General features: G+C 42.9%; 46 protein-coding genes and 1 pseudogene (2 of these 47 cut by a window edge). 30 read left to right on the top strand and 17 right to left on the bottom strand.

Annotated features, from left to right (window positions below; all coding sequences use genetic code 11):
• From ahpF to J5X92_RS04915, 5 genes are all read left to right on the top strand, one after another.
• Positions 1-68, top strand: the final stretch of a protein-coding gene (gene ahpF / locus J5X92_RS04935; protein ID WP_208804850.1) for an alkyl hydroperoxide reductase subunit F. It extends 1,522 nt beyond the left edge of the window; only the last 68 of its 1,590 coding nucleotides appear in the window; the start codon falls outside the window, past its left edge; it ends in the stop codon at positions 66-68.
• 290 nt (positions 69-358) lie between these two features.
• Positions 359-898, top strand: a complete 540-nt coding sequence (locus J5X92_RS04930) for a hypothetical protein (RefSeq protein WP_244360237.1) — start codon at positions 359-361, stop codon at positions 896-898.
• A gap of 8 nt (positions 899-906) precedes the next feature.
• Positions 907-2,421, top strand: coding sequence for a PepSY-associated TM helix domain-containing protein (locus J5X92_RS04925; protein WP_208804848.1), 1,515 nt, complete (start codon positions 907-909; stop codon positions 2,419-2,421).
• Between the two features lie 357 nt (positions 2,422-2,778).
• Complete coding sequence (locus tag J5X92_RS04920; RefSeq protein ID WP_126872786.1) at positions 2,779-3,936, top strand: SMP-30/gluconolactonase/LRE family protein; 1,158 nt, start codon at positions 2,779-2,781, stop codon at positions 3,934-3,936.
• Positions 3,933-4,436, top strand: a complete 504-nt coding sequence (locus J5X92_RS04915; protein ID WP_126872787.1) for a cupin domain-containing protein — start codon at positions 3,933-3,935, stop codon at positions 4,434-4,436. Before J5X92_RS04920 ends, J5X92_RS04915 begins: the two co-directional genes overlap by 4 nt.
• Positions 4,437-4,470: 34 nt before the next feature.
• Here J5X92_RS04915 and J5X92_RS04910 read toward each other — a convergent pair whose 3' ends face one another.
• Entirely contained in the window at positions 4,471-6,759 is a 2,289-nt protein-coding gene (locus tag J5X92_RS04910) for a YgiQ family radical SAM protein (RefSeq protein ID WP_208804846.1), read from the bottom strand.
• 279 nt (positions 6,760-7,038) lie between these two features.
• On the opposite strand from J5X92_RS04910, the gene J5X92_RS04905 reads away from it, so the two are divergent.
• On the top strand, positions 7,039-7,506 hold the full coding sequence (locus tag J5X92_RS04905; protein ID WP_208804844.1) for an EVE domain-containing protein: 468 nt from the start codon (positions 7,039-7,041) through the stop codon (positions 7,504-7,506).
• 76 nt (positions 7,507-7,582) lie between these two features.
• Here J5X92_RS04905 and J5X92_RS04900 read toward each other — a convergent pair whose 3' ends face one another.
• The gene (locus J5X92_RS04900; RefSeq protein ID WP_013783837.1) at positions 7,583-7,999 is read right to left on the bottom strand and encodes a DoxX family membrane protein; all 417 of its coding nucleotides are present in this window, start codon (positions 7,997-7,999) and stop codon (positions 7,583-7,585) included.
• Between the two features lie 154 nt (positions 8,000-8,153).
• Between J5X92_RS04900 and J5X92_RS04895 the strand changes: the two genes are divergently transcribed.
• The 8 genes from J5X92_RS04895 (at position 8,154) to J5X92_RS04860 (ending at position 18,737) form a co-directional block, all read left to right on the top strand.
• Complete coding sequence (locus J5X92_RS04895) at positions 8,154-10,517, top strand: TonB-dependent receptor (RefSeq protein WP_208804842.1); 2,364 nt, start codon at positions 8,154-8,156, stop codon at positions 10,515-10,517.
• A gap of 20 nt (positions 10,518-10,537) precedes the next feature.
• A complete protein-coding gene (locus J5X92_RS04890) occupies positions 10,538-12,691 on the top strand; it encodes a bifunctional TVP38/TMEM64 family protein/FAD-dependent oxidoreductase (protein ID WP_208804840.1) in 2,154 nt (717 codons plus the stop codon).
• Between the two features lie 88 nt (positions 12,692-12,779).
• Positions 12,780-13,583, top strand: a complete 804-nt coding sequence (locus tag J5X92_RS04885) for a DUF547 domain-containing protein (RefSeq protein ID WP_208804910.1) — start codon at positions 12,780-12,782, stop codon at positions 13,581-13,583.
• Positions 13,584-13,671: 88 nt separating this feature from the next.
• Positions 13,672-14,829 carry an ABC transporter substrate-binding protein gene (locus J5X92_RS04880; protein ID WP_244360234.1) on the top strand — a complete coding sequence of 386 codons (1,158 nt, stop codon included), beginning with the start codon at positions 13,672-13,674 and terminating at the stop codon, positions 14,827-14,829.
• Positions 14,829-16,625 carry an ABC transporter permease subunit gene (locus J5X92_RS04875; RefSeq protein WP_126872377.1) on the top strand — a complete coding sequence of 599 codons (1,797 nt, stop codon included), beginning with the start codon at positions 14,829-14,831 and terminating at the stop codon, positions 16,623-16,625. The genes J5X92_RS04880 and J5X92_RS04875 overlap by 1 nt, the downstream gene beginning before the upstream one ends.
• A complete protein-coding gene (locus tag J5X92_RS04870) occupies positions 16,622-17,290 on the top strand; it encodes an ATP-binding cassette domain-containing protein (protein WP_013783843.1) in 669 nt (222 codons plus the stop codon). The genes J5X92_RS04875 and J5X92_RS04870 overlap by 4 nt, the downstream gene beginning before the upstream one ends.
• Positions 17,284-17,934, top strand: a complete 651-nt coding sequence (locus J5X92_RS04865) for a CDP-alcohol phosphatidyltransferase family protein (protein ID WP_013783844.1) — start codon at positions 17,284-17,286, stop codon at positions 17,932-17,934. Before J5X92_RS04870 ends, J5X92_RS04865 begins: the two co-directional genes overlap by 7 nt.
• 2 nt (positions 17,935-17,936) lie before the next feature.
• Positions 17,937-18,737: a sterol desaturase family protein gene (locus tag J5X92_RS04860; RefSeq protein ID WP_013783845.1), complete on the top strand. Its 801-nt coding sequence runs from the start codon at positions 17,937-17,939 to the stop codon at positions 18,735-18,737.
• A 51-nt stretch (positions 18,738-18,788) separates the two neighbouring features.
• On the opposite strand, the gene J5X92_RS04855 is transcribed toward J5X92_RS04860, so the two are convergent.
• Positions 18,789-19,367, bottom strand: coding sequence for an exopolysaccharide biosynthesis protein (locus J5X92_RS04855; protein ID WP_126872376.1), 579 nt, complete (start codon positions 19,365-19,367; stop codon positions 18,789-18,791).
• A 211-nt stretch (positions 19,368-19,578) separates the two neighbouring features.
• On the opposite strand from J5X92_RS04855, the gene J5X92_RS21380 reads away from it, so the two are divergent.
• On the top strand, positions 19,579-21,069 hold the full coding sequence (locus J5X92_RS21380; protein ID WP_126872375.1) for a diguanylate cyclase: 1,491 nt from the start codon (positions 19,579-19,581) through the stop codon (positions 21,067-21,069).
• Here J5X92_RS21380 and J5X92_RS04845 read toward each other — a convergent pair.
• A pseudogene (locus tag J5X92_RS04845) lies at positions 21,066-22,111 on the bottom strand (alcohol dehydrogenase family protein). The gene J5X92_RS21380 and the pseudogene J5X92_RS04845 overlap by 4 nt on opposite strands.
• Before the next feature lie 12 nt (positions 22,112-22,123).
• Positions 22,124-22,663: a TetR/AcrR family transcriptional regulator gene (locus J5X92_RS04840; RefSeq protein ID WP_041452511.1), complete on the bottom strand. Its 540-nt coding sequence runs from the start codon at positions 22,661-22,663 to the stop codon at positions 22,124-22,126.
• Positions 22,664-23,169: 506 nt separating this feature from the next.
• Between J5X92_RS04840 and J5X92_RS04835 the strand changes: the two genes are divergently transcribed.
• Together J5X92_RS04835 and J5X92_RS04830 are read left to right on the top strand one after the other, a co-directional pair.
• Positions 23,170-23,808 carry a hypothetical protein gene (locus J5X92_RS04835; protein WP_013783850.1) on the top strand — a complete coding sequence of 213 codons (639 nt, stop codon included), beginning with the start codon at positions 23,170-23,172 and terminating at the stop codon, positions 23,806-23,808.
• 2 nt (positions 23,809-23,810) lie between these two features.
• Positions 23,811-24,629: a DUF3307 domain-containing protein gene (locus tag J5X92_RS04830; RefSeq protein ID WP_126872374.1), complete on the top strand. Its 819-nt coding sequence runs from the start codon at positions 23,811-23,813 to the stop codon at positions 24,627-24,629.
• A 179-nt stretch (positions 24,630-24,808) separates the two neighbouring features.
• Here the strand turns inward: J5X92_RS04830 and J5X92_RS04825 are convergent, their stop codons facing one another.
• Entirely contained in the window at positions 24,809-25,654 is an 846-nt protein-coding gene (locus J5X92_RS04825) for a DUF4437 domain-containing protein (RefSeq protein WP_126872373.1), read from the bottom strand.
• Positions 25,655-25,888: 234 nt separating this feature from the next.
• Between J5X92_RS04825 and J5X92_RS04820 the strand changes: the two genes are divergently transcribed.
• The 7 genes from J5X92_RS04820 to J5X92_RS04790 all read left to right on the top strand — a co-directional run bounded on the left by J5X92_RS04820 (position 25,889) and on the right by J5X92_RS04790 (position 34,073).
• On the top strand, positions 25,889-26,866 hold the full coding sequence (locus J5X92_RS04820) for a LysR family transcriptional regulator (protein WP_126872372.1): 978 nt from the start codon (positions 25,889-25,891) through the stop codon (positions 26,864-26,866).
• A 159-nt stretch (positions 26,867-27,025) separates the two neighbouring features.
• Positions 27,026-29,485 (top strand): TonB-dependent receptor, encoded by a 2,460-nt coding sequence (locus tag J5X92_RS04815; protein ID WP_126872371.1) that lies wholly within the window; start codon positions 27,026-27,028, stop codon positions 29,483-29,485.
• A 36-nt stretch (positions 29,486-29,521) separates the two neighbouring features.
• Positions 29,522-29,803 carry a hypothetical protein gene (locus J5X92_RS04810; protein WP_013783854.1) on the top strand — a complete coding sequence of 94 codons (282 nt, stop codon included), beginning with the start codon at positions 29,522-29,524 and terminating at the stop codon, positions 29,801-29,803.
• Positions 29,800-31,497 (top strand): PepSY-associated TM helix domain-containing protein, encoded by a 1,698-nt coding sequence (locus J5X92_RS04805; RefSeq protein ID WP_126872370.1) that lies wholly within the window; start codon positions 29,800-29,802, stop codon positions 31,495-31,497. The genes J5X92_RS04810 and J5X92_RS04805 overlap by 4 nt, the downstream gene beginning before the upstream one ends.
• Before the next feature lie 6 nt (positions 31,498-31,503).
• On the top strand, positions 31,504-31,794 hold the full coding sequence (locus J5X92_RS04800) for a DUF3325 family protein (protein ID WP_013783856.1): 291 nt from the start codon (positions 31,504-31,506) through the stop codon (positions 31,792-31,794).
• A 94-nt stretch (positions 31,795-31,888) separates the two neighbouring features.
• Complete coding sequence (locus J5X92_RS04795; protein ID WP_126872369.1) at positions 31,889-32,893, top strand: alpha/beta hydrolase; 1,005 nt, start codon at positions 31,889-31,891, stop codon at positions 32,891-32,893.
• Between the two features lie 4 nt (positions 32,894-32,897).
• Entirely contained in the window at positions 32,898-34,073 is a 1,176-nt protein-coding gene (locus J5X92_RS04790; RefSeq protein ID WP_013783858.1) for a sigma-70 family RNA polymerase sigma factor, read from the top strand.
• On the opposite strand, the gene J5X92_RS04785 is transcribed toward J5X92_RS04790, so the two are convergent.
• Entirely contained in the window at positions 34,070-35,443 is a 1,374-nt protein-coding gene (locus J5X92_RS04785; RefSeq protein ID WP_126872368.1) for a hypothetical protein, read from the bottom strand. The two genes, J5X92_RS04790 and J5X92_RS04785, sit on opposite strands and share 4 nt — an antisense overlap.
• A gap of 840 nt (positions 35,444-36,283) precedes the next feature.
• Between J5X92_RS04785 and betB the strand changes: the two genes are divergently transcribed.
• From betB to J5X92_RS04760, 5 genes are all read left to right on the top strand, one after another.
• Complete coding sequence (betB, locus tag J5X92_RS04780) at positions 36,284-37,747, top strand: betaine-aldehyde dehydrogenase (RefSeq protein WP_013783860.1); 1,464 nt, start codon at positions 36,284-36,286, stop codon at positions 37,745-37,747.
• Positions 37,747-39,417 carry a choline dehydrogenase gene (gene betA, locus J5X92_RS04775; RefSeq protein WP_208804837.1) on the top strand — a complete coding sequence of 557 codons (1,671 nt, stop codon included), beginning with the start codon at positions 37,747-37,749 and terminating at the stop codon, positions 39,415-39,417. The genes betB and betA overlap by 1 nt, the downstream gene beginning before the upstream one ends.
• A gap of 103 nt (positions 39,418-39,520) precedes the next feature.
• Complete coding sequence (locus tag J5X92_RS04770; RefSeq protein ID WP_208804835.1) at positions 39,521-40,738, top strand: BCCT family transporter; 1,218 nt, start codon at positions 39,521-39,523, stop codon at positions 40,736-40,738.
• A gap of 70 nt (positions 40,739-40,808) precedes the next feature.
• Positions 40,809-43,166, top strand: a complete 2,358-nt coding sequence (locus J5X92_RS04765; protein ID WP_208804833.1) for a TonB-dependent receptor — start codon at positions 40,809-40,811, stop codon at positions 43,164-43,166.
• A gap of 185 nt (positions 43,167-43,351) precedes the next feature.
• Entirely contained in the window at positions 43,352-45,667 is a 2,316-nt protein-coding gene (locus tag J5X92_RS04760) for a CehA/McbA family metallohydrolase (RefSeq protein ID WP_208804831.1), read from the top strand.
• Between the two features lie 112 nt (positions 45,668-45,779).
• Here J5X92_RS04760 and J5X92_RS04755 read toward each other — a convergent pair whose 3' ends face one another.
• From J5X92_RS04755 to J5X92_RS04715, 8 genes are all read right to left on the bottom strand, one after another.
• The gene (locus tag J5X92_RS04755; protein ID WP_013783865.1) at positions 45,780-46,070 is read right to left on the bottom strand and encodes a type II toxin-antitoxin system RelE/ParE family toxin; all 291 of its coding nucleotides are present in this window, start codon (positions 46,068-46,070) and stop codon (positions 45,780-45,782) included.
• A 2-nt stretch (positions 46,071-46,072) separates the two neighbouring features.
• The gene (locus tag J5X92_RS04750; protein ID WP_013783866.1) at positions 46,073-46,327 is read right to left on the bottom strand and encodes a hypothetical protein; all 255 of its coding nucleotides are present in this window, start codon (positions 46,325-46,327) and stop codon (positions 46,073-46,075) included.
• A gap of 205 nt (positions 46,328-46,532) precedes the next feature.
• Complete coding sequence (locus tag J5X92_RS04745; protein ID WP_013783867.1) at positions 46,533-47,726, bottom strand: MFS transporter; 1,194 nt, start codon at positions 47,724-47,726, stop codon at positions 46,533-46,535.
• A gap of 571 nt (positions 47,727-48,297) precedes the next feature.
• Complete coding sequence (locus J5X92_RS04740; RefSeq protein WP_126872363.1) at positions 48,298-51,138, bottom strand: TonB-dependent receptor; 2,841 nt, start codon at positions 51,136-51,138, stop codon at positions 48,298-48,300.
• Positions 51,139-52,236: 1,098 nt separating this feature from the next.
• Complete coding sequence (locus J5X92_RS04735) at positions 52,237-52,698, bottom strand: hypothetical protein (RefSeq protein WP_013783870.1); 462 nt, start codon at positions 52,696-52,698, stop codon at positions 52,237-52,239.
• Between the two features lie 3 nt (positions 52,699-52,701).
• Positions 52,702-53,178, bottom strand: a complete 477-nt coding sequence (locus J5X92_RS04730) for a type II toxin-antitoxin system HicB family antitoxin (RefSeq protein WP_013783871.1) — start codon at positions 53,176-53,178, stop codon at positions 52,702-52,704.
• Positions 53,179-53,554: 376 nt separating this feature from the next.
• Positions 53,555-54,619 carry a site-specific integrase gene (locus tag J5X92_RS04720; RefSeq protein ID WP_013783872.1) on the bottom strand — a complete coding sequence of 355 codons (1,065 nt, stop codon included), beginning with the start codon at positions 54,617-54,619 and terminating at the stop codon, positions 53,555-53,557.
• Between the two features lie 4 nt (positions 54,620-54,623).
• The gene (locus J5X92_RS04715) at positions 54,624-54,800 is read right to left on the bottom strand and encodes a hypothetical protein (RefSeq protein ID WP_013783873.1); all 177 of its coding nucleotides are present in this window, start codon (positions 54,798-54,800) and stop codon (positions 54,624-54,626) included.
• A gap of 93 nt (positions 54,801-54,893) precedes the next feature.
• Here J5X92_RS04715 and J5X92_RS04710 point away from each other — a divergent pair, with 93 nt between their 5' ends.
• Positions 54,894-55,832: a hypothetical protein gene (locus tag J5X92_RS04710; protein WP_126872362.1), complete on the top strand. Its 939-nt coding sequence runs from the start codon at positions 54,894-54,896 to the stop codon at positions 55,830-55,832.
• A gap of 47 nt (positions 55,833-55,879) precedes the next feature.
• On the opposite strand, the gene J5X92_RS04705 is transcribed toward J5X92_RS04710, so the two are convergent.
• Both J5X92_RS04705 and J5X92_RS04700 read right to left on the bottom strand, forming a co-directional pair.
• A complete protein-coding gene (locus J5X92_RS04705; protein ID WP_013783875.1) occupies positions 55,880-56,176 on the bottom strand; it encodes a hypothetical protein in 297 nt (98 codons plus the stop codon).
• 136 nt (positions 56,177-56,312) lie between these two features.
• On the bottom strand, positions 56,313-57,671 hold the 3' portion of the coding sequence (locus J5X92_RS04700) for a replication endonuclease (RefSeq protein WP_126872361.1). 279 nt of this gene lie beyond the right edge of the window; only the last 1,359 of its 1,638 coding nucleotides appear in the window; the start codon falls outside the window, past its right edge; the stop codon is at positions 56,313-56,315.

Genomic DNA, 57,671 nt, shown 5'->3' with positions numbered 1-57,671 from the left:
TAGCAGCATTTGAATACTTGCTAAGCCACGAAGTCATAGAGATGGACGAAGAAACACAAGCTGCCTAATTATTATTTCTAATAATTAGCGCAATACATAAGGCCGACTTACTCACGTAAGTCGGCCTTTTTTATGAAGAGAATTTCGCGCTATTTATCCTCAATAAAATATCAAATAGGAATAATTATTGTTTTCATTAGCCGCTGTTTTTTGGTAATTTATACATAACATCAGTTGATCAGAAAACGCGTAATAAAACCTTACAAGGCTAAGCATTAAACCTGCCGGGTGACGGCTATTTTTCGCTTGCCGAGCGTTTAAACATTTCAGCACCAATAAAAATATATAAAGGTAAGTTATGTTCATGTTATTTGCCGCAAGCGGCCTTTCTCTAGCCTCTATAGCGGCAGTCTATCAAAGTTGGCGGCGTCAAACTGGCCCTATGCTGTATGTGGGGATAGGCGTTTGGCTTCTATCTTCTATAGCCTGGTCACTCTCTGTGGGTTGGGAGTTTGGAGTACTATACGCGTTATGTTTGCCCGGCCTTTTGGTGTGGCCGTTTATTGCAATGAATCAGTCTCACATGGCTGTACCGCTTCAAATCCCCCAGCCCAGAAAACTAGACTTTTCTCCTCGCACATCAATTCAGCATGCTTTGCACTACATCGTAGTTTTGCTGCTGTTACTGGTATTTAGCGTTGTTGCATCACTAGCGATTTGTGCATTATTACCGATGGATATAACAGGGCAGTTAGCTACCTGTATGGTGATATCACCCATCATTTGGGGGCTTGCAGTTTACCACTACCTAGCTACATCGAAAAAAATTAAAACGGTTGGCGGCTATCTTGTAGCAACAGCAGTAAGTGTAGCAATACTGATGGCAATGCCAATTTAGGAATTAAAATGAACAAAGCGACAAAACAATCAGCCCTAAATGCACATAGCTGGGTTGGCGTATTTTTAAGCGTACTCCTTTTTTTGGTCTGCCTGTCAGGCACTATCGCCGTATTCCATTTAGAATTTGAACGGTGGGAACAACCGCATATTCCCGAGTTTGAATCCGTCGAGGATGGGGCAGTAGAAAAGGCGATGGACAGCTTTTTAACTAAGCATCCCGAAGAAACAGATCATCTATTTGTGGTGCTCCCTACATCAGGTATTCCAAGGTTGGTAGTAGAGAACGACCACGCCGCATACTTTGCAGATGAACAAGGTAATTTGCTTGAAAAAGAAAATGTAGCCTTCACCCAAATGTTGGTGGATTTACATTTGTACCTCAACTTACCGCATAGCTGGGGGATGATACTGGTGAGTGCCTTAGGCGCCATAATATGTACCCTTATCTTCACAGGAGTTATCGCCCATAAGCGTATAGCGAAAGATGCGTTTAAACTTAGAAGAGGCGGCAATGGTCAACAAAGCCAAATTGATTTGCACAATCGCTTTGGCCTTTGGGCATCACCATTTCATTTAGTCATTGCAATAACAGGAACCTATTTTGGTTTAGCCGGTATCGTACTGGTGCTAGTGGCACAATTAAATTATGGCGGTGACAGGGATGCGGTAATAAACCAAGTATTTACCCCCGACCCAGTCATTGAAGCGCAAGAAGGTAAACCAGCGATAGGTAAAGCCATCGCGCAAATGGAAACCATAGCCCCAGAAAACCCGCTTATATTTGTGACTGTTCACGAGGTGAACAAACCTGAACAGTTCATTGAAATTTATGCACAAGTACCTGGGCGAATGATATACGGTGAAGCATATCGATTTGATACCGCAGGTAATTATTTAGGCACTGCCGGTTACGACGATGGCGCATGGGGTAAGCAATTGTTGTGGGCTGTTTATCGCCTTCACTTTGGCGACTTTGCAGGAATACCGAGTAAAGTACTGTATTTTGTTTTGGGTATCATGCTAACCATGCTGTGCGTATCGGGAATGGAAGTGTGGTTATCTAAAAAAGCGCATCCTGTGTTGGCCACGCGTTTGTGGTATTGCACGGTATGGGGCAGTGTGAGTGCATTGGCGTTCACGGCAATAGCAGATATGTTCTTTTCAGGTTCGTTAATTGCAGTATTCTGGGGACTAATGGTGTTAAATGTAGCACTTACGGTGGCCATAAAGCGGCTTACCAAACCAGTGTGGCTGATAATTTCAGGTATCAGTGTGTTATTGCTTCTATTTATTTATAGCGCTGTGAACGGAGAACATGCACTTTCGGTGGCATCGTTGCAATTAAACATACCCATGCTGATTTATGTTGTATGGAGTATTTTACGAGGTAACACTTTACTTAAGCGTGAAACTCTAATGTCGGATTTTCAAAAAGAAAATCAAACAACAACGCACAATATAGATGGTAATGGCGACAAGAGCGCATCAGTATCGACTGAAACGCAATCGCCCATGGCTTAATACACTGTACAAACACGACTGCATTGGTAGCGTTAACTAATACAGCGTGGCTTTTACTTAGGTTAAATAACCAAAATGTGAAAGCCGCGCTGTATTGTGTCTACATTTCGTTTCTTTTATCTTTATCTCCACTTCCGCCTCCATCTCCACAGTCATCTTTGACTTAGCCTTAACGCGATCACTTGTTCTTTTTATTAAACATCCATTTACCTACTTAGTGGGCATTGATTGGTCGTGTTTTAACTGCCTATAGCTTTCAACCATATTGAATAATCACCAATCTGAATTTAACCCCAGGTTGGGAACATGCTATTGCTACAGTTATACATTTTCAGATGGAATTAATAAGGGTAGTGCATGCGAATTTTAGTCATAAGTGCTTTGATAGCCGTGATGGGGTATTTACTACTTTGGCCTGTACCGGTTGAACCGGACGCATGGAATGCCCCACAAGACAAAGGCTATAGCGGCGTTCATCACGTCAACGATAAGCTATCCTTCGCCCATGCTATAGCCCTGAGCGAATCAACAGCCCTGAGCGAATCAACAGCCCTGAGCAATAAAGAAGCCACCACAATAAAAAGAGAATACGGCCCAGAAGATTTTGCTCTGCGAAGTGATGGTACTATCGCCACGGCCACGCATTATGGCACTATCATGCTATTAGCACCCAACGATACCCACTTTACACCTTGGGTTAACACGGGCGGGAGGCCGCTTGGGTTGGAGTTCGATGCCAGCGATAATCTTATTGTGGCAGATGCTTATCTGGGGTTACTTTCTATTTCGCCATCAGGTGACATTACCTTGCTAACTGATACTGTTGATGGCACGCCCATAGTGTACGCTGACGATGTAGATGTGGCAGAAAATGGCATGATATATTTTTCTGACGCCACCACTAAATTTAGTGCAAAAACCTATGGCGGAACACTTAGCGGCAGCTTGTTAGAAATTTTAGAGCACAAAGGTAATGGCCGATTACTCGCGTACAATCCAAATACCAACGTCACTACTGTTTTAATGGATGGGTTAGTCTTTGCCAATGGGGTTGCTATCAGCCATAACCAGCAGTATGTTTTGGTGAACGAAACAGGTAGCTACCGAGTGTTACGTTACTTCATTGCTGGGCCCAAAACAGGTTTGGTGGATGTGTTTATCGATAACTTACCCGGCTTTCCCGATAATATTGCCACAGCACCCGACGGTGGCTACTGGGTAGGGTTTGCTTCACCGCGTTCCGCCTCGTTAGACGATTTATCAAACTCTCCTTTTTTGCGTAAAATAGTACAGCGCTTGCCTGCATCATTGCGCCCCAAAGCAAAAGCCTACGGCCATGTAATAAAATTAAATAAACAAGGCAAGGTGACAAATGACTTACAAGATCCAAGTGGAAATTATCCACTGACAACAGGGGTGTTAGAAACGGCAGATATGCTATACATTAGCAGCCTAACAGCGTCGTATGTGGCGGTGGTTGAAAAAGCAAATTTACCAAAGGGAGAGGATGAATGAAGCGTAATTTACCTATAATGCTAACTGTTATTTTAGGTGTTTTTGGCAGTTTTTCTATTGCTTATGCCCCAGATACTTTTGCGGTTAATAAGAATGACACTGGCAAAGTGATTTCTGGCGACAGTTTCAAAACACAAGTGATCCCACAGGCCAAAGCAGCCATTGATGAAGGCGAGGGCTGGATATTCTATAGCTACCACAATGATGAAACCTTTGGTACTAGCCAATCATTAGCGGGTATGGCAGTTATTAAGCCCGGTGTAGAAATACACCCACCTCACGAACATAGTGACGAAGAGTTTCTATTGGTGACTCAGGGAAGTGGGGAGTGGAGCGTTGAAGGTGAAGTGTTTAAGGCTAATACCGGCGACATGCTATACGCAGCCCCTTGGGATGAACACGGGGTGAAAAATACCGGTGATATCGATTTAGTGTTTGTGGTATTTAAGTGGCACAGCAAAGGTATTGCTGTGCCTCCAAAAAGTGCTTACAAAAAATAACTATCAAATCGTTAGTATAAAGCGATAGGGGAAACTAGCGTTTTGCTGTTGGTTTCCCTCTTCGCTGTGAGCTTGGCGTGTTCTGTCCACGATTTTGCCCGCCGCTTTTACCGCCGTTTCTGTTCTCAGTTTTATTCCCACCTCTATTTTCGCTAGAAGCGCCAGCAGTGTTGTTTTTACCACGGCCTTTCCGTTGGAAATTTGGCGGTAAACCCGTGTGCTTAGTTAATCCACGTTCGCCATTTCTGCCTTTTACTGCTTTTTGACGTTTTTCATCTGCGGTTTCAGGCGGTACTAAGTGCTGTGCGCCACGGCCTATTAAATCTTCGCGGCCCATACGCTTAAGGGCTTCACGAATTTGCGCGAAGTTCTTAGGATCGTGATATCGAAGCATAGCTTTGTGTAAGCGTCGGTGTATTTCACCTTTAGCCGAAGGCACATCTTCACTGTCTTTTGTTACCTTGCGAAGTGAATTCACTTCGGTGTGGTACATAGTCGTTGCCGTCGCCATTGGTGAAGGATAGAAGTTCTGCACTTGATCAAGCTTAAACTTATTCTCTTTCAGCCAAATCGCCAAATTCAACATATCGTCGTCTGTGGTGCCTGGGTGCGAGGCAATAAAGTACGGAATAAGATATTGTTTCTTACCCGCTTCTTGCGAATATTTGTCGAACAACTCTTTAAAGTGGTAATAGCTGCCCATACCCGGCTTCATCATTTTAGATAATGGGCCGTCTTCGGTGTGCTCTGGGGCTATCTTCAAATAGCCGCCAACGTGATGTAGCGCTAACTCTTTTACGTACTCAGGATCTTCTACCGCCAAGTCGTAACGAACACCAGAAGCGATAAGCACTTTCTTCACGCCGGGCAATTCACGAGCACGACGATATAAATCGATGGTCGGCTTATGATCGGTATCCATATGCGCACAAATACTCGGATATACACAAGATGGACGACGACACGTGGCTTCGGCTTTAGGGCTCTTACAGCGCAAACGATACATATTTGCCGTAGGGCCACCTAAGTCTGAAATAACACCGGTAAACCCAGGTACGGTATCGCGAATTTCTTCAATTTCACGAATAATCGAGTCTTCAGAGCGGCTTTGAATAATTCGCCCTTCATGCTCTGTAATAGAACAGAAAGTACAACCGCCGTAACACCCGCGCATAATATTGATACTGAACTTAATCATATCGTAAGCGGGTATAGTGGCATCGCCATACACAGGGTGAGGCACACGCTGATAAGGAAGGTCGAATACCGCGTCCATTTCCTCAGTTTCCAAAGGCATGGCGGGTGGGTTTATCCAAATATGTCTGTCGCCATGGCGCTGCATTAATGCACGAGCACAACCAGGGTTGGTTTCTTGGTGTAAAATACGTGACGTGTGGGCATACAAGACTTTGTTATCTTTTACTGTTTCGTACGCCGGTAGCTTAACGTATACATTTTCCCAAGGCTTGCGGCGATCCGGAGGCTGTATCACGACGGGCGCGGCTTCAGGCGCTTCGCTGTTTGCATTATCTTTATCTTGCGAGTCGCACTCAGGCTCCATTTGATAAGGGCTTGAGATAGGCTCGATTTTACCGGGGCGATCTAACGAGGTTGAATCAACCCCTTGCCACTCAGGTAGTGCTTCTTTCACGATAATAGCGGTGCCGCGTATATCGCGCATTTCATCAATAGTTTCACCCGCCGCTAAGCGGTGGGTAACTTCAACCAATGGGCGCTCGGCATTACCGAAAAAGAGCATGTCAGCTTTGGAGTCGAACAATACAGAACGACGTACTTTTTCGCTCCAATAATCGTAATGGGCGATACGGCGCAAGCTAGCTTCAATACCGCCGGCAATAACAGGCGTGCCTTTAAACGCTTCACGGCATCGTTGTGCGTATACGGTAACCGCGCGATCTGGGCGTTTGCCGCCAACATTACCTGCTGTATAAGCGTCGTCGTGACGAAGTTTTTTATCTGCCGTATAGCGGTTGATCATGGAATCCATGTTACCCGCTGTAACACCGAAGTATAAATTTGGCTTACCAAGGGTCATGAAGGCGTCTTTGCTCGTCCAATCGGGCTGAGAAATGATACCTACACGAAAACCGTGGGCTTCAAGTACACGGCCAATAACTGCCATACCAAAGCTTGGGTGATCTACGTACGCATCACCAGTCACTAAGATAACGTCACAGCTGTCCCATCCTAGGGTATCCATTTCCTCTTTAGACATGGGAAGAAACGGCGCAGTACCAAGGCAGTGCGGCCAATATTTAGGATAAGAAAATAGACCGCGATCGGCCTTAATGGTGGCTTGCATAAGATTCACATATAGCAGAGAAAAAAAGAATTAAGTAGGTCAGTACATCATCGTTCATATTGCTAATCGCAAATACAAAACTGCCAAGAGCCATAAATAGCCAAGAGCCAGAATAAATAGCCATAGGCGAGTATGAAATTGCTTAAAGCGAATATAAACATTGTAGACCGAACACCTATTATACCAGTACTCAGCAACCAAGGTATAGCGCTGTCGTTAAATTCACCGCCTTTGTTATAATGCTTTGCTATATCAATTAGGATAATAACGAGAAAATGTATGGCTTACTGGTTATTTAAGACAGAACCCGATGCATTCAGCATTGGTGATTTAAATTCACGGCCTGACCAAACAGAACCTTGGGACGGGGTGCGTAACTACCAAGCAAGAAACTTTTTGCGCGATAAGGTCGCCGTTGGCGATCAGGTTTTCATCTATCATTCGAGTTGCAAAATAGTCGGTATCGCCGGGGTAGCAGAAGTAGTAAAGGCAGGTTACCCAGATGAAACCCAGTTCAACCCTGAATCCAATTACTACGACCCCAAATCTACGCGTGAAAATCCGCGGTGGTTTCGGGTCGATGTAAAGTTTGTTGAAAAGTTTGAAAGTGTATTGCCGCTATCTGTTATTAAGGCAATGCCTAACATTACAGAAATAGGTTTGGTTAAAAAGGGCGGTAGGTTATCGATAATGCCGGTGGAAGAAACAGAATGGCAGCAGCTTTATACTACTGCCAAAATGAACTAAACCTGCTATATATAAGTAAATATTTATCTAAGATTTTATCTAAGATACCGGCGGCGTTTAAGCTGCTGGATATACTCTATTTGCCTAACGCAAAACGAGTATCTGCATCTCTTAATAAATAAAGGGCAAAACACGCCGCCCACATTGGCCATGCAGCGAAAAACAACATGTTGTTGAAGGCATCAAAGTATTGCGGAAATGACGACAAGGTTGACCCGCCGTGAAGTAAGAAAATTAAACCGTAGGTGTAACGCTTTGCAATACCGGCAACGAAAGCAAGAACCAGGGCCAACTGAAATGCACCTAAAATGTATACGGCTGTTTCTGGTACGCCACCAATTGAATAAAAATGTTCAAATATCTTTGCGCTATGTGCAGGGTTAACGAATTTGTCTAACGTCCACACGAACATAACAATGAAAACAGAAACACGAAGGGCGAGTAGAGACCAACTGAGGCGATGGGAAATATCAGTGGTTTGTTGAGATTGCATTTTAACTCCTATTTATTTGTGTAGCGATAAAGAACGGGCGTTTTCATATTAAATTTCAAAAACTTTCATAGAAAAAAAATAAAAATGCTTATGAAATATTTTCAGCCGGGTGTCGGTCTTGTCGAGTAAGCAATCTTGTAAGGTAAAAATACGAATGAGAAATAATATTGGGCTTGCCATCAGTGCACTTGCTCTATCTGTAAGCCAAGGGCTGCAAGCTCAGCAAGCTGACACGCTTGATACCATCGACAAAAATGATATAGAAGTCGTTGAGGTTACCGGAAATCAGCAAGCGCTAAATCCGTTAAACCCTGGCGACAATACGTTAAGTGGATTATTTGGCGCTGGTATGTCGGCAGCTGATACGCCGCGAGCGGTAACGTCTTTGTCAGCTGAGGCTATGGATGCATTAAACATCAATACCTTACACGATATTGTAAAAGCTGCGCCAAACGCCTATGCATCTAGCGGTTTTGGTACCCCTAGTTTGCCAAGTATACGTGGGCAATTGGGCGAGCTATTTCAAGATGGTATACGCCGCCAATCAGGCAACAATGGTTTTGGTTTACCGGTTTCATTCAACAGTGTTGAGCAATTAGATGTCGTGAAAGGGCCATCGCCCGTACTCTTTGGTAGTACACAGCGAAATGGTGGTTTTGTGAATCTGCAAACCAAAATGGCGCCTACTTCAGGTAGCGAAGGAAATATCACGTTGCGCGCTGGTCGCTGGGATCAATACTCAGCGCAGCTTGATTATGGTGCCGCCATTGAAGAAGGAAAGAGTGGGGTGAGAGTCAGCGTTGAGTGGCTAGATCACGGTAGCTTTTTTGATTTTGCCGAGCGTGAAAACAAAAACCTGTTTATTGCGTACCGATATACACCGAGCGATGCCACAACATGGGACGTAAGTGCAGAGTATTACGATGCCGAATATCCTGACATTGCAGGTATTAATCGCCCCACGCAAAACCTGATTGATAACAACCTTTATATAACGGGCCAAGGCGTACAAGCGAATGGCAGTACCGTACCTAGAGCGGGCGCTATTATCTCACCAACCGGTGAAGTGGTTATTCCCCGAAGTCAGGTGTATACCCACCCTGATGATATTAATGGTGCTGAAACTACTGTACTGCGCAGCAATTTAACCCATCAATTTTCAGATAGCCTTGTGCTACGTAACATGACCTATTATCAACACCTAACCCGTGAAGAAATTGCTCAAAATAGCTTTGTAGAAATTATTGATGGTGCCGATGCGTTCGAGAATCGCACTGAATTAGACGTGGTTTGGAACGATAAGCAAACCACCACATTTGGTTTGGCGTTACGTTACAACGATGTATTAGGTTACAGCCAGTTTACGACTGAAGCTGACAGCCCTGTAGATTTAACCGGCCCGTTAAGTAACCGAGAAATACCCTTAACCGATGCACAAAAAGCACGATTGGTTGAGCTTCGTCCCGGCGTATTTGTATCACCTGGTGCCCAGTATGATATAGATAGCGATGGTGTAGGGGATTACAATTTATCTGACACCACGGATTCAACCACCTTACAAACGGGCCTTGCATTTCAGCAGCGTTCACAGTGGACAGAATCGTTTTCAACTATTGCTGGTGTTAGGTTCGACTATTACGATGTAGAAGCGCGCGATCCACTTGCTCCTGAAGGGGTTACCGCCGCTTCTGACACCTATAACGATATACTTGAAAGCGTACAACTCAGTGCGGTGTACAAGCTAACAGAATCACTTAATGCTTATGTGGCGTGGTCAGAGAATGATGCCACATCCAATAGCATGGCAGGGGGGACTACACTTACCAGTGCCAACGAAATTAACCCGCTAAATTTTGCCACTGAAAATACCCTTTACGAAGTAGGGCTTAAGTATTCCCCTGATCGTCATTGGTATGGTGAAGTGTCGGTATTTGACCAGACTCGTAGTTTACGTAACCGCGATGGCAGCAACAGTGGTGTGAAAACCAAAGGCGCAGAGTTGCAAGTTTTCTACCAAGGGCAAGATGTGTGGGTAAACGCGGCGTACAGTTATTTGGATGCGCGCTTCGATGATTCAGCGGCGTTTCAAGATACTGCACAAGTGGCCGATGCTTTTGACGATAGTCGACCAGACATTATTGAAGGCAATGGCGTTGGTTCGCCGTCTTTTGCGGCGTTTGCTCCGTCTGACTCATTAGTGCAGGGCATTCCATCGCAAATCGTGTCATTAAATGCTGGCTGGCAACTTACCGATGACTTACAAGTTGGAGCTTCGGCCTTGTACACCAAGTCGTTCCCGCTAGATTTTCTACAAACCGTATTTATACGAGACCAATTTAATATTGATGTAAATGCCGATTATCAGGTTACTGATGATATGCGCCTTCGTGTTGATGTTATTAATATTACTGACGAAGAAAACTGGCAGCCTGTGTTTGAAGGTGGTTATTTTGGCGCTACTCTGGCCATGCCCAATACACCTCGTCACGTTCAGTTCACTATGCAATACGCGTTTTAAGCGCAATTAAGGAATAGTTTATGTTTAAGAAAATTGCACTTGTCGCTGTATTGGTGGCTGCCGTTTTTGGCTTTTTTTACTTCGATTTAAATACCTATCTTACCCTTGACGGTTTGAAAGGTTCATTAGATACCTTTACACAGCAAATTGAAGAAAATCCACTGGTAAGTATTGGGGTCTTCTTCGCTATTTATGTAGCAGTAACAGCTTTATCGTTGCCCGGTGCTGCCATTCTTACCTTAGCCGCGGGTGCCTTATTCGGACTAGTACAGGGTTTTATCATTGTATCGTTTGCGTCAAGCGTAGGTGCAACCGTAGCCTTCTTAGTGGCACGCTTTATTTTACGCGATACGGTAAGAAAGCGTTTTGGTGAAAAGCTTAAAAAGATTGACGAAGGCGTTGAAAAACAAGGTGCTTTCTATTTATTCACCTTGCGTTTAGTGCCAGTGTTTCCGTTCTTCCTGATCAATTTATTGATGGGCCTAACATCAATTAAAACATGGACATTCTACTGGGTAAGTCAGCTAGGTATGTTGGCGGGAACCATTGTATATGTAAATGCAGGTACCCAGCTTGCGCAGATAGACAGCTTATCGGGCATTGTATCGCCAGGACTTATATTATCGTTTGTATTACTCGGTATATTCCCGTGGATTGCTAAAGCCATTGTGGCGTTTGTTGAGCGTCGCCGTGTATACAAAGGCTATAAAAAGCCGGCTAAATTCGATAGAAACCTTATTGTTATTGGCGCAGGTGCGGGTGGATTGGTGACCAGCTATATTGCCGCTGCTGTAAAAGCGAAAGTTACGCTTGTGGAAGCCGGTGAAATGGGCGGTGACTGTTTGAACTATGGTTGCGTGCCAAGTAAAGCCCTCATCAAAACTGCCAAAGTAGCCAACCAGATGCGTCAAGCTGAAAACTATGGTTTGCACAGTGTTGAACCTACCATGTCTTTTAAAACAGTGATGCAGCGTGTACATAACGTTATTGCTACTATCGCGCCGGTAGACAGTGTTGAGCGCTACACAAGTTTGGGTGTGGATGTAGTAAAAGGCTACGCAAAAATCATCGATCCTTGGACGGTGGAAATAAAGCAAAACGATGGCGGCATGCAAACCTTAACGACCAAAAGCATTGTAGTGGCGACAGGCGCAAGCCCGTTTGTACCACCATTGCCCGGTATTGAAGAAAGTGGCTACGTCACTTCTGATACGCTATGGAGCCGTTTTGCTGAGCTAGAAGAAACGCCAAAGCGAATGATTGTATTAGGTGGCGGTCCGATTGGCTGCGAACTAGCACAAGCCTTTGCGCGCTTGGGCAGTGACGTAACACAAGTTGAGCGCTCTGATCATCTTATGGGCCGAGAAGACAAAGAAGTCGCCGAATTTTCAGAAACCGTGCTTCGCGATAGTGGCGTAAACGTATTAACCAGCCACGACGCCCTTCGTTTTGAAAATAAAGACGGTGTCAAAACCCTAGTAGTCGCGAAAGACGGCAAAGAAAGCGCTATCGAATACGATGAAGTGATTGTAGCGGTAGGGCGTAAAGCACGCCTTAACGGTTTTGGGTTAGAAGAGTTAGGCATTCAATTTGACCGCACTATTGAAACCGATGAATACCTACAAACCTTAATGCCTAACATTTATGCGGCAGGTGATGTAGTTGGGCCGTATCAGTTTACCCATGTTGCATCGCATCACGCTTGGTATGCTGCGGTAAATGCTTTATTTGGTATCTTTAAAAAATTCAAAGTTGATTACCGTGTTATTCCTTGGACTACCTTCATCGACCCTGAAGTAGCGCGGGTAGGGTTAAGCGAAACCGATGCCGCTGACCAAGGTATAGAGGTGGAGGTAACTCGCTACGAGTTTGAAGAACTTGATAGAGCCATTGCTGAAAGTGCTAGAAAAGGTTTTATAAAAGTACTTACTCCGCCGGGTAAAGATAAAATTTTAGGGGTAACCATTGTGTCTGAACACGCTGGCGATTTATTAGCGGAATTTGTATTAGCCATGAAGCACGATTTGGGACTTAACAAATTACTCGGCACTATTCACGCTTATCCGACGTGGGCCGAAGGTGCTAAAAACACTGCCGGTGCATGGAAACGTGCGAATAAACCAGAAAAATTACTAAGCTATGTGGAAAAATTCCACACGTGGCGTCGTGGTTAATAGGGCAGCAATTATGATGAAGTTATCTTTAGGTCTAAACCGCTTAAAAAGAACAACCCAACTACTTGCCGCAACTGCGCTACTGGCTATGCCAGTGGGGCATGCTGAAGAAGGGTTACACACCCCTTTTTCAGCAATGTTAACGAAATATGTTGCGCCTATTAACCCTGTTACCAACGGTGATGGAGTAGAAATTAAAGGCACGAGCACAGAAGTTGATTATGCGGGTTTTAAATCGGCGCAAACAGAACTTACTGCTTATCTGAAAAGTTTATCTGCAGTGTCGAAAGATACGTTTAATCAGTGGGATAAAAACACGCAGTTGGCGTTTTTAATTAATGCGTACAATGCGTATACCATCGATTTAATATTAACCCAATACCCTGATTTAACCTCTATTCGTGACATTGGTGGTTTCTTTTCATCACCTTGGAAGCAAGCTTTTGCACCACTGTTAGGTGAAAAGCGTACGCTTGACGATATAGAACACAATCTCATTCGTGAAAAGGGAGTGTACAACGAACCTCGCATTCACTTCGCCGTAAACTGCGCAAGTATTGGTTGTCCTGCATTACGTGAAGAAGCCTATGTGGGCGATAAGTTAGATGAGCAATTAGAGCAGCAGACCGTTCGTTTTTTATCTGACAATAGCCGCAATTATTACGATGGCAATACCCTTCATATTTCGAAAATTTTCAGTTGGTATAAAGAAGACTTTGAAGTGCAATGGGGTGACTCAACAAGCTTAAGAGGGTTCTTAACTCACTACAGCGGGGCATTGTCAGAAAAAGATGGCACTCCACTAAGCGAAACTGATACTAAGAAAATCGCTTCAGAAAGTACAGAAATTGAATTTTTGGATTACAACTGGGCGTTGAATGACCAAGAGTAATTCATTTTTTTTGGTGTTTAGCTATTTTTTAAGCGTCGCGCTGGTGCGTACACGACTATTTTTTATGCTTGGCGCAAGTATTTTTTTTATGCCGGCGCAGGCCCAGCAGAACGAAGTATCAGATCAAAACTCTGTGCGATCGCCTGTGGTGCAGTTTCATGCATGGGGCGGAAGTGCGCAAGTTAACGGGTATATTCAGTGGGTAAGCGAGCAGGTTCACACGCAGTATAATATTACGCTGAATCATGTGAAGTTAGCCGATACTAGCGATGCGGTATCACGCGTATTAGCCGAAAAAGCAGCAGGAAACGATAGCCAAGGTAGCGTTAATTTAATTTGGATTAATGGTGAAAATTTTGCAGCCATGCAGCGCAATGGTTTGTTGCTTGAAGACTGGGTAAACAGCCTTCCCAACTTTGCATTAACGAACCCATCACGAAACCCAGCCATGATCACCGACTTTGGCATTCCTACCCACGGGCAAGAAGCACCGTGGGGTAAAGCGTCTATGGTGTTTTATTACAATAGCCGATTTGTACAACAGCCACCGCTTAATCTTCCCGAACTTTTACGCTTTGCAAAGGACCATGTGGGACGCTTTACCTATCCCTTACCCAACGACTACTTGGGGATCAGCTTTTTAAAATACGCCGCTATTGCACTGAATGAAAAAGACCGTGACCTCCTGTATCAACCCGTTACTAAAACTGCATTAGCCCACATAACCCAAGCTTTGTGGCGCTACCTAGATGAACTACACCCGCTGATGTACAAGCAGGGGGAATACATGGTGCGTCAAGCCTCACAGCTTCAGCGACTGATGGGAACCGGTGAATTACTATTGGCATTTTCGTTTACTGCGGCAGAGATCCCCAGCGCGGTAAACCGCTTTGATTTGCCCGAAAGTATACGCACATACGCCATGGAGGATGGCAGTTTGGCGAATGTGCACTTCATTGGCATTACCTATAACACTGAAAGCGTCACCGCCGCAAAACAGGTGGTGAATTTCTTATTGTCGCCGCAAGCACAAGCGAAAAAGCAGCAATTGGCGGTGTGGGGCGACGATTCAGTGCTCGATTTTTCGATGCTATCTGCTTCTGAAAAGGCGCTATTTAAACCTGCGGCGAAACATACGGCAGCATTGGATACACAAAAAGCAGTGCCGCTATTTGCTGAACCTCATAGCAGCTGGACTGACGCTCTGAGGCAGGCTTGGTTTCTGCGATACGGTGAGCGCTTCTAATGGCGGTATTTCAACACATAACGCAGAGCGTGCGTGTATTGCTCATTGCATTGCTAAGCGTACCTGTATTTGCTGGGCTTGTTGGCGTGGTATTGCCCGCTTTTGGATATTTTCCAGCACTTAATGCGTTCGACTTTAATCTTGGGGTTTTTAAACATCTATTTGCCCTAGAAAGCATTGTTAATATGACATTGCTTTCTTTGTTAACGGGCTTAATCGCTACCGCGTTATCGGTAGCCAGCGCGTTTTTGTTATTGTCGGTGTTCTACCGCTCTTCCTATCTAAATAGGCTTCAAAGTTGGTTAAGCCCATTGCTAGTGTTACCGCATGCTGCTGCGGCTATTGCGCTGCTATTTGTGCTTTCACCCTCTGGCTTGTTAGCCTCTGTGGTTAGTAATGCAGTGTCTGTTTTCTCAAGTGGTGCTGAAAACTTGTCGAACACACAGAACGTGTTGCCGCCTTCGTGGGAATTTCCTTACGATAGATTCGGTATATCCATCATTGTTGCGTTAGCGTTGAAAGAATTGCCTTTCGTATTTTTAATAGCGGTAAGTGTGTTGTCGCAACCCCAGGTGAAGCGAAAGTTTGATGGCTATTTTAATAGTGCTACCGCGCTTGGTTATGCTCCGGTAACTGTGTTTTTTAAAGCGATTTTTCCGGTAGTGTACTCACAAGTTAGATTGCCCTTATTGGCCGTACTTGCCTATGCTACAGCGAATGTGGAAATACCTTTATTGTTAGGGCCTAATAACCCTCCTACATTAGCCGTTGCTGTGGTGCAGTGGTTCAATCATGTGGATTTATCTATGCGTTTTCAGGCATCGGCTGCTGCGTTGCTGCAAGTTGTCGTTACGCTGATTGCTATTGGTATATGGTTAATAGGTGAAAATATAATTGAGCGAGTTCAAGGCCGTTTTTATACCAATGGCTCTCGTTACACAGGGCAAATGTTCGCCTCTTTTGTAGCCTATTCAGTGGTGGCAAGTTATTCACTGCTAGCGCTGTCGATAATAATAAGTACCACTTTGTGGTCGGTTGCTACCTTTTGGACGTTTCCCACATTACTCCCTGAAGGCTTTACCTTATTGCATTGGAAAACCACGCTTAGTGCGCTAGCAGAACCGGTTAAAAACACAGTACTACTGGCGACTTTTGTAAGCGCATTTTCTGTGCTAATTGCGACCTTGGCTTTAGAAGCCGAGGCGTTAAATAGGCAAGATAACAAACGTTCTGAATATTTTAACCGTTGGGTAGGCGGGGTATTAGCGAGTACCTTATTTTTGCCTCTACTAGTACCTGGCGTGGCATTTTTATACGGTTTGGTATGGTTCCAACTCACCTATTTTAATGATGCGGTTTGGCTTCATCTATTTATTAGCCACCTTGTATATGTACTGCCTTATGTGTTTATTTCTCTGGCAGTGGCCTATCGTAAATTTGAGCCGCGATATATTCAGGTAGCCTACGGAATGGGAAAATCACCTTGGCAGGTTTTTGTTCATATAAAGCTGCCGTTACTGTTTGCGCCGTTGCTGGTAGCTTTTGCATTAGGGGTGGCGATTAGTTTTAGTCAATATTTACCCACAGTGTTAAGTACCGGTGGGCGCATTGCCACTGTTACTACAGAAGCAGTGGCAGCGGCGTCTGGCAGTAGCGTTCGATTAACGGCCGTGTACGTGCTGGTACAAATATTTATGCCGCTAGTTGGTTTCGTGTTGGCGTGGTGGCTACCCACAATTTGCTTTAACCCTATGGGGCGCTACACGCTTCTACGACCGAGGAAGTCGAAATTATGACCTTGAAATTAGATAAGGTGAGTTTGTTTCGACATACCGACATCTTGCTTAATGTAAACGCGGTGGTTAATGCAGGCGAAGTACTTTCTATTATGGGGCCAAGTGGTTCAGGGAAATCTACTTTATTGAACGCCGTTGCGGGTTCGTTAACTGCGCCTTTTTCTGTGACCGGCAGTATTAATATCAACGATATTTGCATTAATGATACGCCGGCGCACAAACGTGGCGTAGGGGTGTTATATCAAGATCCTTTACTATTTGAACACATGACGGTGGGGCAAAATATTGCGTTTGCGCTCTCGCCCAAAAGCGCCTTGTTAGATAAGGGGGCTTCTGAACCTAAGCTTTCAAAAAAACAACGAGAAAAGCAAGTAAGCGACATGCTAGCGCAAGTAGGGCTTAGCGAGCTACAACATCGCCCTGTACAAACGTTATCTGGGGGGCAGCAGGCGCGTATAGCTTTGTTACGTACCTTGGCAGCAGCTCCTCGTGTTGTACTGCTCGATGAGCCTTTCAGCAAACTAGATGCTGCTACAAAAGGTCAAATGCGCAAGTGGGTATTTGAGCAGTTGAAAGCCCGTGGATTACCTACCTTGTTAGTTACCCATGACGTTGAAGATGCTAACGCCGCCCAGGGACAACTAATAGAGATTGAAACATGCTAGATGCGAAAGTTACGCCTTTTATTAAACCCCTTTTAAGGCCCATGATTGTGGCGCTGAGTAAAGCGTGCGTTACGCCAAATCAGGTCACCGTGGTTGGCTTTGTGATTGGTTTGCTCTCGGTGCCTGCCATCGTGAATGGCTGGTGGGTAATGGCGTTTATTTGTATTGTAGCCAACCGGGTGCTTGATGGTATTGACGGCGAACTTGCCCGCTTCCAGCAAAGTAGCAGTAGTGCAGGTGGCTTTTTAGATATCTGTTTAGACTTTTTGTTTTACGCTGCGGTTCCGTTAGCGTTTGGTATAGCAAACCCTAGTGAATGGGGCGTACCTGCGCTAGTGCTAATGGCTGCGTTTGTAGGAACGGGCAGTAGCTTTTTAGCATTTGCCGTAGCCGCAGAAAAATTTAATATAGAAAAGCCCCAATTTAAGAACAAGAGTTTTTATTACATGCAGGGGCTAACCGAAGGTACTGAAACGATACTTTTATTCTTGGCGTTTTGTATTTGGCCTAGTTATTTCCCGGTACTTGCTTACGTATTTGCTGCGGCGTGTGCAATAACCATAGTGACTCGGATTTACAGTGGTTTTATAACCCTTAAATCAGTAGAAGGTATCGATGATTATTGTAATAGAGAAGAGGAGTAATCGTGGATAACGCTGGGTTCATTCGAATAAGTATGTTCTTGGGCATATTCGCGTTAATGGCTTTATTAGAAGCATGGTTACCGGCTAGACAATCTTCGCTAGGCAGATTAAGTCGGTGGAAGGGCAACCTTAGTATGGTGGTGTTAGGCGCGCTTTGTTCTAGAGTGGTGCTACCTGCCAGTTTAGTCGGTGTGTCGATGTGGGCACAAAATGAAGGTATTGGTGTGTTTAACATAGTAATCATAAACAATTGGTTAGCGATTGGATTATGTGTGTTGCTGTTAGACATGGTAATTTATTGGCAGCATAGGTTATTTCACAAAATTCCACTGCTTTGGCGTATTCACAAAATGCACCACGCCGATAGTCACGTTGATACCACCACAGGGCTTCGCTTTCATCCAATAGAAATTGTGATGAGTCTTTTCATTAAAGCGTTAGTAGTAGTCGCTTTTGGTGTTCCTGCTATTGCGATAGTTATTTTTGAAGTTGGGTTAAACGGTTTTGCCTTGTTTAATCATGCTAATATTCGCCTCCCTCAAAAGTGGGATGACAGACTGGGTCTGTTTATCATTACTCAGCGCCTTCATCGTATTCACCATAGTCAATTAAAAGATGAGTCTAATACTAACTTTGGCTTTAGCGTATCGTGGTGGGATAAAATATTTGGTAGTTTTAAAAGCCGCGCCACAAGACGGGATGAAGACATCGCTATAGGGCAAAAAGATTATCCTGCATCGAATAAAAATGCAGGCATAGTCGCGCTATTAAAAATGCCGTTTAATAATAGCCACACGCTGTAGCGTAAGTATTTAAAATGACCATGTAGCATCGCCTGCTTAAATCAATTTTACTTAGATTAATCCGGATACTTTCAAAACTAAATAAAGGGTTCCTAGCTGAAGTATCATGCCCAAGCTGATAAATGCGCCATCCCTATTGGTCATTCCTATAGCGGTTAGTGTTAGTCCTAGGGCTGGGAGTGCGACAGCGAACGGTATTACCTCTAACGGAATCATGCACAACGAGGCCAAAGCGCAGTAACCTGCTACTATATTTTTACCCGGCGTGTTGGATAAAGCGGTTATGCGGGGCTTTAGTAACTTTTCGGTTTTCTTTACGTAAGGTTTGGCGCGCTCTACCGCGTTTTCTAGTTTTTTTTGGTCAATTTCCTGCTTTGTGATTTTATTAGGTAGCCAAGGCGCATTTCTGCCAATAGCGACTTGAATGCAAATTAAAAATAGCGTGATACCGCAAATAGAGGGAACCCCTGGGATTGCGCCGGTAGGAAGCAATGCAATAAGAGAGGGGATGAGTAATAGCGGCCCAAATCCTCTATCTTCGAAGCGAGCAATAATCTCGCCAGCACTTTGCTTTTCGTTATCACTCTCGTCAACGAGCTTATCCAAAAGCCCACTAATTGACGCATCCATAAATTACCTCGTGTCCTAAGGAAAGATACTGTGGTGAAAAACAGTTGTTGTTTTTTATTACGTGCGTTTTGAATTATGGTTTACACCGTATTCCAAAATTGAAAAAAGCTGAAATAGTTAATGTAATGCGATACGAGAGCGATAAAAGGCACTTTTTTATAATATGTACTACAGTAATAGTTGATAAATTTACTTCCCATAAGGATTTTATGTGAAGCCAATTGAAGGCATAGAGTTACTCCGTCAGTTGCCTACGTGTTTGCTATTTAAACCCATTGGGGCATCGAAATTTGACGTGAGTATTGCGTTGGCTCGTCAGTTCGGCCAGGCTCGTGTATCTGAAGATTTTGCAAACGGTTTACGCTTCTTCGATCCTATTACAAAAGACGAGCTTTTAGGCAGTTATCATCCTTTTGCAATTGCGGAGGAAACCATACATCTTTGCCAGTGTGTAAGGATCCAATCTCGGGAACGGGGAATTCAGTTTTTCCTTGAAAGCTCAATAATCACTTTTGATAACGTTAGCTTGGTAGTTATCAACGCAAGGGCGGTGCAGAATAGTTTATTTATCGCGCCGGAAGAGGCTTCTCCCGTAGGGAAACACATTACCTTTAATGGCTTACTCTCTACTTTCTCATCTCAACTCATCAACGCTACAAGCGATAAAACTGACAATCTCATTGAAGGGATCTTAGGTGCATTCGGTGAGTTTTGTGACTTAGATCGCTGCTATTTGTTCGAATTTTTTAACAATGAAAAATTTGCCTGTAACAGTCACGAATGGGTTGCAGCTGGGGTTACACCTTATAAAGACGACCTTCAAGCATTGCCAATGAATACCATGCCTTATTTTGAAAGGAAACTTAAACAAGATGGACTTTTTAAGGTAAACAACGTGGCTAATTTACCCCAAGAAGCAAAAGGGGAAAAAGAAGAATTTGAGCGGGAAAATATTTGCTCTATTTTGTGTGCTTCTATTGTATTGGATAATGGTATTTTTGGTTTTATCGGCTGCGATATTACGGGCAGCCCGTACACGTGGAAGAATCATGACGTTAAGTACTTACAGCGTATAGCACAAATGTTGGCTAACACGCTGCAAAATGCTCATAACGAACGGGCACTTTATAAAGCGCAGCAAGAACTCATTGAAGCGAATGCAAAATTAGCTAAGTTAGCCAATATTGATGGCCTGACCGGCATTGCGAATAGAAGGTTGTTTGACGATACATTACAACGGGATATTGAAAGAAGCGTTCTTAGTAAAACCCCACTTAGCTTACTGTTTATAGATGTAGATCATTTCAAAAATTATAATGATTGCTATGGGCACGTGGCGGGCGATGATGCACTCATTAGCGTGGCAGAAATAATTAAGAAAACCTGTATAGGGAATGATGACGCGGTGGCCCGTTATGGTGGAGAGGAGTTTGCTGTCATTATGCCTTCCACAAACTTAAGCGCTGCATTAAAAGTGGCGGAACGCATTCGTAGGAATATAGAGCAAGCGGCAATACCATTTAAATTATCAGCCTATAATAATCGTCTAACAGCAAGCTTGGGCGTTGCTACTATGGCATTTGACCATCCGGTTTGCCCTAATGAATTTATAAAGCAAGCCGATGCTGCACTTTACCTTGCTAAATCGTTAGGGCGTAACCGTGTTGATGTATGGGAAGCGCAGGAGGTTGTACTGCGTTAAAACGTCAGTACAAGCTTGCCAATATGCGCTTTCTGTTCGAAGTCTATCTGGGCCTGTTTAATTTCGTCGATAGGATACGTTTTTGACACAAGCGCCGAGATATCCCCTTTTTCTATACGCTTAACTAGGTTGGCAAATACACCTTCTGATAGCACAGTGCATCCCAGTAGTTGTAAATCTTTTAAGTATAGCGTTCGAACATCGAGTGGTACGGTGTGCCCAGCAATTGCACCCGAAACAGCATAACGGCCAAATGGTTTCATCATATCTAGTAGCTCTGGCCATCGCGGACCTGCAACTAAGTCTATGACTACATCGAATGGCTTATCTTTAGCGTACGCTAACCAGTTGCAATCTCGAGTTAGTGTGTCATCTGCGCCAAGCGTTCTTAACGCTTCTTGCTTAGACTCGCTGGTGATGGCAACGACCGTTGCACCTCGTGCTTTAGCCAATTGTACCGCAGCAGAGCCTACGCCGCCTGATGCGCCGGTGATGAGTACACGATCTCCTTCCACAACATTAGCGCGGTGAAGCATATTTTCAGCAGTAGAATAGGAGCAGGGAAAAGACGCAAGTTCGGTATCGGACATGCTAGTGTTCACTGCAAGAGCGTGTTTTTCGGCTACTTTTGTGTATTCGGCAAAACCTCCATCACATTCAGAGCCAAAATACCAAGGCGCACTTAATTCAACGCCATCGACTTCAGTTAAGCAGGGCTCAATAATAACTCGCTCACCTATGCGAGCGGTGTCTACATCACTGCCCACTGCAACAATATATCCGCATACGTCTGCACCTTGAATTCGAGGCAGTGCGAAAGGCGCGCCGTTCCAAGATTCAACATCATCATCAACGTCGCCCTTTGTATACCAGCCGTTTCGGGTATTAATATCGGTGTTATTTACCCCAGCCGCGGCTACCTTAATAACAACATCAGTTGCGCCAGGAACCGGTACAGGATATCGCTACGAATACTTAACGCATCAAGGTCGCCATGGTGGGTAAGTACTACCCCTTTCATTTGAGTGGGAAGTTGTGACATAAAAAATCTCCTTTACGTTAAATCGTGTTCGAGAAGTAGTTTGTTGAGCATTTCTTGGGTTGTAGCTAAAGCTTCTTCGCCCATGGTGGGCCAAGCTGCCGACATACCCTCATGTAATATGAAAAGTGAATGAGCCATTGAGCTGTTATTGGTTAGTGCTAAAAGCCACTGGCGAACATCGGCCTTGTGAGTATTTACAGCAGTTGTTACTCGATCATAATCTGGATAGCTAGAGAGGGCTTGCAACGACATGCATCCGTTAGGCGCGTATTGTTTAAGCCATAAGGCTAGGCGAGCAAACACATGTTTGACCGCATTCGTGAGATTGTCTGGGCAGTCTGTGGCTAGGAAGGATAAATAACGCTGATGCCTATGGGTGAGAGCGCCAATAATCATATCCTCTTTAGATGGAAAATATTTGTATAGGGTTTTTAGCGTCGTGCCGGTTTGCGTTTTTAACATGGCGACATTGGGCTGGGTAAAACCATTAGTACTAAACGCAGTTTCTAATCGGGCTGCAATGTCATTCTTTCGTTCGTCGGGTGTCATCATCGCTTCCAATAGCAAGTTTTTTCAGATATAGACTTTTTCGGTACAGGTTTCTCTCGGTATAGCTATTTTTGTCGGTATAGCCATTTTTGTGGGTATAGCCATTAAGGGTAGAATGACTGCTCTACCTTTGTATTGTCATGGTAGAGTAATCATTCTACTTTTGCAAACATGGGTTAGTGTGAGAACTAGCGAATAGGATGCTTTCTGTTCGGTTAGTATCTATGTGAATAGAGCAGAATTGTCTGGTCACAGTACGCTATTAGATGATTTTAAAGGAGTTTGAATGAGCTTCGTGAATAAAAAATGTCAACTTGTGACTGTTTATGGTAACTTTGCTTAAAGTGACTGTTTTTAATCACTTTTGTAAAAGGGTTTATTTACGGTAACATTCTTAGTAACCCAGCGAAGGAGATTATAATATTGCATCTGTATAAAAATACAGGCAGTCTATTTATTCATTAGGGTGAATCCCAACTTAAGAGCTACTCTCATTAAAAGAGGAAGCGATGGAAAACACAAAAAAATATGCAGCGGTTATCACCGGTGATATTGCGAATTCGCAGCATTTGAGCGACGCCGATTTAACTCATGTGCTAAAAGTCCTAACCCGTGAACTTAAAGCGCAAACGTCGTGTCATGGTGGGCAATACGACCTATTTCGTGGTGATGCCTTTCAGGCTGTCATTTGTACACCTAAACTGGCGATGCAAGCTGCCATATGCGTGAGGTTAGCGTTAAAGGCGTGTACCCCATCTACGGATGTACGTATTAGCGTAGCGCTTGGCGAAGTGAGCGTTACCGAAGGCCAAGTGAAAACGGGAACCGGAAGTGCATTTGTGCGTTCGGGCAGGGCGCTAGATAATCTCAAGTCTCAGTATTTAGTGTTTATCAGTGATGATGAAGACTTCAACAAACACGCATCCTTAATGACTGCATTTGTCGATAGTCATATTACTTCGCTAACTCAGACTCAGTCAGAAACCCTACTAGCTTATATTAGTGCAAAAGATAAAGGACATGAGCAAATAGCAAGCGCACTAGGGAAAACTCGCAGCAATATTACGCGTATTTTAAATGCCAGTCAGTACCACTTAGTGGGTGATTATTTACGTTATATGGCAACGGAAGTTAAAACGGAGCGGTAAGCATGGAGCAACTTAGCATAGTGATAGGGCTGTTAGTTGCCCATTTGCTTGGAGATTTTTATTTTCAGCCAAGCAGGTGGGTAGAGAGCCGAAATAGCAAACACCTGAAATCGCCAGCATTGTATCTCCACTCTTTATTACATGGTGTGTTGGCATTAACGGCATTGGTAACTCTATCCGTACTAACCGCAGTTGCATCAAAAGAAGCTGGCTTAGATAGCATTGACGTTGGGCCGCTACTTTTGGTTGCAGGTGGGGTGTTGATAAGCCATTTTATTATCGATGCAGTAAAGTCTTACGCGGGGCCTAGTACCTTGGCTTTCGCAATTGATCAGGCCGCGCATATTGGGGCTATTGTAATTTTGTGGGCACTGCTGACCAACCAGCTTGGGCAGCTATTTAAGCAAGTTCTAATGATTAACCATCATCATTTGGCAGTGCTATTGGCTTATATGATTATTTTGAAGCCCACCTCCATATTTATTAAGCAGCTTCTTTCGCCTTGGACTAAAGAGCTTGATGAAGATGCTAAACCACACAACTCGTCCACGTTAGTTCAGCTTCCTATCCAAAATACTCTGGCCATGGCTGGGCAACGAATTGGTTATTTAGAGCGCCTTCTTATTCTTACCTTTGTGTTAATAAATCAATTTGCCGCTATAGGTTTCTTACTTGCTGCTAAATCTATCTTTAGATTTGGCGATCTAACCAAAAGCGAAGACAAAAAACTAACGGAATATGTATTGTTGGGCACATTAACTAGCGTAGTAATTACTATTGCAGTGGGGCTTACTACACGTATGTATATGGGCAAGCTTTAATCTCCGCAAGCCTAAAGAATAAATTTCCTCTCAGCGTGTTAAGCAAGCGTTCGGATTTACTTTTTTGTTTAATCAACCTCTAGTAATCAACAGATTTTTAGTATTGCTTACTAGAGGCATTCATTAAATAACAGAAAGCTAATTTATAAATATCAATAGGTTATTGTAAATATATAATGCTAGCGCACTTGGTAATCGCTATCAGTACGAATATAAATAGTTGCTTCGCCTTTACCTTCATTAACAATTTGATGTTCAAATGCGCCTGTCGACTCTACATAGCTTCCTGCGCTTAAGGTGATAGGTGAACTAACATCTTCAGATTGATATTTAACTTCGCCTGCTATTACCACAGCACGGAACTCACTAGCATCAGTACTTATAGAGCCGTTAAAACCGACGGGTAGCTTCACCATTGAGCCGTTCATATCGGCGGCGCTGCCCCACACGTAGGTAGATGACACACCTGGTGCACTTACATCGTGCAATTCGCTATCGTTAAGCCACACAATATTGTCTTTATGCAGGTTTAGCGGGCGTTCACCATTATCAAAATGCTCACTAGATGGTTGTACTAAATAAGGCCCAGAATCAATTTCTAAATAGATTAAATTGGCGCTACCGTTTGCTGCTGTGGTGTGATCTTCGCCAGCAGGTTGGGTCCAAAAAGAACCAGCAGGCATCCACATTTTACCTGCAGTAGGATCGTCATTGTGCATAGCACCTTCAATCACGATGCCGCGATACGTAATATTATGAATATGCGGTGGAGATTCAAAACCTTTGTTAAAGCGTACCAGCATACCAGTTGCGGTATTTTTAGTGCGGTCTCCCCAAAGGTCTGCTGCGCCTGGGCTCTTATCACCACGAAGAGGGTTAAGGTAACCCCATTCAATATCATCTGCTGCTACGACCCTAGATGCTGTTTCTGCGGCAAACGCTGTTGTACTTGTAAATGATGTTGAAAGTGCCACTGCGCTAGATAATGCAAATGCGAGTGTTGTTGCTTTAATTGTGAATTTCATTTTTAAACCCTTTAACTTGATTGCTTGGGTGTATTTTATGTGCAGAAAGGCGGTGGATAAATGGGCAAATCGCCAATACACTTTCGCTAAAACGTGGATAATAGTTGCCGTGCTTGAAGATATTGATTCGATTTTAGCTATAATAAAATGAACCTGGCTAAAGTTTATGCCATTGTAGTTACACCACCATAGCGTTAATAAAACTAAATTCTACTAACAAAAAAAGAAGATGTTATGAAGATAGAAGACTTGCAAGTATTGCTCAAGGTGGCAGAACTGCATTCAATAACTGCTGCAGCGAACCAGCTAGACATAAGTTCCTCTGCCGCAAGCGTAGCTTTAAAGCGGTTAGAGCAAGACGTTGGCACTCAACTGTTTGTGCGAACTACCCGCAAAATACGGTTATCGCCCGAAGGTGAGCGTTTTCTACCCTTATGTCAGCAAGCACTAGACTTGCTTCAACAAGGTGTTATGCGTATCAGTGAAGAGCAGCAAGACATTAACGGCGAAGTGAAAATGGCCATGTCTTCGGAGATGGGACGTAACCTAATGCGGGTTTTGCTAAACGATATTATGGCGGAACACGAAGACGTATCTGTTAGGTTGCAGGTAAGTGACAGTCGTGTGGATTTCTACCGCGACGGGGTAGACATTGCGCTAAGAGCCATGACCAAAAGCGCGGTTCAAGAGCTCAATATGTATGGGTTCAAAATTTGTAATATTCCACACTTTATTTGTGCTTCGCCACGCTATATTGAAAAGTATGGAGAACCTACTAGCCCCGAAGAATTAGCAAATCACAATGCATTGCTTTACAAATTGTACGAGCTAACCCACGACGGTTGGGATCTATACAAAGGTGGAGAGGAAGGTAAAGAGAAAGGTAAAGAGAAATTCAAAGTTAAAGTAAAAAGTAACCGCGCAGTGAACGATGGCGACATTGTGCGCCGGTGGTGTGTTGATGGGGTGGGTATCGCAAAGAAGTCAGTTATTGATATTGCAGAGGATTTACTGGCGGGGCGCCTTCAGCGGGTTATGCCTGCTTATCACGTACCGCTTACTGAAATGTGGCTAGTGCTACCTAGCCGTCAACTTATCACGCCTGCAATTCGTTTAATCCGTGATGAACTCAAGATGAAAATAAATACGCTTAGAAAGGCGTTGATTTCCAAAGGTATACTTGATGAATCTGAATGGCCAAATGCCGACTAGCCTCGCTTGTATTCGCCAAATACTGATTAGTTACAAGTAGAGGGAGTAGTAAAATAAGGATTTTGTGTAAATTTAGTTGAACTTAATAGTGTGTTTAAATACCATGCGCACCTGATAATGAAAGTGATTATCATTTGCAATTAATAAAGCGGACACACAATGCACATAGACTTCACACACACAACCAAAGTTAGCGCAGCTACTGCGATTTTCTCCCTTTTTTATACCACTGCAATCTCGGCCCAAGCTGTTCAATCTCAGGATTTTACGTCCTTAGAGCAAAGTGGTGAAGAAGCACAACAAGAACAAGCTGTAACGGACGAAAACCTAGATATCATTACCGTTTACGGTCGTCACAACAGATTGATATTAGAATCTGGTACGGCTACTAAGTCGAACATGAGTTTGATGGAAACGCCTGCCGCTGTAGTATTGGTTGATGGAACATTATTAAAAGAACAAGGCGTCGACACGCTACAAGAAAGTATTCGTAACATTAGTGGTTTAACCCAAGATGGCAATAACTACGGGGTAGGCGATAACCTTGCTATTCGTGGCTTAGGTGTAAATTACACCTACGATGGTATTTATGCTGGTGCAGATTTAGGTAATAGCTACAACCCAACACGTTCAATGACTAATGTAGAAAGCATTGAAGTGTTAAAAGGCCCTGCAACGGGTCTTTACGGTATGGGTGAAGCAGGCGGGATTATCAACCTTATTGAGAAAAAGCCACAGTTTGAAGAGCGATACGAGATAGAAGCATCGTTAGGTAGTTGGGACAGTTACTCACTAATGTTTGATGCAACAAACGCCATTAATGACTCATTGGCTTATCGCGTAGTGGCTAATCATGAACAATCAGACGGCTATCGTGGACTTAGTGATGAACGAAGCGAGCTTTATACTTCATTGCGATATGACTATTCTCCCGACAACAAATTTTTAATTTCCGCTGCATATATCGACGATGCAGTGCAGATTGACTCTATCGGTCATCCGGTACGCTTAATCGATTTAACTTTATTAGATGCTGAGGCTGGTAGTGTTACCGCGTCAGATTTAGTTAATGGCGACGTAGATAGCGGTGGATTGCAACTAACCGATGAGCAAATAGCAGAGCTTGCAGCTTCGCTAACCTCTACAGATGGTGTTCAACCCTATGATTTAGGTGATACTAGCCTTATTTCACCATTGTCAGAGCCAAACGAAGGCAAAGAGTTTCGTATCAAAATACGCCAAGATGTGAACTTAGCGGATAACTGGTCACTGACTCAGCAATTACAATACCGTACATACGAGACTGACTATATTCGCCAAACCAGTGCATACAACTATGTGTATACAGAACGTACAGATGTAATCAACTTGGAGCCACGTGCGCCGTTAGTTATTGACGATGTGTTGTACCCGTTTGCCGCTCGTAGACAGGAATACCGAAACATTGTGGCTGACGAAAAAGTATGGCAATACTTTATTGATGTTACGAATACGTGGTCGGCTGGCAGCGTTGAAGGTGAGCATCTGTTTAGCGCGAACTACGAAGATCACGAAATGTCCTACGCGCAGTGGTCTATTTGGGATGCTGACGATACTCGAAGTGATGCAGTGCCTTACATTTTAGATATTCGTAATCCAAACTGGCCAACGGGTACGTTCGATGATTACAACCCATCGCTTCGCAGCAAGTATGAAAAAGACGTATCTAGCTGGGGCGTAAGTTTTCAAGAAGTGTTGTACTTTAATGAATACCTAACAGGTCGTTTCGGCGGTGCTTATGGTGCGGTTAAACAAACCTATTTGAACCAATATAGCGATGGTAACCTAGAGTACGATGCCGACGATGATGGTTTCACTTACAACTTAGGCTTAACCTACAAAGTAACACCGAATATCTCTACCTTTATAAACCATTCAAAAGGTAGAACCGCTTACAGTGTTTTAGGTTCACTGAGCGAAGAAGATAACCGCCCTGACTCAGAGTCAATCTCGTGGGATTTAGGGTTACGCTTTACCGCGTTATCTGAACAGTTACTTGGTTCAATCGTAGTGTTCGATACCGCAAGAACGAACCTGCAATACACTAACCCATTGTATGAAGACAATATTGACGACCCTGCTTACAACATTGATGTACCAGAGTTCTACTACGATGAGCAAGAGCGTACTACCGGTGTTGAAATTGATATTAACTTCGACATTAATGAGCAATGGGCGCTTAACACTAATGCTACGTACCAAGAGCCAGTAACGGAACCGGGTAATTTTGCTAGTAGTACTGATGAAGAACAAACCAAAGGTATTGCCGAAAAAACGGCAAGTACGTGGTTGACCTACAGCCATTCATTCAGCGCATTACCTGCACCCGTTAAATTCAGTGTGGGTGTGTCTTATGAAGATGAGCGTACTATTTCAGCATCTGCGTTTGGTATTTACTATGCCTTCGTAGATTCATACACAGTATGGGATGCTGCAATTAGCTATGTGTCTGACGACTGGGATGTTCAGCTAAATATCAAAAACCTTGATAATACCGATTACTATAGTAGCGCTATGTACCTTGGTGGTCTTCCTGGTGAAGAACGAAATGCCAAGTTAACGGTTGCGTACCGCTTTTAATCCTAGGCATTTATAGTAAGACAGGTATTAAACCGCTTGAATAAAAACGTAGCTATTATACTGCGTAGCATAGTCGCCATCATTGGCGGCTATGCGTTATCCGCACTGTTATCCATTTACTTAACCTATTCTTTCGTGCATTTATTGCATATCAACAAAGGCGTAGCTGTGCTCACTGCTAGCATGATGAGTTATGTCGCTTTTTTTATTCTATTTATTTCTAGTTTCGCGGTATCGAACATTGTGAGATGGCTGATTAGCTGTACTCTGATTATCGCGTTAGCCGTGCTATTTTTGCCCTTGGTAGAGGTATTGTGAAAACAACATTCAGAAAAACAATGATTTGGCTTCATACCTACTTAGGCATTATTTCTGGCTGGTTGTTGTTCGTTATTTTCGTAACGGGTACGCTAAGTTACTTTACCCCAGAAATTACGTATTGGATGATGCCAGAGCGGCAGGTTATTGTAGGCGATGGGTTTGACCGAAATATTGTGGTAGACGAGGCGAGCTATACGCAAACCAATACGCAGACCAAGACAAAGGTGGCGCAAGAGAGTCAGCGATTCCAGATAGAACAATCGTTAAACTACTTACAACATCATGCCAAAAACGCTAGTTCATGGCGAATTTACCTACCTACCGCCCGAGAGCAACATTGGTATGTTCAGTGGCGTGAGGGAAAAACACGTCATACGGTGAGTTTTAACAAAGACGCTACGCTTCTTGGGTCAACAACCGACACCAAAGGGGGATTGTTCTTCAGGAATTTCCACTATACCTTGCAGCTTAGAGGTTACGGCGGCCGCTATATCGCCGGAATAGCCGCTATGGCTATGCTGCTTACTCTTTTCAGTGGAATTTATACTCATAGGCGTTTCTTCAAAGACTTTTTTACCTTACGCAAAGGCAAGATATCAAAATGGACTTCCGATCTTCATGCATTAGTCGGCATTGTAACGCTACCTTTTTGCTTAATGATTTGTATAAGTGCCATTATGATTTACGCCATTATGTACACGCCTTTTTCGGCAAATATGCATTTTGAACAAGGCGAGCGGGGCGTAAATAAAGCAATCATCCCATCGCTTCCACCACTTACTAATAGTACAAGTACGGCAGCAAACTCGGTAAAAAGCTCGGCAGCAGGCGCCTCTGAATATATGCTAAGCAAATCGATAGCGTACTCAGCCATACTGACTAGCTTAAAAGCACAATGGCAAGAGCCACACGCGATTAAGCGAATCACGGTAGAAGCGCCGGGTAACGAAAATAGCCGCTTTATTATTGAACGCACTAAAAGCCTAACGGTTTCGAACCGCGCCGACCGACTTGTTTATTCAAGTTATACTGCAACGCCTCTTGAAGGCTATGAAGATGAAAGTGCACCCGCCACTTTCAGGCGAATAATGTATGGGTTACACCAAGCGAACTTTGCTACCACTGGCTTAAGATGGTTACTCTTTGGCTTAGGTGTATTGAGCTGCGTGCTTATAGCGTCGGGGTTAATTATTTGGGTTAATCAGCGGCGTACAAACCTTAGTAAAGGACAAAAGCGTATTCCCTTATCGTTACACATTATGGAAAAGGGCAACATCGCTTCCATTATGGGAATGGCCATTGCAACGCCCGTTTTTTTGCTTGCTAACCGGCTTATCCCTGCCGACACCTTAAACCGAGCTAACATGGAAATTAGTGCGTTTTTTGTTGCTTGGCTATACTGCTTGGTACACGTCATTTTTAGGCCTGCAAAAAACGCGTGGTTTGAACAGACATTGGTTGCTGTCGTAAGCTTTATAAGTCTAGCAGTGGTTGGAATATGTATGCCTTTTGAAAGAATAAAAGGTGCCGTTGGTACCGCAGACATTACTTACTTAAGTTTCTTTCTAGGGTTTGTATTATGCGGCGCTGTTTTTTCAGCACTAGCGTATTGGCTAAGAGTTCGTTTGTCCGCCTCCTCTTTAAGTGGCGCAACGTGTAATCAAGATAACCTAGAAACAAAAAAAGAGTAGTTAGACATGTTAACGGTAACTATTTTAGTGGTACTTGGTATTGGTTTACTTGCATTAGCGAGCAACAAACATTTCAAACTAGTAGGGTGGTTGTATGAAAATAAAAAACGCCATACGCGTAAGGTTGATGGCAAAAAATTTATTCAAAATGGCCTGCGTATAAGTGGTTGGCTATTGGTGGTAGGGTCTTTAATAGTCGCGGTTAATGCTACGCCTTCGCTGGCGATATCACTTGTTTGGTGGTTTAGCCTAATAAGTGGTGCTATTTTTTTAGTGGCGTTATCAATTAACAAATAATAGCCAATACTATTACTTTTTTTAATTTACTCCGAAAAATTGTTGTCACACTTTTGCTGCAGCGCGTGACTATAGATTAAAGAGGAGTGAAACCATGAAATTTTTAAACTTAATTACGCTATTTTCTGCCGCCATATTGTTAATTAATTCAGCGACCCTACACGCAGAAGATACCTCTGCGTTAGCCACTGTACCTGTCACCGTTTACGAACAAATTGATAGCGCCAAGACGCAAGTCCCCAGCACTCAAACCCCTAGTACTCAAACCATAAGCAGGAATAATGACAGCAGTTCCAACAAGCCTATCAAACATGATGAACTAAACGTGTTATTTATACCTGGCTTAATGTCTAACGCTTCAGTTTGGTCAGAGTTATCCCACGAGCTTGGTAGTTACTATAAGGGGCAATATCGAAGCCACTTTGCCCAAGTGGCGGGTTTTGCGGACAACAAAGTTTATCCAAATAATCGGTTATCAAAAATTACCGCTGCGCTGGTATCGTATATTGAAAATAATAACTTAAATAATGTGATAGTCGTTGGACATAGCATGGGAGGTCATATTGCTTACCAGCTTGCACTTGCGCTACCAGAAAGAGTAAGTAAAGTGGTCTCAGTAGATGGCCTGCCTTTTATTACCCCTATTTTTACTCGTAGTAATAAGGTCACAGCAGCACAGGCAGAACCTTATGCAATGAGCGTTAAATCACAGTACGCTAATATGAATCAAGAGCAGTTAAGCGCGTATACACGTCAAGGTATCCACGTTCAAACGACCAGCGAATTGAACCAAGCTAAAGTGCTGTCTATGGCATCAAGTTCGCACCCAGAGACAGTGGGGCAAATAATGGCAGACTTGATGACATCCGACTTACGGTCGGCTATAACCTCCAGTAATACTCCTATACTATTTCTCGGAGCCAGTGGCGGGTTTAGTGATAATGACAGTAAAGAGATGGTTAAACAGTTATACACAGAACAATTTGCCAATGCTAAGCAAGCAAAAGTGGTGATGAACACACAATCTCGTCATTTTATTATGTACGATGATTTGCCATGGTTACTGCAACAGACAACACAGTTTATAGGAAAGGAGTAAGCGCATGGATGTGTATTCTTCAGATGTCATTGCCGCGCAAAGTGGAGATATTAAAGCTTTTGAGCGCTTAATTAATGCAAGCAAAAATACGGTAAGTGCAATTGCGCTTGGTATTGTAAAAGACATGGATGCTAGCGAAGACGTAGCGCAAAAAGTATTTATTAACTGTTGGCAAAATCTATCTACTTTGACCAACCCCAAAAGCTTTATGCCTTGGGTACGCCAAATGGCGCGTTATATGGCCATTAATTATCTACGAGACAATAAAGTTTCGAAATCGATAAAAGGTGATGAGGGCGAAAATATACTGGCAAGTTTCTGTAAAAGTGACGATGCGCTGGAAACTAAGATATCAGACGAGCAAACAAAGAAAATAATCGCAGCCCTTATAGATGAACTGCCATCGGATAGTAGAGAAGTGGTGTTGTTATATTATCGAGAGCAATGTTCTACAAAACATGTCGCGCAATTACTTGATATTTCTGATGCTGCAGTAAGAAAAAAGCTTTCGCGAGCACGAGCCATGCTTAAAACCCTAACGCTGGACAAATTCAGTCGCATTATTATTGCCACAACGCCTACGGTCACATTTACTTCAATGACGCTAACCTTATTAGCTAACCCTAAATCTGCAACTGCGGCGGTAGCCGTAGGGGCTACGGGAAGTGCTTCTAAAGGCGGTGTATTTAACAGTCTTTGGAGTAAAGTGTTGTGGGTATTTAGTGGCGCTATGTTAGGTGCGCTTGTTGCCATGGTAGCGGTAATTGCATCACATAAGTTAGCCGAACGTCACATGAAACATGAGCCTGATAAGAAAAAACTTAAGCGGGTGCGTAATTACACCTTAGTGTGGATTTTTGTTTGGGGTATGCTATTTGCGGCCTCTTATGAATTGTCTACTGGATTTATAATTCCATTGTTAACCTACTGCGGGTTTGGTGCAGGTATCGCAATTTTAACAAAGCGGGCTCATCAGATTATTTACTCGACTTCGCAGAAACTAAATACGCCATCTTCCGATATAAAGTATGAACAGCACGGACAGCTCAAAGGGGAAAACATTCAATATGAGCAATCAATGAATGTTTCTAACATGCTAGGTCTTTACGGTGGTCTTATTCTTGGTTTTATAGGGTTAATCGCAGGGCTGATTAATAGTGGGCGATTGGTAATAGGTTAATCTGCTTCACGTACTTCCAGCGCTTCAATATTGATAATAGTAGAGCGGTTTAGGGTTATCTTAAATCGCTGTACTTGCTGGTGCTTTTGCTTGTCAGTATGCATGAGCACTACATTTATTTGATAGCGTCGCTCTACAGCCTGCTTAGTAATTTTATTGTTTTCTAGCGAATACAGCCTACCTTCGCCTTTTTTGAGAAAGCGAACAAAAGGGGTGAGGTTAAAATAAATACGCTGTTGTATATCATCGTAACCTGGCAAGAAGCTTTTCGCATTTACGCGAGTGTCACTACGAAAATGTAACAGCTGAGCGGCTTGTTTGTTTTGCTGCCTACGGGTTTGATACAGTCTATCAACCTGCTTAGGTAAATCTCTATTACGAATGTATTCAAGCCAAATAGTTTGGGTGGCTATTCTGCTTTTATTTACGCTGTGGCTATAAATAATTTTCCACTTCGGTAAACCTTTTTGAATACGCCTCCAAATTACCCGCGTAATGTCTTCTTTAAAGATTTCCCGTAGCCCATAAATAACCCCCAGAATACCTACGAAGGCCACCGTCACCTCAGTGAAATTAGTACGAGCGTTTAGCACTAAAACCATCACTGCAGCCATGATCACAGCGGTTACCGTACCTTTAACCAAGCGGTTTAAATAAGTATTAAGGCTTTTCGTTTTCTTTTGAAATACCACACCGTATTCAATTAAACGCTGTAATAGCCGCATTTTGTTCGTAATGCGGTTTGGGTCATCTAACGTAATCTGCGAATTGTACTGATTATCTGCGCGGTACTGACTTTCTCGTCTACAAAAATCGAAAAGAAATTTCCGCTCACTGGAATAATCGCTACTTTTAGGGGCAGAGGATAATAGCTTTAAAAAAGACTGCTCTACCTGCCAACTCAAATAATTATCGGCATTCTCAAAATACGCCCGGAGTTTTTCGTCAGAAGGGGTGTAGCGCCTAAGTTTTTTTAACAGATCTGAGGTTTGCTCTGCTAGCACGATAGCTTGAGGATAAAACGTTTTGCTATCTTTAATCTTCAGCGTTTGCTTAACGTCTGTGTCGAGTGCGGTACGGATTTGATACGAGTATAAGTTTAAATTTAAGCGGTAATCACTTTGCTCGCCTTTTTTCTGACTGATAAAGCGGCTTCGAACCAAAGGAACATGCAACTGATCTGAATAATAGGCGCTGTGGTTTTGAATACTGTGGTGAAAATACTGTTCTTCGGTAAGGGTCTTCGAGCTAATACCCATTTCATCAGGCAGTGAAAAAAACAGGTCGAGACGCTGATGATCACTCGGTAATAGCTGATAATCGACTCTAAAAGACAGGTTTTCATCTTGCGTGAGTTTAATTTTGTGCACTTAGGTAATTTTCGCCTTATTCATCACTGTGTTACCGCTTCTTACGAAAGTATGCACTATTTTGGTTTTGTTACGAAGAATACTACGAATTAAATTGCACTAATATCGCCACTGATAGCACGCTACTACACGTTGAAACCATTCGAACTAAACAATTCTGTCTGTCCACTTATGAAATACTCTTATGAAATAAGACTAACTTCTTCGGATTTTTCTGGTTGTTTTGTAATCTTCTTATAGGCTGGTACTTAGTGTAAGGAATTGTTCGTGTTCAATCTAATCGGTAATTCTAAAAAGCGAATGTTCTCGAAGGCCATGATAACTACCCCTTTAAATTGTATATAAATAAATCTAAATCGAAAGAATTAAGCTAATAAAACAGCGTATTGTGCGCATTTTAACCTTTGTGTTTGGGTTCAAACAAAGCGCCTTAGATTTAGCTCAAATCATTTTTAAATAAATTCAGCCTTTGTCAACGTTGAATTATTAGTGTTAATCCCTTAGTATTTATTTTTATTGAACGATCAATTAATAAAAAATACACATTTCTCAGATAGAGTTAGATTTCTTTTTTAGTCTTCAATACACAATAGAGGGGCTTCTTTAATCTATCTTTCAGTTAGCCGCTGTATAACGGTTGCAAAGCATTTGTAGGCGTTAGTGAAAACGCTGTTTGTAAACGTTTTAAGCATAAATAACGGATTCAAGACGTTAATTAAGCGGTATGTGTGTTATTTCGAGCGATCAGGCCTGCGTGAAGCGGTAAGCACGCCTGACGAAGTAAATTTGAACAATATCAGTGGGTTCTAAGCTGCTGATAGTTATCAAAATAGGTTTAATGTGACGACTCCAGTTTATCAAAATTTTATTCACGGCAAGTTCATTGCTAATAGCAGTGGTGAGACGTTTGCGGTTAAAAACCCTGCTACCGACGACGTTATTTACCATGTTGAAGTGGCAGACGAAGCGGTACAACAAGCGGCAATAGCAAGCGCAAAAGAAGGCTTTGCTATTTGGTCTGCTATGACACCGGTTGAGCGCAGCCGTATTCTATTAAAAGCGGTAGCGTTACTTCGTGAACGAAATGATGAGCTGGCTAAAATTGAAGTGCTAGATACCGGTAAACCTTGGCAAGAAGCCGAGTGTGTAGACGTTGTAACCGGTGCTGATGTCATTGAGTACTTTGCTGGCCTTGCTCCTACGCAAGTAGGTCAACAGCAGATGGTAGGCGACGACTTCTACTATACACGTAAAGAGCCACTTGGCATTTGTGCAGGTATTGGTGCCTGGAACTACCCATTACAAATTGCATGTTGGAAGTCTGGCCCAGCCTTAGCGGCAGGTAACGCCTTACTATTTAAACCTTCAGAAGAAACACCATTAGGTGCTATTAAACTTGCTGAAATTTTCTTTGAAGCGGGCGTACCCGCTGGCGTGTTCAATGTTGTACAAGGTGCAGCAGAAGTTGGCCAATGGTTAACCCAACACCCAGATATTGAAAAAGTGTCTTTTACTGGCGAAGTCGGTACAGGCAAAAAGGTAGTGGCGAATGCAGCCGGTTCATTAAAAGACGTCACCATGGAACTTGGTGGTAAATCGCCATTGTTGGTGTTTGAAGACGCCGACGTATCGCAAGCAGTAAGCGCAGCCATGCTGGGTAACTTTTATACCCAAGGTGAAGTTTGCACAAACTGTACACGGGTTTACGTGCATAAATCGGTATACCAAGCCTTTATTGACGAACTTAAAACCCGTACAGAACAAAACATAGTGGCTGGCGACCCGCTCGATCCAAACGTGAATTTAGGCGCACTTATTTCTAAAAATCACCAAGACTTAGTGATGAGCTACATCAATAAAGGTGTTGAAGAAGGCGCTACCGTGCTAACGGGCGGTACAACGCTTAACCCTGAATCAGCGCCAAACGGCTACTTTGTAGCACCTACTGTATTCACCGATTGCACCGACGAAATGACTATTGTTAAAGAAGAAATCTTTGGCCCAGTCATGAGTGTGTTGGTGTTTGAAGACGAAGCCGATGTTATTCAGCGTGCTAACAATACCCACTTAGGTTTGGCTGCAGGTGTGTTTACCAAAGATATTAAACGGGCACATCGCGTTATCCATAAGCTGCAAGCCGGTATTTGTTGGATAAACAGCTATGGTAATTCACCGGCTGAAATGCCAGTGGGCGGCTATAAGCAGTCTGGTATTGGCCGCGAAAATGGAATTGAAACGCTAGATCACTACACCCAGACCAAATCTGTATATGTGGGCATGACCGACATAGAGAGCCCGTTTTAATGAGTAAGCAAGCATATGATTACATCATAGTGGGTGCTGGCTCTGCAGGGTGTGTGTTGGCTAACCGACTATCAGAAGACGCAAATAATAACGTGCTTTTGCTAGAAACCGGCGGCAGTGATAAAAGCATTTTTATTAAAATGCCCACGGCGTTATCTATTCCCATGAATACCGACAAATATGCATGGCAGTTCCACACCGAAGAAGAGCCGTTTCTAGATAACCGCAAAATGCATTGCCCACGAGGTAAGGTATTGGGTGGTTCCTCATCAATTAACGGTATGGTGTACGTTCGCGGCCATGCAAAAGATTTCGATGAGTGGGAAGAACACGGCGCCCAAGGCTGGAACTACCAAGCTTGTTTACCTTATTTTCAAAAAGCCGAGTCATTTTATTTAGGTAATGATGACTACCGTGGTGGAAAGGGCCCTTTAGGGGTTAACAATGGCAACGAAATGGCCAACCCTTTATACACCGCCTTTATAGAAGCGGGAAAGGAAGCGGGCTACGCTACAACGGCTGATTATAACGCCGCCCAGCAGGAAGGCTTTGGTCCAATGCACATGACCGTGAAAGACGGCGTGCGCAGTTCGGCTAGCCGTGAATACCTAGACCCGGTTAAATCGCGGAAAAACCTAACGCTTGTTACCGGTGCCCTGGCTGAAAAAGTCATACTTGAAGGTAAAAAAGCGGTGGGTGTGCAGTACAGCGTAAACGGTAAACGTGTTACCGCAAAAGCCAATAAAGAGGTGGTGTTAAGTGCCGGTTCTATTGGCTCGCCACACCTTTTACAACTTTCTGGCATTGGCGACAGCGAAACGCTTAAAGCAGCAGGCGTTGACGTTAAGCACCATTTGCCAGGGGTAGGGCAGAACCTACAAGATCACTTGGAGTTTTACTTTCAATATAAGTGCAAACAGCCTATTACGCTTAACGGTAAATTAGGGCTGATTTCAAAAGGACTAATTGGTGCACGTTGGATGTTTACCCGCAAAGGGTTAGGCGCCACCAACCATTTTGAGTCTTGCGCGTTTATTCGCTCGAAGCCTGGTGTTGAATGGCCAGATATTCAGTATCACTTCTTACCAGCGGCCATGCGTTACGACGGACGTAGTGCCTTTGATGGACATGGTTTTCAAGTGCATGTTGGTCACAACAAACCTAAAAGCCGCGGTGCCGTTACTATTAAAACGGCTAATCCTACCGACGCACCCAAAATTCAATTTAACTACTTGCAGCATCAAGACGACATTGAAGGCTTTCGTGCCTGCGTGCGTTTAACCCGTGAAATCATTGAACAAAGCGCGTTTGACGACTACCGAGAAGATGAAATTCAACCTGGTAAGCATATTCAAACCGATGAAGAAATTGACGCCTTCGTGCGCCAAGCGGTTGAAAGCGCTTATCACCCGTCTTGCTCGTGCAAAATGGGTGAAGATGCCATGGCAGTAGTGAATTCCAATACGCAAGTACATGGTATTGAGAGCCTACGTGTTGTGGATTCTTCAATTTTCCCAACAGTACCTAATGGCAACTTAAACGCGCCTACCATTATGGTGGCAGAAAAAGCGGCTGATTTAATACTGGGCAAGCCTGCGCTAGCACATTCACCGGTTAACGTTGCTACATCAAATAATTGGGAAACGGTTCAGCGTAATTCAACGATTTAATCTGAGCGGCCTACACGTACCAAAAAGGCATTTTTGGTACGTATGAAAAATATAACAACAGGAAGAAAGATGAAGCATTATCGATTGTTTTGGGGAGGTAGTAATGACCTTATGGCTTAATGCTGGGATCATTTTCACCCTATTAGCCATTGTGGTTATTCTTGTTAAATGGGGAAATGTGAAGTGTATCGGTATCACCCCGGTTAGGCTTTTCACTTTTATCGCCATTCTATTTACCTCGGGCCTAGACGTTGGCCTAATCATGTTTCCGCTTACCGAGTTCGGTGGCTATGCAAACATAGCAGCGAACCCTGAATACGCCTTTACTAACCCTATTGCCATTGAGTTTGGCTATTGGGGCTTTCTAATATGGGGCTTTTACTTTCTTACCTGTTTTTATTTTTGCGTGGTAGAGCCCAAGGTTAAGTTCTTCGAAATACCACTGGTTAAATTCATTAATAACGTGGTGATTATTGGTACCTGCGCCTTTACCGCATTTTTACTACTGTCGAATTTACCCTGGTATTTACCCGCGATCGGCGATGGCGAGTCCATCATACCTACTTTCTATTTCATCGTGTTCGCGGCTATCTGTTTTGCGGTTTACTCCAGTACCGACATTAAATATGTACGGTTACTGAGTATCTCTACAACGTGGTTATTTATCGCGTTAATTGGCTTCATGTGGGCGGGCGCCTTTTTGGGAAGTGACAGCCAAATTGCCGCATTTACACATAATTTGGAACTCATAGGCAGTTACTTTGGAAACATTGAACACTTCGTGTTGCCGCTAAACGAATACCACGAGTTTTACTTATTTTGGTGGTTCGCATGGAGCATCATGATTGGGCAGTTCACTTCGCGTTTTGTAGGAGGTTTACGCACCTATCAAGTGCTAGGCGCCATGCTGATATTCCCTTCAATACCTATTGCGGTGTGGTTTAGCGTTATTTATCAATATCACGAAGCTGGCATACCCACCACTGGTTTGAAGAACTTTGCGATGGCCTTTGTAGGAATTGTATTTGTTATTAACTCGTTAGATTCGCTTATTCGCTTGTATACAGACAATTTAAATTTAACGGTGAAGCGCTTCGGAAGGGTTAAGTACATTGCTATGAATGTAGTCATGCTTTCCTTACTAACTCTGCTGTTTAAATTAGAGTTTTTACAAATTCAGTGGGTAGGTGCATTAGTCATCGGCCTGTTTTTCAGCTGCGCATTTTTCATGCTGTACCGTAAACCAAAAACCGTAAAAAATATCGATAGTTCTCCTGAAGACAACGAAATCGATTTTACAAAAATAGATTCAGGGCCGTAAGAGCCTCAAATAAAAACATCACTATCTATCTAATAACAGAAAATAAAACACAACACACAACGGGAGTTTTATGAACACTTATGTGCCAAAAAAACGAAGCTTAATCGCTTTATCTGTACTTGCAGCGACGTCATTAACGTCAATGCATGCGCTAGCTCAAGAAGCAGAAACGCAAGCAGCTGAAGAAGACAAAGATGTTGAATCAATATTAGTAACTGGGCGTAATGTTTCATACGCTAACAGTGCAACTTCAACAGAAATGAAAAAGCAACAAACCCCGATGACTAGCGCATTGGCACTTATAGACAATTTGCCAGGTGTATTGGTAACTGAAGGCGACCCGTTTGGTTCTGATGAATGGTCTACTACGATTTCAATTCGTGGTTTTCAGGTTAACCTTGACTCTCAGCAAATTGGGATGACCGTTGATGGCATTGCCAACGGTAACTCTAACTACGGTGGTGGTACTAAAGCCAGCCGATATATTGATACCGAAAACTTACGTGGCACTGTTGTTTCACAGGGTACCGCTGACATTAGCTCTCGTTCGAATGAAGCTCTTGGTGGAACAATGGATTTTACTACCATTAGACCTGCGCTGGATGAGCAATTAACAGTAAGTACTACATTTGCAGAATACAACGCCAGTAAAGTGTATGTTCGTTACGATACCGGCGAGATTGCTCCAGATACGTTTGCATGGATTTCGTTATCTACTCAGCAAAATGATGATTACATGGATGGGTCAGTGACTAATACCCGTGACCATTTAGAAGGTAAAATCATTAGCACAATAGGTGAAGTAGACCTTACGGGCTACGTGAGTTACGACGATGCACAAGAATACACTTATCAACGTGTTTATGGGTTAGCCCAGTATGCTCAAAACCCGGAATGGGATGGACTAACTGATACGTGGTCTGGTATTCCTTATCAAGATCAGGTGTTTCGCGAAGGGTGGGTTACCGAGCGCGAGAATTTCTTTACCTATCTAAAAGCCGATTTCTCAGTAGGAAGCGTTGATTTTAGTACTAACGTTTATTATCACGAAAACGAAGGTGCAGGTAAGTGGAACCCATACTATATTGCCGATGTAACTGATGACGGCGCAGGTAATGCAAACTCTGAATTAAATACTTCAAGCACCGTAAACGGCGGCAGCACCTTAGGCCTAATCTACTTTGTTAATAGTGCTGGCGAAGCCCTTTCACCTATTGATAACTGTGTCAGCTCAATCAGTTCACCTTACGGTGGTGGTGGCGCTGAAGTTGATCCAAATTGCTATGAGCAAGGCGCTATTGCAGTAAGCTCTAACCGTCACACTCATTACAACAAAAAGCGCTACGGTATTAACGGTGACTTCGTATGGAACACAACCATTGCCGATATGGACAACGTAGTTCGTGGTGGTTTTTGGTATGAAGATTATCAGCGTGACGAATACCGCGATTGGCACAAAACCATTGATGCTTCAACAAGCGCTCGCTACGAAAACACCCCTTATTGGATTCAGTACGACCGAGAGTTTCCTGTTGAAACCCTTATGTACTATGTTGAAAACGAACTTGATGCAGGGTTTGCGAAAATTCGTTTAGGGGCAAAGCAGTTTAACGTTGATGTGTCTAAAGAAGACCAATTTACCCCTGAAAATAACTTAGATATATCGTCTGACTCAGATGTACTTATTTCTGCTGGTTTCGTTGCACCATTACCGGTTAACGGTTTAGAGCTTTTCGGTGGATATGCAGAGAACTTTGCAGCGGTTAAAGATGCGGTATTAGAGCGTGACGACACTGATATCAGTACGGTAGAGCCAGAAACCGCAGACAATATCGATTTCGGTTTGCGTTATTCAACGCCTGGATTCAACGCAAGCTTAACGTATTACACGATTGAATTTGAAAACCGCATTACCTTTGTAAGTAACGAAGACGTAAATGGTATCGATTTCTTAGAATCTGCTGCAGGCGGCTACATCAATGACGGTGGTATTGAATCTGATGGGATAGAAGCATCTATTGATTACAGCATTACTGATTCATTAGGCATCTATGTTTCATATACTAAAAACGACTCGACTTACACTGACGAAGGCGTTAGCGGTAACACCGTAATCGGTTCACCAGAAGACATGGCCGTAGTTAGTTTTGATTACACCAAAGGTGATTTCTACGCTGGCTTTAGCACAAAATATGTAGGTGAGCGTTTCTTAGACCAAGCTAATACACAAGAAACTGACTCTTACATTGTAAGTGACCTGTATTTAGGTAAAACGGCTTACGACATTGGCGGTAGCATTGATAGCGTGGAGCTAAGCTTTACCGTAAACAATGTGTTCGATGAAGATTACCTTGGTTCTATTGCTGCAAACGCCGGATGGATTGGTGCCCCTCGCATAGCTTCTTTCAACGTACGCGTTGCTATGTAATTAAAGAGGTGTAAAAGCGTTATTCAATAGCGCTTTAGAATAAAAAGAATAAAGCCGCAACCAGGCTTACTGGCTGCGGCTTTATTCTTAAGTGTTATCACACGGTTTACGTACTAACGCGCTATTGTTGTCTTTTTCATGCGCCATTCACTCAAACGACTTGTATTACCACATAAGGTGTTTTTATGAAGTTTTCGACGCTAAGTCCTGCATTATTGGGTATTTCATTATTGGTATCGGGGAGTCTTTTATCACATGCAAGTCATGCCTCGGTGAGTATCACAAAAGGGAAAACGGCCATTCCACATGGGAATGCTATTTCCAACGAAGATTTAACCATTCAAAACGATAAACTCGCATTCGCTATTGCAGTAGATTCAGCGCCGCCGTGGGGCGTAGCTAGAGGCTGTATAGTTGACATTGCTAATGTGAAAGAGGATGGAACACTTAGCAATGACCGCGTTGCTTTTGCTGATTTCATTCCAAATAATTGGTCAAGTTGGCCTAATACCTACACTAAAATTGATATTCTTAAAGACACTGCTCAAGAAGCGGTCGTGAATATCAAAAGAGACTTTGGCGAAACTGAAATAAGTACAACGTACAGCCTTTCTGAGGGCTCAGATCTTATTCATGTTGAAACCACAATGACCAATAAAGGTGATAGCGATATCGACGCGCTTTCAGGCTACACCTTATGGCCAGATTCCGGATACAAATTCGCGGTTCCTCGTAGTCACACTACCGAAAAATCATCTGAAAATGTATGGTTATCAGACCGTTTCGTGGGTTACGACGAAGAATGGGCGGTTGCATTGCACGCACCTTATATGCGTGAAACTAGAAATCAGTCACGTGATTTATACGCGGCACATACACTCAGTCCTTCACAAAGTATGACTTTCTCGGGTGATTATCAGGTATTGCCCCGTGGTAACTTAGCGCCCGTTGTGAGTGCCGAAATAAAGCGAAAGGCACTTAAAAGTGGAACAATAGAAGCGCACGTAAGTACACAGGAAGGGCAAACCGTTGAGCAAGCCGCCATTATAGTGTCGCAAAATGGTGTGCCTTATATGTGGGCCATGGGTAACGGCAAGAATGTGGATTTCACGCTACCGGTAGGCGACTACGAAGTTTACGCTACGGGCAAACAACATTCAGACAGTAAAACGCGCCTGATTACCGTTGAAGAGAACGTGACGCAGAAACTCTCATTCGATGCGCTTCGCGCCCCAGGTGCGATAAGCCTTAATGTAATCGATGGGAAGAGTCAGCAGCCCATAGATGCAAAGATTACAATAGAGCAGGGCAATCAACCACTCATCGAATATTTAGGGGCACGAACCTTCTTTACCGACCTTGATAATATTGGCAACGCCGTATTTGGTTTGGCACCAGGGGAATACGAATTAAGCGTTTCACATGGCGCGGGCTTTAACGCTAAAAGAACTTTGATTTCGGCAAGCGTTAATGCAAATGAAACCACGACTTTAGCAAGTGCTATTGATGTAAAAACGTACCCTACGAAATACGGTTGGTACGCAGGCGACCTGCACCATCATGCCGATGTATTAGAAGGGTCAACAAACCCGACAAATCTGGTGCGTTCTCAACTAGCCGCTGGGTTAAACGTGTTATTTGTAAGTGATCATGATTCCACTAAAAATAACGACACCATTCAAACTCTAGCCGATGCACGCGATGTGCCCTTTATACCGTCTATTGAAGTGTCGCCGTCTTGGGGTCATTTCAACGCATTTCCTATCGATAGTGGCGCGCAATTAACGGTCGATCCAGGTGTAGATGATATACATACCATTATTGAAGATGTGCGGCGTATGGGCGCTACCGTTATTGCGTCAAATCACCCCTACATACCTTATGGCTATTTAAGCAGTTTAGATAAAGGCACAGCGCCGGGCGGCTTTAACCCTAGCATAGATTTATTTGAGTTAAATGCCGTGGTGAATAACGAGCCAACTATTGATAAAGCGCATCAGTTTTGGAATGAAGGATTACCCTACTATTTTACCGCAGGATCAGACACTCACGATGTGTTAAACCAAACCAGTGGCTTAAACCGGTTGTTTGTATATACCGGCAGTAAACCGACGGCTAAGGGCTTCGCACAGGCCGCAAAAGATGGCCATTCGTACGTGTCTTACGGCCCAGTCATTTACCCTAAAAACGTAATGTTTGGCGATACAATGAAGCTAGCAAAGGCACAAGCGCGAACGATTACTTTCGATTTGGTGGCGGTAAATGGGCTTAAGTCGGTGCAGTTGATTGGTAGTGATAGCGCTGCCACTGCTACCGATACGCAAAGTGCCGGGAACAGCGTAGTGCTTGAAGATAAAACGCTTACTGGGGATCACGACTCCGTTAGCTTTGAAGTTCCACAAGTTTCGGGCTGGGTAGCGTTAGTGGTAGAAGACAACGAAGGCCGTAAAGCCTATACCAATCCCATTTGGCTTGAGTTGGTTGATGAGAGCCAGTTTTAGTAGTTGATATTGAAAGTGGGGTCAGAGTGCTTTTGCTAGTAAAGGTATTCTGACCTCATTTCTTCAGTTCTTATTCGTTAATTAATAGAAAAGCTGATAAAAACGACTGCCCCTAAAGGTCTTCTAAATGCTCTCGACCAATCACCCGGCTAATTTCTATTTGGTTGCAACTTTCAATTGTACGAAAATAAATTGTGTGCACACCGTACACACTTCTGCGATATCCTGGACGAATGTGAGAGACTTTCGGGTAGGTGGCCGGTGTATGTGCTATCTGATCCAGACGAATTTCTAATCCGCTTAAGTACTTGGTAGCCTGATTGACTCCAAATCGGTCAATACCAAAAAGAAATAGACGTTCAATATCGTCCGCAGCATCTGGCGATAGCTTGTACTTAGCCACGGTTAGCCTTTCTTATTAAGAGCAGCTTGTTTTATGTCTTCAATGCTAAGCTTGCTGTAGCCTTCTTTTTCAATTCTTTGTTCGGCTTGAATCAGTAATGCTCTAGTGCGAATTAAATCGGCCTCTTCTTCTTTACGTCGCTGCCGTATAAGATCATTAATCACTTCACTGTGGCTTGCATACTCTTGGCTTTCAACTTGAAACTTGAGCCACTCTGCATTGGGTTCATTAATACTGATACTTTGACGATTAGCCATATAAAAACTATAGTTTGGTGCGTTATAGGTTCAATTATACACCAATTTTAATAATGCAAAAGCGTCTCGGTTTTAGCGACGTAAACAATAAGCCCCGAACCTTTTAGGTTTGGGTTTTCGTATTTAGTGAAGCAAGTGAGTATTATAGATGTGTGGGGAGTCAAAAGGCACTTTATGCGCCTAAACTACCCCACTATTACATAACTTAGCTAGTAGCAAGGGCAGGATTGCGATTACGCAGTTGTAAATAACTAAGCGCCCACATGATAAACCCACCAAAGAAAAGCATAGCCGATACATAGCCTGTTTCGTTGAAACTAGCGCCCGATGCCAATAGTGCGCCGCCCAGCATTGGGCCAATAGCATTTGCCGTATTAAATGCGCACTGCACAAGCGCACCTATCATTGCATGCCCCGTGGGTGAAACATCTAACAACATCGACTGAATAACGGCGGCTAAGCCCACGCTTGCACCAAGCAGAAATACCGTAAGGTAAAGCCACCAAATATTACTTGCCGCAAACACATATATAACAGACACCCCAACACTGCATAGCAACGCAATACCTGTGGTACGAAGAGGAGATTTGTCAGCCAGTTTACTAATAAACCAATTACCGATAGTGGTACCAATACCAAACATCATCATGGCAATCGAAATGGTTACTTCTGGCGAGTTAGTCACGTTTAATATGGTATCGGCAAGGTAGGTATAAATACAAAACACACCACCAAAGCCAACAAATATGATGCCTGAAATTGACCATACGAGTTTGTTCTTAAGCACGCCAAACTCTTCCCGTAAGTTCGTTGGCGTGGTGACTGGGCTGCTAGGCACGAACATATAAATAAGTGCGATGGTGATGAGCGCAAGGGCCGCGACTAGCGCCATACACACTCGCCAACTCATATTTTGCCCTATCAGGGTTGCCATGGGCACACCGACAATAGTGGCAATAGTTAAACCAGCAAACACCATCGACATATAGCTGGCGCGTTTACCAGCAGGAGCCATACTAGCGGCAATCAATAACGCAGTACCAAAATAAGCGCCGTGGGGCAAACCAGACAATACACGATAAAACACCAACTCTGGCAAGCTAGAGGCGATAGCACTTAAGCCATTAGCTATACACATCATTGCTGCAAAGATGATCAGAGAAGTGCGTCTGTTGGTCTTGTTAGTCAGTAACATAAACGACGGCGCGCCAATGACCACACCAATGGCATAGCCGCTTATTACATTGCCGGCCATTGATGGCGTGACAGCATAAGTTTCGGCGATAAGAGGTAACATCGACATAGATGAAAACTCTGTAAGCCCTAAAACAAATGTGCCCAGCGCCATTACGAAGATAGGCCAAACTACGGCGCTTGGGTTTGAAGGTGATGCAGACATAAATACCTTAAAATTTGATGGTGAGGAATAATGTAAGCCTCAGCAATCACAAATACGTTGTAAGAAATTGCGCGATAGAAAGCAATTAACGTATTTACGTTAACGTTCGATACAGCAACTTGGTGTAGTAGGGATGTTTTGAGCCAAAGGAAACCTAGAGATAAACCGGTATTCGCATTAAGCAATGAATTCTTATTAGGAAAGGTATTATATGCTAGGAATGCATCATATTTCTATTGCTAGCGCCACAGATAGCTTAGTTTTATCGGTCAAGTGCCCAGATAGCTTTTTTAGTTATTCACTCACCGCAACATTTTTGATAGCAATGTAGGAAAAACATAAATTAGTGAGTTACTTTTTCCATCATTAAAAAGTAAGGAAAAGCGCATTCGGATTTGAAAGAGAAATAACCGCGTATGTTTTGTTTTAGCAATTAAAATACCAGTAACAATATAGACGCATCAGCGTAAGGCCAATAAACCTTGTCAGAATCATTGTAAGCTGCGTGAGTTACCTATAAAAAAACCGGCGAAGAAACGCCGGTTTTTGTCTTGACCTTATAAAAAGCAAATTACATTTTATAAGCTACGGTTACATAACCAAAGCGGCCGATATTGTCGTATGTAGCATCGTTTGAACCAGTACCAGTGGTACCCGTAGGCAGTGCACGGTTAAACAGGTTATCAATACCCACGGTTAGGCTGACGCCATTCGCGAAGTTGTAACCTGCGGTCACGTCAGTAACTGCATATGATGGCAGTTCCATACGATTACTCGGGTTAGGGTTGAGAGCTAACTCTTGATTATCGTAAAGGCTTGCACGTTCAATGTAGCGAGTTTTCCAACTTGCTTCCCAGTCACCGCGGCTGTAATTAAGCGTGAATACACCTTGCCAATCAGACTCACCCGCAGTGCCCGCGTATTGGTAAAATAGGTCTGGGTTGTCTTGGAATGGGAACTCTTTGCGATCTTTTAGGTAGGTTGCGATCAGGCTTGTACGAAAGGCACCTTCTAGCGCATCAAAGTCGTAGCCTAGTTCGAAATCTACACCCTTTGCTTCTTGGCCCGCAATGTTCAACGCATAACTGCGAATTTGCGTGATTTCACCTGTTTCTGAATCACGGTCGATAAGGCCGCAATATGGGTTATCTATACCTGTTTCAGAGTCTACGCAACGATCAAGAATAGTTTGACCATCTATGCTGGTAATTGCATCGGTAAGTTCAATTTCCCAATAGTCGACAGTAGCAGTAAAGCCTTCAAACCAACCAGGTGTGTAAACCAAGCCTAGTGTTTTAGAGATAGATTGCTCCGCTTGAAGGTCAATGTTACCACCGTTTACACCTTCCAACGTGGCTGAGTCATACTCAGAGTTAAAATCTGCTGGAACACCTAATGCGTTACAGTTTGCGATACGCTGGTCGGCGTTGGCAAGGTTATCTAGGTTGTCTGTACGGCATGGGTCGTCAACGTTGAAGAACGTTTGGCTAGCTTCGCCGTATAGTTCACTAATATTTGGTGCGCGAAGCGCTGATGATTTAGTCGCTCTCACTCGTAAGTCTTCGAAAACCTGCCAATCTAAACCAAGCTTCCAGCTCTTCGCATTACCAATAGACGAATAGTTAGCAATACGGGCGGCCGTGTCGAACGTCAGCATATCTACGCCTGGAAGGCCTTCAAGTAGCGGTATAGTAAGTTCTGTAAATACTTCAGATACGTCATACTCACCTTTGTCTTCGCCAAGAACATTGAAGAAGGTGCCAACTGCATTATTAGGCTCTTCAATTTCGCTTTTCTCTTTGCGATATTCTACACCTGCGGCAAAACCTACGTAGCCCGCTGGTAACTCATAAATACCAGAGTTCGCAATCGTTGCGCCAGCGTTGTACTGTTCAATTGTGCTGTTACCCACAGAGGTGGTATTCACATAATCAATAGCTTCTTGTGAAGGCTGACCGTAACCCATAATGTTAAGCGGAACACAGCCATCTGCACTGCCTGATGCACAAACAATGTTACCATTGTCGTCTTCAATAGCGTCTATTGCGTTATAGAAGTTCTGAAGAATCAGGTTGTTGCGGTTCTCACGCTCTAGCTCAGTTTTACCGTAGTTTACGAATGCTTCGTAGTTCCACTCATCATTGATGTAACCTTCAACACCAAGTACGTAGCGATAAGTTTCACGCTCGTCCGCCTCTGTACGACGACCTAAGTCGGTCATCATGCGGTTTAGCACGATACTATCAAGATCGTTTGCGTCCATGTACTCAGCAACGCTGTCGTCTAGGAATGCGTTGTTTCGAGAGATAGTCGTTTCATCGCTATAGAAGAAGAAAGCAGGCTGCCCCATAGAAATGGCGCGAGTACGGGCGTATTTAGCTTGCGCGTAAACGGTGGTGTCGTCGTTTAGTGTGTAGTTACCTTTAACATTTACGTTAGTACGGTCAAACTCAGGCTGTAGTTGCGTGAACTGGCCAAGGTTGAAAAAATCGCAGTTAGCGCAGAAAACGCCGTCTACTTGCTCGCCAATATAAATGTCTTTAAGTGAACCGTCAGCGTTGAAAGTTTTGGTTCCATCACCGAACACACCTGCGTTATTTAACACGTAGTAACCGGCGTTAGCCGTGTAGATATCATCAGGGTATGCGGTTGAATCTAGTTGGTCTTCACTGCGCTCGTAACCCATGATGCTTTCAAAACTCATGTTACGATAAGACGTGGCAGTCCACGGGTTGTCTAGCGCATCTAACGATTCTTGTGAGCTATATTCAGCTGCAAAAGCGATGTTACCGCGGTCGTTGTCGAAGTTGAAACCGTAAGACGCTTGATACTTATCGTTCTTATAGCCGTTTTCCTGCGCAAAACCTTGGGTTGCGCTAATGTCGAACCCTTCAATATTCTTTTTAAGAATGAAGTTAACTACACCGGTAACCGCGTCGGCACCGTAAACAGCAGATGCACCACCAGTTACAATTTCAACACGCTCAATCCATGAAGTTGGAATCGTGTTCGTATCAACTGCGGCTGTGCCTGCTGATGAAGATACGTGGCGTTTGCCGTCGACCAACACTAATGTGCGGTCTGTACCCATACCGCGAAGATCTAAAATGTTTAGCCCCGCAGTACCAATAAATTGTCCTGAGTTACCAAGCGAGAACGTGTTAGCTAAAGAGGGCAGTTCATTAAGCACCTCACCAATGTTCATCGCACCTGAGTTAAGCAGTGACTCGCCAGAAATAGCGGTAACCGGCGAAGGTGCAATTGCGCCCTGACGAGAAATACGTGAACCTGTAACTTGAATTTTTTCGACATCGGCGCCACTGGTCGCAGAGTCTTGCGCCAATACGTTGGCGGAGGTCAACGCGACGCTTCCAGCCAATGCTAACCGAACAGCAGTTGCAATATTTTTCATGTGTGTTCCTGGTAAATTAAATTTTCGTGCTTGTTATCAAATAAGGCCAAATTTTAGGCAAGCCTTAAAAGGTTATTTTGTGTTCAAAGTTATACTTGTGTCTAAGAGGGCGCGCATTCTAATGAGCATGAGCAGACGAAATCAATTTTTTACGAAGAAATGAATAACCCTTTTGGGAGTATTAACTTATTGTTGATTTTTATTTAAACATTAGGTTTTTGTTATATGCGGGATTTTTGGTTGAAAAATGAAAAATCTTTAGGTGTTAATTAAACTGGCGGTCAAATTTTGTTTATTTTGCGTAATTTTCATGCAGTAATTTCAGGTGTAAAACTTCAGAAATCCATCTTCTGAATCGGATAAGCTAATATTTAAATTGTTAGTGCGATATTTAACCTGCTTAAGATTAGTTCTGCATTTCATCTTAATACTTGGGCTGCTCATCGCATGGGGAGGAATGTTAATTGAGTTGTTATTAGTTGTTTAAAAAAGAAGGTTTAAATAAGAAGGTTTAAATAAGAAGGTTTAAATAAGAAGGTATAAATAAGAAGGTTTAAATAGGAAGGTTAAGATTACGCTAAAATTATCAGATTGATCATTCTCGTATCGTTCTCTAGTAGGAGAACTAATAAGGCTCAATTAGTAATACCGACCAATGTGTCATTCATAATTTTTCTCATTCTGGTTACTGGGATGATGCTTAAAGTGTATTGTATTTTGGCCGGTTTTTAGAGCCTGGTTATTTCAATCGTCACGTCTACATCTGGGCTCTCATCCCATGAATAGGTATCGGTATTCTCGTACTAACACTTAATAAAACCTTGGAACGTTTAACCGAGTGATAGCACTAATGCCACGAGCTTGGCTATGAAATTTAGTAAATTGAAAAGAGTATAAATAGTTTAATCTTCGTCGAGGGCAGTAAGCGCTTTATCTTTTCTGATTTTGTTAGTGAGGTAATAGTGGGGGGAATTCTGCTACAGCTTTAGGATATAGTGGGCTAGATAGCAAAAAGCCCCTAAAATAGGGGCTTAATACGAATTGGTGGAGCTGGCGGGATTTGAACCCGTAACTATTTTCATGATTTCAATTGCTTAGCTAACTCTCGTCACTGCTAATGTCACCAGAATATTGAGCCGGTACACTACTAAACTTAGTTGACCTTAACAATTGTCCCGCCTGTTCAATGTGAAATTGCTTACATGCCGCCATAACTAGATATCTGACATAGTCGGTTTCAACTAAGGATTGAACAGTATTCTCTACATCCTTTGAAACAGAAGTTATATCAACAGTGAATGAAGAAACTGCCTCGAGAGTTAAGGAGAACGCAATCTCTGAGTCTTCTAAATCATGACCAACAAATCCAGTTAATTCGGATTTAGACTCAAAATGTAATTCGATCACATTATTTTCCGAGTCTTCAGTAGTATCGATTTCTTCAAAATTAATTGCTAAAGAACTTTTAACTAAGCCTTTTTTGTTAGAGACATCTAATCTTTTATCATCGAATGATGAATGTAAGAGCTTTGATCTCAGTAAATCTAATTGAATGTTCATTAGTTAATGGCAGTCCTTTGAATCATAATCAACATTCTTGGCTGAGATTGATTTATTAGCATAACTAAAGGTAGCTTCTTCTCCAAATACTACGTCTTGAGTAGTAGAAGTCCTTGTGATGTGCGTAACATTCAAATTGATCACATCTCTAGTTATCAATTTTTCCTCGCAGGCTTTTTTGATAAAGTCATTAATTTTAATGCCCATCCTTTCGGATTGATAAGCAACCTGCCTGTGCAAGTCATTACCAAGCCGAACATTGAGTGAACCTTTAAATGTTTTATCTGGTTCAGCTCCTAATTCTTCACAAATTATCAAATAATCATCAACAGCACTTTTAAACTCTGCTTCTAGTTCCAATACTGTATCACCTGAAAAGGTAACTAGATCGTTAATATATAATATTTTCCCATAAAGATTTTTCTTATGAAGACACGTTTCTATTGAGCCTATGTACCCTTTATAATCTAAAACGTTCATATCGCACCTCTACAAATATCCATATTCTTTCAACTTCTGTACAACATCATTAAGTGCACTTTGACAAACGGGATCACTGCCGTGCGGCTTATGAAGGATAATTTTATTCATTGATTCATCGAAGAAAATAATCCTACTCCCGCTGGTTTTCCCTCTATTGTGTAATGTAAAACCGAGATTTTGTAAAAAGCTACTGAGTTTAGAAAATCTGCAGTCGCTCGGTACCGGTATTCTTTGTATGTAAATCTTGAATTTGTCTTGACTTCCCACTTCCGTACTCGCATCGGTTCCATGTGATAATAGTGCAACTAAAAAATAGTTGCAAAGAATTTGTTGTGTTCTTGTGCCGAATCGTACAAGAAATACGACTAAATAACTAAGACTCGTTTATCCATCTTCCATAAACTTTTCGAATCATTCCCCAATCAGCATGACCCATTTGCTTTGCAACCCACATAGGATTTTTGCCAGATGATAGCATCATTGATGCATAAGTATGCCTACATTGGTAAGGGTAACGATAAGGAATATTTAGCTTTTTAAGAGCAGGTTTCCAAGTGTATTTACGTAACCCGTCAGCATATTTGTACTCTTTCATAGTCTTTGGGTCAATAAATACTCTTTTCGAATTAAAGAACTTTGATGATTCTATTGATGTAAGAGCCTGTAATGCCAAGCAGTGCAATTCTATAGTTCGAATGCTTCCAGCAGTTTTAGGTACTTTCTCTTTTCCAGAAGTAATATTAACCCGTATGTGTGCCAAACGTTTTTCTATATCAACGTCTTCCCAACGAAGTCCAAGTAATTCACCAGTCCGCAAGCCTGTATAAAATGCAAATTGAAAAAACTCTTTATAGGGGGACTGTAACGCATTAAGTATTTTTTTGATCTCAGACTTATTGAAGGGCTTTGGTTCATTAATTTTTTGTTTGTACCTTTCAATGCGTTCGACTGGATTTGAGTCGATTACACCATCAAAGTATGCACGCTTGAAGATCTGACTAAGCACATTGCGAGTTTCATTAATTGATTTACCAGAGAGTAAGCATTCAGATGCCCATTCATCAAACATACTAGCTTTAAACTCATTTAAAATCAGGTGTCCCCAATTAGGCTTAATGTATGAATTGTATTTTTGTGTATAGCCCCGAATAGTTGTATGTGACCAGTTTCGCTGCTTTTGTTTAAACCAAATGTTTGAATAATCGTGAATAGTGTAAGTACAGCCATTATCAAAAGCTTTTTGCATTATCTTGCTGTTGGGAAAGCGACTCGCAATTGCTTTGTCGTTTAGTGAAATCGCCATCTTGTAAATAGCTTCTTGTTCCTCAATTCTTTTTGCAGCGGTTTTATTATGTGGGGCGGGTATCGTTTCTCTGAATCTTTCATGGTTAAGAGTGAAGTCTATTACATATCCGCCGTTTACAGCTTTAACACTCATTTTGTTATTCTCCTTTCATCCATTGGTAAATCATTTCAACGATAAAAATCAATCTGCCATCAGGCGCTTTTAGATAATGCCGCTGTTTTATCCAAACACCTTTTTTCACCTTCATTCGAATTGCTTCTTTTGAATATCCTGTCATTTCAGAAAGTTTGTCTGTTGTTACTAATCCGCTCATAAATTTGTACTCCCGTATAAACGAAGTACTAGATTGGTCTTGATTGGTCTGCTAAAACAGGGGGCATACGGGTTACATACGGGTAGTGAAAATATGGAAGTTGTTGAAAAACAGGATGTTGAAGATCTAGAGAAGTCGTTAGACGTAGCGTTGCAGTTTTTTAGTGTTCACCTACCGAACATAGTTGGTGAAGAAATTGGGGCTTTTCTAATAGAACAAACTCATCGATTGATTCGACAAAATGCGGCTGATGAATCCCATTTTTACTTTACTGCTGCAGAAATATATAAGTCTATGAATGGGCAAGACGATTCAGAGAAAGCAAGACGCTGGATGAAAGGGCATGAAGAAAAACTCTCAAAGCTTTTTGCTCAAACATCTTCATTGAACGCATTACTTACAGAAAAAAATTTAAGCCCACTTAGACTAGAGCGCGTGAATTCGAAAGGTGGCATTCCTACGAAGTGGAGAATTCGCACTGGTTCTGTGAAATCGACTGGTACAGGAAATTCAAATGCCCTAAAGGTGCGGTACGTCGTCACACATATTGATGATGCATTGCCATGGGCTAAACCTTTTTCCAATCTGATTCTAACTCCAAGAAAGCTTATATTAGTTGCAATAGGTTTACTGACGTCGATTGTACTAACACTCTACACGCTTATTGGATTGGTAGAGTGGGGCAGCAAGACGACTAATACATGTGTGGTTATTTTTGGCATAGTTGCAGGTATCATTTTCAAGACGCTGCACGAGTTACTTAATAAAGGGATAACGACATATCCTGCATTTTGGTCTAAAAAATTAGCAAAAAATAAGCTACTAACGATTAACGCGACAGGACAAACTAACGCACCTATATGCATGAAAGCAGTTACGATTGAAGCGAAATGCTCAGTTTGTGGGGAAGACCTACTAATTGAAAAGAGCAGAGAGTTTCATAATAGGTTCGTTGGAAAGTGCAGGGTGGCACCGTCAGAACATGTGTTTTCTTTTGACCATATAACGAAGGAGGGAACATTCCTTCGTTAAAAACAAGACCGTATTTTTAAAGATCATTATGAATAATGCGTTGCGGTTTATATGAATTCGGGTTTGCTGTGGAATCTGATAGCGCCATGCTCGATACGTGAATATTCAAAAGCCTCATCTAATGAACCGAACGGTCCAGCCATTTGCACATTAGAGCATTCACCAGAAGTAACGATAACCATGCCGCTAATAAAGGCGTCAGTGTTATGCATTTCATTCAGTGTATTTGCTTTTCGGCTATCTAATGTCATTACTAAACAGCAGAGGCCATCTGTAGATAAATCAAATGGTGACTCTTCGGGCAAGCGTTCTCGTGAATAACCGAGAAATTGCTGCTCTGACATAGATAGCGGAGTACTGCTTTCCCGAGTAACATTTTTATTAGCGCAGCAATGCTTGTATTTCTTGTTGCTCCCACATGGGCATTTATCATTTCTACCAATTTTCATATTTGTCTCTAGTTTGTTTTGTTCAGTACAGTTATTTACACAAGTCCAAGATGCCTTCGGCTTTTGGGGCTTTCCCCTCACGGGAAATCCCCAGTCGCCTTCGGCTACCCCCTGAGCCTTCGTCGACAGCCCGTCCTTCCCGTTGGGAGGGCGGGCTGTCAACTCGTTCAGCGGGTGACGAAAAGAGCTGCCAGTTTTTATCTGGTATAGCGTATGTGCCTTCAGTGAAACGGATGTGTTTTGGCTTTTGGTTGTAAGCGTGTTTTGAAAGGGTGCTTAATTCACAATGTTGATACTGCGTTTTAATTTGATTTTCATACTCGAGGGAGAAAGGGCGTTCTATACGCTTCACGTTTGCGCCACCCATCATTATTAAATAAGAAAGCCAATCAGATTCATCTGCCGCTTTTTGAAGCTTTCCTAATGGTGTGTCACTACTTTCTAATTCTAACTTTCTTAACTGTCGCCATAACGTAACCGAAGGCAGCCCTAAAAATTGAAACTGCCTTATATTGTATAGTGATGCCCAAGCAGTGATTTTTGATGCAGACTGTTTCGCATCGTTGCCGTAGTTGTCGGTATCTAGAAATTCACCATCAATATTTTTACAAATGTATTTAGCGATATAGTCTTGCGCTGAACCCTTTTCAGGATCTATTGGCTCTGCTTTGAATCTATTTTTGTCCGCGCCGGATTCGTCGGCATCATCTTCCATTGCATAATGCCTTAAAATGCTTGTTACACGTGCCAACTGTTCTGGCGGTGTGAATAGCAATAAATGCCAATGTGGTGTGCCGTCATGGTGTGGCTCAACAACACGCAAGCCGAACACTTCTATTCCTTCGCGATGGAACTGTGCTCTAGCTTTGCGCCATTGGGCATTAAGATACTCATTAGCATCTTTAACAGAATAATTTAAATATTTAGGGTTCGGCTTACCCGATTGGTAGTGTGAATGGAACTTGGATGGTGTGGTGATGGTATAAAAGCACCCCACATGGTTTAGCAGTTTAGAATACTCTTCCGTTCCCTTTATTCGAACCATCAATTCGGCTCTTCTTACTTCAGGATTAGATACGTTTGCCTGATAAGCATCCAGCATAGAAATAAACTCACCATCAGCACTGCAGAACCATTTAGATTTCATAAACTCAAGGGCTTGCTCTTTTTCCCACTTAAATTGGCGCAATCGGTCACTACTGCAATAAGCACTTTTTTTCTGATTCACTAAATCTAACTGTCGACGTATTTCTTCTACTTTTTGGCTGGCAATTCGTTTCAGCTTGTTGAACCAAAATTTCTCTGAACGCGCTTGAATAATGCCCTCAGTGGCTGAAATGTCGTCAGGAAGACTGATGTTGTATTTAAGTAGTTTGGCTTTGCATAGACA

Source organism: Alteromonas sp. K632G, assembly GCF_017653625.1.
Classification (GTDB): domain Bacteria; phylum Pseudomonadota; class Gammaproteobacteria; order Enterobacterales; family Alteromonadaceae; genus Alteromonas; species Alteromonas naphthalenivorans.
The sequence above is the reverse complement of the archived record's forward strand: the minus strand, read 5'-3'. Positions and strand labels throughout refer to the sequence as shown.

Coding starts and splice junctions, on each gene's coding strand:
- J5X92_RS04930 (WP_244360237.1), top strand. CDS start 359: ATGTTCATGTTATTTGCCGCAAGCGGCCTTTCTCTAGCCTCTATAGCG.
- J5X92_RS04925 (WP_208804848.1), top strand. CDS start 907: ATGAACAAAGCGACAAAACAATCAGCCCTAAATGCACATAGCTGGGTT.
- J5X92_RS04920 (WP_126872786.1), top strand. CDS start 2,779: ATGCGAATTTTAGTCATAAGTGCTTTGATAGCCGTGATGGGGTATTTA.
- J5X92_RS04915 (WP_126872787.1), top strand. CDS start 3,933: ATGAAGCGTAATTTACCTATAATGCTAACTGTTATTTTAGGTGTTTTT.
- J5X92_RS04910 (WP_208804846.1), bottom strand. CDS start 6,759: ATGCAAGCCACCATTAAGGCCGATCGCGGTCTATTTTCTTATCCTAAA.
- J5X92_RS04905 (WP_208804844.1), top strand. CDS start 7,039: ATGGCTTACTGGTTATTTAAGACAGAACCCGATGCATTCAGCATTGGT.
- J5X92_RS04900 (WP_013783837.1), bottom strand. CDS start 7,999: ATGCAATCTCAACAAACCACTGATATTTCCCATCGCCTCAGTTGGTCT.
- J5X92_RS04895 (WP_208804842.1), top strand. CDS start 8,154: ATGAGAAATAATATTGGGCTTGCCATCAGTGCACTTGCTCTATCTGTA.
- J5X92_RS04890 (WP_208804840.1), top strand. CDS start 10,538: ATGTTTAAGAAAATTGCACTTGTCGCTGTATTGGTGGCTGCCGTTTTT.
- J5X92_RS04885 (WP_208804910.1), top strand. CDS start 12,780: ATGCCAGTGGGGCATGCTGAAGAAGGGTTACACACCCCTTTTTCAGCA.
- J5X92_RS04880 (WP_244360234.1), top strand. CDS start 13,672: ATGCCGGCGCAGGCCCAGCAGAACGAAGTATCAGATCAAAACTCTGTG.
- J5X92_RS04875 (WP_126872377.1), top strand. CDS start 14,829: ATGGCGGTATTTCAACACATAACGCAGAGCGTGCGTGTATTGCTCATT.
- J5X92_RS04870 (WP_013783843.1), top strand. CDS start 16,622: ATGACCTTGAAATTAGATAAGGTGAGTTTGTTTCGACATACCGACATC.
- J5X92_RS04865 (WP_013783844.1), top strand. CDS start 17,284: ATGCTAGATGCGAAAGTTACGCCTTTTATTAAACCCCTTTTAAGGCCC.
- J5X92_RS04855 (WP_126872376.1), bottom strand. CDS start 19,367: ATGGATGCGTCAATTAGTGGGCTTTTGGATAAGCTCGTTGACGAGAGT.
- J5X92_RS04840 (WP_041452511.1), bottom strand. CDS start 22,663: ATGATGACACCCGACGAACGAAAGAATGACATTGCAGCCCGATTAGAA.
- J5X92_RS04835 (WP_013783850.1), top strand. CDS start 23,170: ATGGAAAACACAAAAAAATATGCAGCGGTTATCACCGGTGATATTGCG.
- J5X92_RS04830 (WP_126872374.1), top strand. CDS start 23,811: ATGGAGCAACTTAGCATAGTGATAGGGCTGTTAGTTGCCCATTTGCTT.
- J5X92_RS04825 (WP_126872373.1), bottom strand. CDS start 25,654: ATGAAATTCACAATTAAAGCAACAACACTCGCATTTGCATTATCTAGC.
- J5X92_RS04820 (WP_126872372.1), top strand. CDS start 25,889: ATGAAGATAGAAGACTTGCAAGTATTGCTCAAGGTGGCAGAACTGCAT.
- J5X92_RS04815 (WP_126872371.1), top strand. CDS start 27,026: ATGCACATAGACTTCACACACACAACCAAAGTTAGCGCAGCTACTGCG.
- J5X92_RS04800 (WP_013783856.1), top strand. CDS start 31,504: ATGTTAACGGTAACTATTTTAGTGGTACTTGGTATTGGTTTACTTGCA.
- J5X92_RS04795 (WP_126872369.1), top strand. CDS start 31,889: ATGAAATTTTTAAACTTAATTACGCTATTTTCTGCCGCCATATTGTTA.
- J5X92_RS04790 (WP_013783858.1), top strand. CDS start 32,898: ATGGATGTGTATTCTTCAGATGTCATTGCCGCGCAAAGTGGAGATATT.
- betA (WP_208804837.1), top strand. CDS start 37,747: ATGAGTAAGCAAGCATATGATTACATCATAGTGGGTGCTGGCTCTGCA.
- J5X92_RS04770 (WP_208804835.1), top strand. CDS start 39,521: ATGACCTTATGGCTTAATGCTGGGATCATTTTCACCCTATTAGCCATT.
- J5X92_RS04765 (WP_208804833.1), top strand. CDS start 40,809: ATGAACACTTATGTGCCAAAAAAACGAAGCTTAATCGCTTTATCTGTA.
- J5X92_RS04760 (WP_208804831.1), top strand. CDS start 43,352: ATGAAGTTTTCGACGCTAAGTCCTGCATTATTGGGTATTTCATTATTG.
- J5X92_RS04750 (WP_013783866.1), bottom strand. CDS start 46,327: ATGGCTAATCGTCAAAGTATCAGTATTAATGAACCCAATGCAGAGTGG.
- J5X92_RS04745 (WP_013783867.1), bottom strand. CDS start 47,726: ATGTCTGCATCACCTTCAAACCCAAGCGCCGTAGTTTGGCCTATCTTC.
- J5X92_RS04740 (WP_126872363.1), bottom strand. CDS start 51,138: ATGAAAAATATTGCAACTGCTGTTCGGTTAGCATTGGCTGGAAGCGTC.
- J5X92_RS04735 (WP_013783870.1), bottom strand. CDS start 52,698: ATGAACATTCAATTAGATTTACTGAGATCAAAGCTCTTACATTCATCA.
- J5X92_RS04730 (WP_013783871.1), bottom strand. CDS start 53,178: ATGAACGTTTTAGATTATAAAGGGTACATAGGCTCAATAGAAACGTGT.
- J5X92_RS04720 (WP_013783872.1), bottom strand. CDS start 54,619: ATGAGTGTTAAAGCTGTAAACGGCGGATATGTAATAGACTTCACTCTT.
- J5X92_RS04715 (WP_013783873.1), bottom strand. CDS start 54,800: ATGAGCGGATTAGTAACAACAGACAAACTTTCTGAAATGACAGGATAT.
- J5X92_RS04710 (WP_126872362.1), top strand. CDS start 54,894: ATGGAAGTTGTTGAAAAACAGGATGTTGAAGATCTAGAGAAGTCGTTA.
- J5X92_RS04705 (WP_013783875.1), bottom strand. CDS start 56,176: ATGTCAGAGCAGCAATTTCTCGGTTATTCACGAGAACGCTTGCCCGAA.